Annotated in this window: 62 protein-coding genes (1 of these 62 only partly in view); 47 read left to right on the top strand and 15 right to left on the bottom strand. The window is 47.6% G+C overall.

What is annotated here, in order from left to right; genetic code table 11:
• Positions 1-1,202 (top strand): ABC-F family ATP-binding cassette domain-containing protein (locus CZ379_RS06235; protein ID WP_199925492.1); only part of this gene is annotated, 1,202 nt, incomplete at its 5' end.
• Positions 1,203-1,579: 377 nt separating this feature from the next.
• Here CZ379_RS06235 and CZ379_RS06240 read toward each other — a convergent pair.
• The 4 genes from CZ379_RS06240 to CZ379_RS06255 are packed head-to-tail and all read right to left on the bottom strand — an operon-like array spanning position 1,580 to position 4,249.
• The gene (locus CZ379_RS06240; RefSeq protein ID WP_110930874.1) at positions 1,580-1,924 is read right to left on the bottom strand and encodes an EamA family transporter; all 345 of its coding nucleotides are present in this window, start codon (positions 1,922-1,924) and stop codon (positions 1,580-1,582) included.
• Entirely contained in the window at positions 1,908-2,255 is a 348-nt protein-coding gene (locus CZ379_RS06245) for a DUF2304 domain-containing protein (RefSeq protein WP_110930875.1), read from the bottom strand. The genes CZ379_RS06240 and CZ379_RS06245 overlap by 17 nt, the downstream gene beginning before the upstream one ends.
• On the bottom strand, positions 2,256-2,960 hold the full coding sequence (locus CZ379_RS06250; protein ID WP_110930876.1) for a glycosyltransferase family 2 protein: 705 nt from the start codon (positions 2,958-2,960) through the stop codon (positions 2,256-2,258).
• A 17-nt stretch (positions 2,961-2,977) separates the two neighbouring features.
• Positions 2,978-4,249: an ArnT family glycosyltransferase gene (locus CZ379_RS06255; protein WP_234404834.1), complete on the bottom strand. Its 1,272-nt coding sequence runs from the start codon at positions 4,247-4,249 to the stop codon at positions 2,978-2,980.
• A 347-nt stretch (positions 4,250-4,596) separates the two neighbouring features.
• Here CZ379_RS06255 and CZ379_RS06260 point away from each other — a divergent pair, with 347 nt between their 5' ends.
• From CZ379_RS06260 to CZ379_RS06275, 4 genes are read left to right on the top strand one after another with little or no spacing between them, the layout of a single operon-like run.
• Complete coding sequence (locus CZ379_RS06260) at positions 4,597-5,631, top strand: siderophore ABC transporter substrate-binding protein (RefSeq protein ID WP_110930878.1); 1,035 nt, start codon at positions 4,597-4,599, stop codon at positions 5,629-5,631.
• A gap of 21 nt (positions 5,632-5,652) precedes the next feature.
• The gene (locus tag CZ379_RS06265; RefSeq protein ID WP_110930879.1) at positions 5,653-6,666 is read left to right on the top strand and encodes an ABC transporter permease; all 1,014 of its coding nucleotides are present in this window, start codon (positions 5,653-5,655) and stop codon (positions 6,664-6,666) included.
• Positions 6,663-7,727, top strand: a complete 1,065-nt coding sequence (locus CZ379_RS06270) for an iron chelate uptake ABC transporter family permease subunit (protein WP_110930880.1) — start codon at positions 6,663-6,665, stop codon at positions 7,725-7,727. Before CZ379_RS06265 ends, CZ379_RS06270 begins: the two co-directional genes overlap by 4 nt.
• The gene (locus tag CZ379_RS06275; protein WP_110930881.1) at positions 7,724-8,476 is read left to right on the top strand and encodes an iron ABC transporter ATP-binding protein; all 753 of its coding nucleotides are present in this window, start codon (positions 7,724-7,726) and stop codon (positions 8,474-8,476) included. Before CZ379_RS06270 ends, CZ379_RS06275 begins: the two co-directional genes overlap by 4 nt.
• 203 nt (positions 8,477-8,679) lie before the next feature.
• Here the strand turns inward: CZ379_RS06275 and CZ379_RS06280 are convergent, their stop codons facing one another.
• Entirely contained in the window at positions 8,680-8,898 is a 219-nt protein-coding gene (locus tag CZ379_RS06280; protein WP_110930882.1) for a helix-turn-helix transcriptional regulator, read from the bottom strand.
• A gap of 292 nt (positions 8,899-9,190) precedes the next feature.
• Between CZ379_RS06280 and CZ379_RS06285 the strand changes: the two genes are divergently transcribed.
• On the top strand, positions 9,191-9,640 hold the full coding sequence (locus CZ379_RS06285; RefSeq protein ID WP_199925493.1) for a hypothetical protein: 450 nt from the start codon (positions 9,191-9,193) through the stop codon (positions 9,638-9,640).
• A 67-nt stretch (positions 9,641-9,707) separates the two neighbouring features.
• On the opposite strand, the gene CZ379_RS06290 is transcribed toward CZ379_RS06285, so the two are convergent.
• The 4 genes from CZ379_RS06290 to CZ379_RS06305 all read right to left on the bottom strand — a co-directional run bounded on the left by CZ379_RS06290 (position 9,708) and on the right by CZ379_RS06305 (position 13,319).
• The gene (locus CZ379_RS06290; RefSeq protein ID WP_110930883.1) at positions 9,708-10,661 is read right to left on the bottom strand and encodes a DUF4097 family beta strand repeat-containing protein; all 954 of its coding nucleotides are present in this window, start codon (positions 10,659-10,661) and stop codon (positions 9,708-9,710) included.
• The gene (locus tag CZ379_RS06295; protein ID WP_110930884.1) at positions 10,654-11,259 is read right to left on the bottom strand and encodes a DUF1700 domain-containing protein; all 606 of its coding nucleotides are present in this window, start codon (positions 11,257-11,259) and stop codon (positions 10,654-10,656) included. The genes CZ379_RS06290 and CZ379_RS06295 overlap by 8 nt, the downstream gene beginning before the upstream one ends.
• Entirely contained in the window at positions 11,256-11,582 is a 327-nt protein-coding gene (locus CZ379_RS06300; RefSeq protein ID WP_110930885.1) for a PadR family transcriptional regulator, read from the bottom strand. The genes CZ379_RS06295 and CZ379_RS06300 overlap by 4 nt, the downstream gene beginning before the upstream one ends.
• A gap of 171 nt (positions 11,583-11,753) precedes the next feature.
• Entirely contained in the window at positions 11,754-13,319 is a 1,566-nt protein-coding gene (locus tag CZ379_RS06305) for an FAD-dependent oxidoreductase (RefSeq protein ID WP_110930886.1), read from the bottom strand.
• 183 nt (positions 13,320-13,502) lie between these two features.
• Between CZ379_RS06305 and CZ379_RS06310 the strand changes: the two genes are divergently transcribed.
• The 13 genes from CZ379_RS06310 (at position 13,503) to CZ379_RS06370 (ending at position 27,711) form a co-directional block, all read left to right on the top strand.
• Complete coding sequence (locus CZ379_RS06310) at positions 13,503-15,383, top strand: spore germination protein (protein WP_234404835.1); 1,881 nt, start codon at positions 13,503-13,505, stop codon at positions 15,381-15,383.
• A 37-nt stretch (positions 15,384-15,420) separates the two neighbouring features.
• Positions 15,421-16,635, top strand: coding sequence for a Ger(x)C family spore germination protein (locus CZ379_RS06315; protein WP_234404836.1), 1,215 nt, complete (start codon positions 15,421-15,423; stop codon positions 16,633-16,635).
• A gap of 14 nt (positions 16,636-16,649) precedes the next feature.
• Complete coding sequence (locus tag CZ379_RS06320; RefSeq protein WP_110930887.1) at positions 16,650-17,879, top strand: GerAB/ArcD/ProY family transporter; 1,230 nt, start codon at positions 16,650-16,652, stop codon at positions 17,877-17,879.
• Between the two features lie 435 nt (positions 17,880-18,314).
• Positions 18,315-18,704: a Fur family transcriptional regulator gene (locus CZ379_RS06325; RefSeq protein ID WP_110930888.1), complete on the top strand. Its 390-nt coding sequence runs from the start codon at positions 18,315-18,317 to the stop codon at positions 18,702-18,704.
• Entirely contained in the window at positions 18,686-19,501 is an 816-nt protein-coding gene (locus tag CZ379_RS06330) for a response regulator transcription factor (RefSeq protein WP_110930889.1), read from the top strand. Before CZ379_RS06325 ends, CZ379_RS06330 begins: the two co-directional genes overlap by 19 nt.
• 489 nt (positions 19,502-19,990) lie before the next feature.
• Entirely contained in the window at positions 19,991-21,232 is a 1,242-nt protein-coding gene (locus tag CZ379_RS06335; protein ID WP_110930890.1) for a methyl-accepting chemotaxis protein, read from the top strand.
• A gap of 255 nt (positions 21,233-21,487) precedes the next feature.
• The gene (locus CZ379_RS06340; protein ID WP_110934261.1) at positions 21,488-22,321 is read left to right on the top strand and encodes a uroporphyrinogen-III synthase; all 834 of its coding nucleotides are present in this window, start codon (positions 21,488-21,490) and stop codon (positions 22,319-22,321) included.
• 39 nt (positions 22,322-22,360) lie between these two features.
• Positions 22,361-22,999 (top strand): ThuA domain-containing protein, encoded by a 639-nt coding sequence (locus tag CZ379_RS06345; protein ID WP_110930891.1) that lies wholly within the window; start codon positions 22,361-22,363, stop codon positions 22,997-22,999.
• 145 nt (positions 23,000-23,144) lie between these two features.
• Positions 23,145-24,554 carry a DEAD/DEAH box helicase gene (locus CZ379_RS06350; protein WP_234404837.1) on the top strand — a complete coding sequence of 470 codons (1,410 nt, stop codon included), beginning with the start codon at positions 23,145-23,147 and terminating at the stop codon, positions 24,552-24,554.
• A 107-nt stretch (positions 24,555-24,661) separates the two neighbouring features.
• Positions 24,662-25,510 (top strand): M15 family metallopeptidase, encoded by an 849-nt coding sequence (locus CZ379_RS06355; protein ID WP_407668604.1) that lies wholly within the window; start codon positions 24,662-24,664, stop codon positions 25,508-25,510.
• Positions 25,511-25,609: 99 nt separating this feature from the next.
• Positions 25,610-25,723 (top strand): DUF3243 family protein, encoded by a 114-nt coding sequence (locus CZ379_RS27140; RefSeq protein WP_110934263.1) that lies wholly within the window; start codon positions 25,610-25,612, stop codon positions 25,721-25,723.
• Between the two features lie 220 nt (positions 25,724-25,943).
• A complete protein-coding gene (locus tag CZ379_RS06365) occupies positions 25,944-26,798 on the top strand; it encodes an ABC transporter ATP-binding protein (protein ID WP_110930893.1) in 855 nt (284 codons plus the stop codon).
• A 103-nt stretch (positions 26,799-26,901) separates the two neighbouring features.
• Entirely contained in the window at positions 26,902-27,711 is an 810-nt protein-coding gene (locus tag CZ379_RS06370) for a (2Fe-2S)-binding protein (protein WP_110930894.1), read from the top strand.
• A 38-nt stretch (positions 27,712-27,749) separates the two neighbouring features.
• Here CZ379_RS06370 and CZ379_RS06375 read toward each other — a convergent pair whose 3' ends face one another.
• A complete protein-coding gene (locus CZ379_RS06375; protein ID WP_110930895.1) occupies positions 27,750-28,385 on the bottom strand; it encodes an SDR family oxidoreductase in 636 nt (211 codons plus the stop codon).
• 239 nt (positions 28,386-28,624) lie between these two features.
• On the opposite strand from CZ379_RS06375, the gene CZ379_RS06380 reads away from it, so the two are divergent.
• The 6 genes from CZ379_RS06380 (at position 28,625) to CZ379_RS06410 (ending at position 36,510) form a co-directional block, all read left to right on the top strand.
• Complete coding sequence (locus CZ379_RS06380) at positions 28,625-29,986, top strand: FAD-dependent oxidoreductase (protein ID WP_110930896.1); 1,362 nt, start codon at positions 28,625-28,627, stop codon at positions 29,984-29,986.
• 190 nt (positions 29,987-30,176) lie between these two features.
• Positions 30,177-30,998, top strand: a complete 822-nt coding sequence (locus CZ379_RS06385; RefSeq protein WP_110930897.1) for a formate/nitrite transporter family protein — start codon at positions 30,177-30,179, stop codon at positions 30,996-30,998.
• 253 nt (positions 30,999-31,251) lie between these two features.
• Positions 31,252-33,339: a molybdopterin-containing oxidoreductase family protein gene (locus CZ379_RS06390; RefSeq protein ID WP_110930898.1), complete on the top strand. Its 2,088-nt coding sequence runs from the start codon at positions 31,252-31,254 to the stop codon at positions 33,337-33,339.
• A gap of 217 nt (positions 33,340-33,556) precedes the next feature.
• A complete protein-coding gene (locus tag CZ379_RS06395; protein WP_110934264.1) occupies positions 33,557-34,054 on the top strand; it encodes a GNAT family N-acetyltransferase in 498 nt (165 codons plus the stop codon).
• 315 nt (positions 34,055-34,369) lie between these two features.
• Entirely contained in the window at positions 34,370-36,079 is a 1,710-nt protein-coding gene (locus CZ379_RS06405; protein ID WP_407668605.1) for a glutamine--tRNA ligase/YqeY domain fusion protein, read from the top strand.
• 215 nt (positions 36,080-36,294) lie between these two features.
• Positions 36,295-36,510: a DUF378 domain-containing protein gene (locus CZ379_RS06410; protein WP_110930901.1), complete on the top strand. Its 216-nt coding sequence runs from the start codon at positions 36,295-36,297 to the stop codon at positions 36,508-36,510.
• A gap of 110 nt (positions 36,511-36,620) precedes the next feature.
• Here CZ379_RS06410 and CZ379_RS06415 read toward each other — a convergent pair whose 3' ends face one another.
• Together CZ379_RS06415 and CZ379_RS06420 are read right to left on the bottom strand one after the other, a co-directional pair.
• The gene (locus CZ379_RS06415) at positions 36,621-37,598 is read right to left on the bottom strand and encodes a LacI family DNA-binding transcriptional regulator (RefSeq protein WP_110930902.1); all 978 of its coding nucleotides are present in this window, start codon (positions 37,596-37,598) and stop codon (positions 36,621-36,623) included.
• Positions 37,599-37,816: 218 nt separating this feature from the next.
• Entirely contained in the window at positions 37,817-39,034 is a 1,218-nt protein-coding gene (locus tag CZ379_RS06420; RefSeq protein ID WP_199925494.1) for an MFS transporter, read from the bottom strand.
• 149 nt (positions 39,035-39,183) lie between these two features.
• Here CZ379_RS06420 and mobA point away from each other — a divergent pair, with 149 nt between their 5' ends.
• The 7 genes from mobA (at position 39,184) to CZ379_RS06455 (ending at position 46,904) form a co-directional block, all read left to right on the top strand.
• Entirely contained in the window at positions 39,184-39,822 is a 639-nt protein-coding gene (gene mobA / locus CZ379_RS06425; protein WP_110930904.1) for a molybdenum cofactor guanylyltransferase, read from the top strand.
• Between the two features lie 263 nt (positions 39,823-40,085).
• Complete coding sequence (locus CZ379_RS06430) at positions 40,086-40,781, top strand: TorD/DmsD family molecular chaperone (RefSeq protein ID WP_110930905.1); 696 nt, start codon at positions 40,086-40,088, stop codon at positions 40,779-40,781.
• 227 nt (positions 40,782-41,008) lie between these two features.
• Entirely contained in the window at positions 41,009-42,517 is a 1,509-nt protein-coding gene (gene cls, locus CZ379_RS06435; protein WP_110930906.1) for a cardiolipin synthase, read from the top strand.
• Positions 42,518-42,572: 55 nt separating this feature from the next.
• Complete coding sequence (gene fni / locus CZ379_RS06440; protein WP_110930907.1) at positions 42,573-43,601, top strand: type 2 isopentenyl-diphosphate Delta-isomerase; 1,029 nt, start codon at positions 42,573-42,575, stop codon at positions 43,599-43,601.
• A 162-nt stretch (positions 43,602-43,763) separates the two neighbouring features.
• Entirely contained in the window at positions 43,764-44,324 is a 561-nt protein-coding gene (locus tag CZ379_RS06445; protein ID WP_110930908.1) for an ECF-type riboflavin transporter substrate-binding protein, read from the top strand.
• 14 nt (positions 44,325-44,338) lie between these two features.
• Positions 44,339-46,084 (top strand): energy-coupling factor transporter ATPase, encoded by a 1,746-nt coding sequence (locus CZ379_RS06450; protein ID WP_110930909.1) that lies wholly within the window; start codon positions 44,339-44,341, stop codon positions 46,082-46,084.
• The gene (locus tag CZ379_RS06455) at positions 46,077-46,904 is read left to right on the top strand and encodes an energy-coupling factor transporter transmembrane component T family protein (protein WP_110930910.1); all 828 of its coding nucleotides are present in this window, start codon (positions 46,077-46,079) and stop codon (positions 46,902-46,904) included. The genes CZ379_RS06450 and CZ379_RS06455 overlap by 8 nt, the downstream gene beginning before the upstream one ends.
• A 175-nt stretch (positions 46,905-47,079) precedes the next feature.
• On the opposite strand, the gene CZ379_RS06460 is transcribed toward CZ379_RS06455, so the two are convergent.
• Both CZ379_RS06460 and CZ379_RS06465 read right to left on the bottom strand, forming a co-directional pair.
• On the bottom strand, positions 47,080-48,546 hold the full coding sequence (locus CZ379_RS06460) for a recombinase family protein (RefSeq protein ID WP_110930911.1): 1,467 nt from the start codon (positions 48,544-48,546) through the stop codon (positions 47,080-47,082).
• 15 nt (positions 48,547-48,561) lie between these two features.
• A complete protein-coding gene (locus CZ379_RS06465) occupies positions 48,562-49,215 on the bottom strand; it encodes a LexA family protein (protein ID WP_110930912.1) in 654 nt (217 codons plus the stop codon).
• Positions 49,216-49,379: 164 nt separating this feature from the next.
• Here CZ379_RS06465 and CZ379_RS06470 point away from each other — a divergent pair, with 164 nt between their 5' ends.
• The 5 genes from CZ379_RS06470 to CZ379_RS06485 are packed head-to-tail and all read left to right on the top strand — an operon-like array spanning position 49,380 to position 51,125.
• Positions 49,380-49,616: a helix-turn-helix domain-containing protein gene (locus tag CZ379_RS06470; protein ID WP_110930913.1), complete on the top strand. Its 237-nt coding sequence runs from the start codon at positions 49,380-49,382 to the stop codon at positions 49,614-49,616.
• Between the two features lie 10 nt (positions 49,617-49,626).
• The gene (locus CZ379_RS25975; RefSeq protein WP_199925495.1) at positions 49,627-49,779 is read left to right on the top strand and encodes a hypothetical protein; all 153 of its coding nucleotides are present in this window, start codon (positions 49,627-49,629) and stop codon (positions 49,777-49,779) included.
• A gap of 15 nt (positions 49,780-49,794) precedes the next feature.
• On the top strand, positions 49,795-50,553 hold the full coding sequence (locus CZ379_RS06475; protein WP_110930914.1) for a phage antirepressor: 759 nt from the start codon (positions 49,795-49,797) through the stop codon (positions 50,551-50,553).
• 13 nt (positions 50,554-50,566) lie between these two features.
• Positions 50,567-50,749: a hypothetical protein gene (locus tag CZ379_RS06480; protein ID WP_110930915.1), complete on the top strand. Its 183-nt coding sequence runs from the start codon at positions 50,567-50,569 to the stop codon at positions 50,747-50,749.
• 4 nt (positions 50,750-50,753) lie between these two features.
• Positions 50,754-51,125 (top strand): hypothetical protein, encoded by a 372-nt coding sequence (locus CZ379_RS06485; protein ID WP_110930916.1) that lies wholly within the window; start codon positions 50,754-50,756, stop codon positions 51,123-51,125.
• Here CZ379_RS06485 and CZ379_RS06490 read toward each other — a convergent pair.
• Positions 51,097-51,321 (bottom strand): hypothetical protein, encoded by a 225-nt coding sequence (locus CZ379_RS06490; RefSeq protein WP_199925496.1) that lies wholly within the window; start codon positions 51,319-51,321, stop codon positions 51,097-51,099. The genes CZ379_RS06485 and CZ379_RS06490 overlap by 29 nt on opposite strands.
• Before the next feature lie 71 nt (positions 51,322-51,392).
• Here CZ379_RS06490 and CZ379_RS06495 point away from each other — a divergent pair, with 71 nt between their 5' ends.
• The 10 genes from CZ379_RS06495 to CZ379_RS06540 all read left to right on the top strand — a co-directional run.
• Positions 51,393-52,136, top strand: coding sequence for a Rha family transcriptional regulator (locus CZ379_RS06495; protein WP_110930918.1), 744 nt, complete (start codon positions 51,393-51,395; stop codon positions 52,134-52,136).
• 13 nt (positions 52,137-52,149) lie between these two features.
• Positions 52,150-52,314 (top strand): hypothetical protein, encoded by a 165-nt coding sequence (locus CZ379_RS25980; RefSeq protein ID WP_199925497.1) that lies wholly within the window; start codon positions 52,150-52,152, stop codon positions 52,312-52,314.
• A gap of 22 nt (positions 52,315-52,336) precedes the next feature.
• On the top strand, positions 52,337-53,191 hold the full coding sequence (locus tag CZ379_RS06500) for a DUF7666 domain-containing protein (RefSeq protein WP_110930919.1): 855 nt from the start codon (positions 52,337-52,339) through the stop codon (positions 53,189-53,191).
• A 418-nt stretch (positions 53,192-53,609) separates the two neighbouring features.
• Positions 53,610-53,978 (top strand): hypothetical protein, encoded by a 369-nt coding sequence (locus CZ379_RS06510; RefSeq protein ID WP_110930921.1) that lies wholly within the window; start codon positions 53,610-53,612, stop codon positions 53,976-53,978.
• A gap of 60 nt (positions 53,979-54,038) precedes the next feature.
• On the top strand, positions 54,039-54,941 hold the full coding sequence (locus CZ379_RS06515) for a hypothetical protein (protein ID WP_110929739.1): 903 nt from the start codon (positions 54,039-54,041) through the stop codon (positions 54,939-54,941).
• Positions 54,907-55,707 carry a PD-(D/E)XK nuclease-like domain-containing protein gene (locus tag CZ379_RS06520; protein WP_110929738.1) on the top strand — a complete coding sequence of 267 codons (801 nt, stop codon included), beginning with the start codon at positions 54,907-54,909 and terminating at the stop codon, positions 55,705-55,707. The genes CZ379_RS06515 and CZ379_RS06520 overlap by 35 nt, the downstream gene beginning before the upstream one ends.
• An 11-nt stretch (positions 55,708-55,718) precedes the next feature.
• The gene (gene ssb / locus CZ379_RS06525; protein WP_110929737.1) at positions 55,719-56,129 is read left to right on the top strand and encodes a single-stranded DNA-binding protein; all 411 of its coding nucleotides are present in this window, start codon (positions 55,719-55,721) and stop codon (positions 56,127-56,129) included.
• A gap of 15 nt (positions 56,130-56,144) precedes the next feature.
• The gene (locus CZ379_RS06530) at positions 56,145-56,564 is read left to right on the top strand and encodes a hypothetical protein (RefSeq protein WP_110930922.1); all 420 of its coding nucleotides are present in this window, start codon (positions 56,145-56,147) and stop codon (positions 56,562-56,564) included.
• Positions 56,561-57,403: a DUF4373 domain-containing protein gene (locus CZ379_RS06535; RefSeq protein ID WP_110930923.1), complete on the top strand. Its 843-nt coding sequence runs from the start codon at positions 56,561-56,563 to the stop codon at positions 57,401-57,403. The genes CZ379_RS06530 and CZ379_RS06535 overlap by 4 nt, the downstream gene beginning before the upstream one ends.
• On the top strand, positions 57,363-57,671 hold the 5' end (the start) of the coding sequence (locus CZ379_RS06540; RefSeq protein ID WP_234404841.1) for a DnaA ATPase domain-containing protein. It continues 426 nt past the right edge of the window; 309 of the gene's 735 nt are visible here — the first part of the coding sequence; its start codon is at positions 57,363-57,365; its stop codon lies off the right edge, out of view. Before CZ379_RS06535 ends, CZ379_RS06540 begins: the two co-directional genes overlap by 41 nt.

Here is a 57,671-nt window from a genome sequence, read left to right on the forward strand (position 1 = left end):
CGGCCACCGCCATATTGGAGCTGCAGGCGGATGGCTGCCGACGCTATGCTGGCGGATACAGTGATTATCGCCAGCAAAAGGAGCTCGAGCGGCGCACCCAAATGACGCTATACAAGAAGCAAGAGCAGGAGCGTCAAGCCCTGAAACAGTCCATTCGGCGTTATCAGGAATGGTTCCACCAGGCCCATCGGGCCGCTCGCGCCGACAATTTGGATGTGGCCATTACAGCCAGCTTCTATAAGGCCAAGGCGAAGAAGAATATTTCCCGTTATCATGCGAAGCAGAAAGAGCTTGAGCGCCTGGAACGGGATCGGGTAGAGAAGCCCCGGGAAGCGAAAGTGCTCCAAATGAATCTGCAGGACGGAGCGTTTGCCGCATCTACTTTGTTGCGGATGAACGATGTAGGATTCGGCTACGAGCACGCTGCTGGAGGGAGTGGACGCGACCAGTTGTTCAATCACCTTAGCCTGGAGGTTGAACGGGGCGATCGGGTCGGCGTTCTAGGGCCGAATGGAGCGGGCAAATCTACTTTGTTAAAACTGATCACGGGACAGCTTGCGCCTTCTTCAGGAACAGTGGCTCTGCATCCGCAAGCTTCGATCGGGTACTTCGCCCAGGAGTTGAACAATTTGGAGGAGAGCCAGACAATACTGGACAGTCTGCTGGGATTGCCGGATATGACGCAATCGCATGCTAGGACAATTCTGGGCTGCTTCTTATTTTCCAGGGAAGAGGTATATAAGAAAATAGGAGATCTGAGCATGGGAGAGAAATGCCGGGTAGCATTTCTAAAGTTGTTTTTTGGCGGATCTAATCTGCTAATTCTCGATGAACCGACCAACTATTTGGATATTGACACGCGAGAAGCGGTGGAAGAAGCGCTGTGTACTTACCCGGGGGCGTTGATGATTGTAACCCATGACAGGTATTTGGCGCGAAAGGTATGTAATCGACTTCTATTGCTGGATAGACAGAAGGAACCCGAGTGGTTTCCGGGGACGGTGGAGGAATATGAATCGAAGGATCGAAGCCAGCGGCTGGATGCGGCATCACAAGGTTTAGAAAATGAACGGGAGCGCTTGGAGCTGGAATTGGCGTTCTTGATAGGGCAGGAAGAACCGCCGTCCCCTGAAGAGCAGAATGAGCTGATGGCGGCGATCACTGAAATCCGCAGGCAGATCGGTGAGCTTCCTGAGATTTAATAAAGGTTCGTAAAAGGATTCGATTATATTATCGAGTAGACATTCGAGTCCGAGTAGGCAGGGCCAACTGTATTTGTGGTACTAAAAAATACCGACAATGGCAAGGCCCGCAACTTAGCTGGATTTCATGCTATTAAAAAGACTGAGCAGAGCCATATAAGGTGGTTTATCAGTTTTTAAGGGCATGAAATCCTTTTATTACTTCCCAGCCCCTTCCATTCTCTTATATAAATATTAGAAATCCATCTATAATGAGTGGAAGCAGAAGTCCAGTCATTACAGCGATTCATTTGCTCCAAACGTTTAGGGTAGCAGAAACAAAATCAATCATGTCCAAGCACGATTTTGATCCGCACGGGTTGGCGTTCCTGCCTAGTTTATCTAGCCAGCAAGTATACGCCGAACAGGATAACGGCCACGCCGGCTAATTTAGTGGCTGAAATCGACTCGCCAAATAAGAAGTATGCAGGAATAAGAGCGAGAACATAGGCGAAGGCTTGCATCGGATAAGCTACGCTTAGGGGCAAGCGGGTCAGGACGGCGAACCATAGTATGGTAGCAAGCCCGTAGAGTGCTATGCCGCCGAGTATCATCGGGGATAGAATGAGCTTATTCCATACGAGCCCGCCTGATCGGGTGAGTCCGATCTTGAAGAGAACTTGGCCTGTGACTAGCAACAGAATATTGCCAAGCAGCAAAACATAACTAATTGTTTTTTCCATTAAGAGCCTCCTGAGCTTTAAGGATCGCCACTTCTTGGGTCAGACGAAGCACCTGGCTCGTCAGCTTGGTAATGACAATCGTAAGATGAAGTATGAGGGAGAAGCAGAACAGCAGACCGAATAGGAAAAGAACGGCTGGAGGGTATTTGACGCCCATCTGCTCTGCAATCCACTCCATGAATGATACATTTAATGAAAGAATCAGCAGCACGATGCTGAACAATATCCATAGCAGAGCATACTGCTCCTTGAGCCTTTGCCTTCTGACCAGCTCAAGAACGATGAGCAGAAAGACAACGGATATCGACACCGATAGTATGTTAATGAACATCTATTTGATCACCGCCGTTCTATTATATCGCATTGCGCTCATAATTACAGAGAGGGTAACCTTGATCATATAGTAGACCGATCTTGCGGGAGTGATGGAGGATCTGCCTGCTTTTCTCCGCCGCATTTCCGTGGATACCTCTGTGATTTGGCAGCCATGGCGTTTGAGGTAGACGAGGGATTCCACCTCCGGATAATCGATCGGATAATAGGCTGCATACAAGTCGATGACCTTGCGCCCGGCCGCCCGAAAGCCGCTCGTTGTATCCGTGAAGCGCTGTCTTGTAAGAAGCGTAACTAGTTTGGAGAAAAAAATCATGCCGATCCGTCGCATATAAGATGAACGGTATGACGTCGATTTCAAGTATCTGGAGCCGATAACGAGATCGTAACAGGCGGTCTGATCGATCAATTTAGGCAGCTCCTCTGCCGGATGCTGTCCATCGGCATCCATTTGCACTGCCACATCATAGCCATGCATCTTAGCATACATATAACCCGTCTGCATACCGCCGCCAATCCCTACGTTGTAAGGCATGGTTAGGACGCGGGCGCAGCTTGCTGCTGCGACCATTTCCGTCCGATCGGTGGAGCCGTCGTTGATGACGACAATATCCGCTTCCGGCACATGGGTACGGATATCGGCAATGACGGATGCAATGCTGCCCTCCTCATTATACGCCGGGATGATGATGAGAGTTTTCATGAAGTCACCGTCCTCCTTTATCTCAAACCATTCTTAGAAAGCTTGTTGAAATACCCCAGAAGCTGTTCTATGAAATATGACCCAAATAGTATTAACAGAATCATGTTCGGATAGCCATACCGGTTAAAGGCGACGAAGGGAATATAAATAACGGTAAAATAGCCGAGGGCGGCAATTAACGGCAGCAGCTGCTTAGAGCGATGTTTAATCAGCGCCCAGCAGATGCCCAGCATATTGATAATCATCAGGATTTTCTGAATAACATTCATGACGGGTCTGGTGATCGGCCAAATGGGACGAGAGTAGAAAGGATGGAAATACAGCTCCACCCATCGGCCGGCCGTGAACCAGTAGAGGTATTTTAACGGCTCGTGCGCAAATCCATATTTGATGATGTCGATGCCCTTCCGCACGGCCAAACGATCTGAGCCTTGAAACAGAGTCTCCGGATCGTATTGTGGATGGGCTTCAAAAAAATCCGACGGCGGCAGTTGTCCATGAATTCGTGCTCCGAGCAGAAAAGGACTGCCCCCCGAATTCGTGAATAATATAAACTCATGGAATGTAACCCAGTTGCGAATCCACCAGGGCGTGAGCAGCAGAATGTAAACCCCGGCCATAAGCAGGGTATATTTCAACATAAGGCGCCACGGAATTTTATGTCTCCACCAGAGGACGAGGAACACAGCGGGATACAAGGAGGCATGGGGCTTGAAGTAAGCGGCCGCCGCGGTCAACACTCCGAGCAGGATGTAATATCGAGCCATATTCCGTTCCAGGGCGATGAGTGTGACGCAAAGCAGGAGCAGGAGGAGTGTTCTGAAGGTCGATTCAGTCAGAATGACACCGGAGGAGAAGTAATCCGGGAAATATAACGCACTTATCGTACAGGCGATCAGACCGGTGCGTGTCTTGAAGATGCGCTTGCCCAACCAGAAGACGAGATAAATACATAGCACTTGCAGAGCGCATTGATACAGACGGAAAGCGGTGACCCCGCCGTCTTCTTGACCGAACAGGGCCATGAATCCGGCCAGTATAAGCGGCAGCCCAGGCATGATGAAGGCTGAGGGCTTGTCTCCCGTATTATAGGCAAGCACGCCTTCGTTCAGCAGAAGGCGGGAGGTCTGAATATATTTGACGTCATCGTTATTAGGCTTGAGAGGGTCGCCGAGAAAAAAGTAATCATTATAGACCAGAACGATAATACATGAAACAATGCCAACGAAAGCCATCAAGCCAGACAAATACACCTTGACTGGTCGGCTGGTCTCCCTTGATCGGAACAATAAGCTCAACTCCACTCTAGAAAAATGTTCAAATATATATATAAACAAATTGCTGTGGTTTATATACGCATCGTTTATATAACTTATATTATGGGGAAATATGCCACAATTATAATTTGGTCTAGGTGGAAGAAAAAAAATAGTTGATAATGTCATTTTGATTTGGTAAGCTTGAATAGAATTTGAGATTGATAATCATTATCGTTGTCTTTGCTTTGTTGCTATGTACTGTAGTGAAATATAGATAATTATTTAAATAGCACATAAAAATATAACAAATATGATATTAATTTCACCAATTCAATAATTTGCTTGTCTATCAAGCTTTTATATCAAGGAGGATATGTATGAAGAAGTCTATGTTTTTCAAATTAGTTGGTCTTATTGCAGTTCTGACTTTGATGTTAGCAGCTTGCTCAAATTCAAGTAATGAAGTAGCTAATAATGAGCCAAAACCTGCTGAATCCAATGGAAGTCAAGAGGTTACTGTGCCCACGACAGTTGAAATCACTGATGCCCATGGAACGGTTACTGTTCCTGTAAATCCAAAAAATGTAGTTGCTTTAGATAGCAGAACCTTTGAAACTTTAGCTGCTTGGGGAATTGAATTAGCAGCTGCTCCTAAGCCTGTAATGCCTGCGGACTCACCGTATGTAGCTGATAATTCAGTTCAAGATATCGGAAACCATCGTGAACCAAATCTTGAAATTCTAGCAGCCGCAGATCCTGATCTTGTAATTGTCGGCCAAAGATTTGCAGGTTTTTATGAAGATATAAAGAAAATAGTGCCAAATGCAGTTGTTATTGATCTTAATTTTGATGTTTCTGAGGCAGCTGCTACACCTGGAGAAAACTTAGTAAACGGACTTAAGAATTCTACACTCGCATTAGGTCAAATTTTTGATAAAAATGCAGAAGCTGAAAAATTAACAGCTGATTTTGATCAAGCGATCGAAAAGGCGAAGTCTGCCTATAATGGAACAGATACAGTTATGAGTGTGATCGTTTCTGGTGGAAATATTGGTTTTTCAGCTCCTCATTCTGGTCGTGTTTGGGGCCCAATGTATGAAATTTTCGGATGGGTTCCAGCATTAGAAGTTGACAAATCTTCTTCAGATCATCAAGGTGATGAAGTTTCTGTTGAAGCGATTGCCCAAAGCAATCCTGATTGGATTTTTGTACTAGATCGTGACGCTGCGGTATCTTCTACAGAGGGTGCAACTCCTGCTCAAGACGTTATTGATAATTCGCCTGCCCTTAAAAACACAAAGGCTGTTTCTGAAGGAAAGATTGTGTATGCACCAGACGATACTTATACAAATGAATCAATACAAACTTATCTAGAGTTATTTGAGAATCTTGCAAGTACTTTAGCTAAGTAGTGTATAAAGGAGTATGAGGCAGTGCCGAAGAATATAATACAAATAAATGCTGGGGTTGAGAGCGCTCAACCCCAGCGTTATAATCTCAATAAGATATGGACAAAACCCTTTATATTAGCGATTATAGTTGTTTTTATTTTAGGTATTATATCACTGTTTACTGGAGTTTATGATATACGAGGGCAAGACGATGGAATGGAAATGTTCTTCATCACTCGTGTTCCAAGAACAGCTGCACTAATGCTGACTGGAGCTGCAATGTCAATGGCAGGACTTGTCATGCAGCTTATTACACAGAATCGTTTGGTTGAACCTACTACAACAGGAACGATTGAATGGGCAGGTTTGGGGCTTCTTTTTGTTTATTTGTTATTTCCAGCGCCAACTTTAGTCCTAAGAATGACGGGGGCAATCATTTTTTCTTTTATAGGAACAATGATTTTCTTTTTGTTTCTAAGAAGAGTTAAACTACGCTCGTCTTTAATTGTTCCGATTATCGGGATGATGCTTGGAGCAATCATATCCGCGATTTCCACCTTTATTGGACTCGTTTTTCAAATGACACAAAATATTGAAAACTGGTTTGTAGGTTCTTTTGCTGCGGTTCAGGTTGGAAGATATGAGTACCTATGGATCATTGTTGTTGTTACTTTATTTATTTTTATTTATGCTAACCGATTGACTTTAGCTGGACTAGGAGAAGATGTTTCAACAAGTCTTGGAGTAAATTATAATAGGATCATTCTTATTGGTACTGGTCTTATTTCTTTTGCCGTTGGAATTGTTGCAGCTGTTATTGGAAATTTACCTTTTTTAGGTTTAATCGTACCGAATATTGTTTCCATGTATAGGGGAGATGATCTGAGGAGTAACTTGCCCTGGGTATGTGTGATAGGAATGGGCACGATAACTGTTTGTGACATCATTTCCCGAACAATTATAATGCCTTTTGAAGTACCTGTCTCTTTAATACTTGGAACAGTAGGATCAGTCGTATTTATTGTTATTTTATTGAGACAGAGGAGGCTACGATGAACGCATTAGAATATAGTAATAAAGAAAATTTCAAAATCGATTCTAGCCTTCATAATAAACATAGATCAGCCAGAGCTTTTCGTTCCAAGAAAGAAGAAAAACGTTATTGGATTTTGCTGATAGCATTGATTGCACTGGGCATTTTTTCTTCGTATGGACTTTTGGTTTATAACAATCCGGTTCCAGTAGATTCTCCTTCTTTTATCCCGGTTGTTAAAAGAAGGCTGGTAGCTCTTGGTGCGATGATTATTGCAGCAATTTGTCAGAGTTTGGCGACCGTCGCTTTCCAATCGATTACGAATAATAGGATTATAACTCCTTCACTTTTAGGCTTTGAAGCACTTTACTCAGCAATTCATACGAGTACCATGTTTTTCTTTGGTGTTGGTGCATTTATAAGCTTTACTGGTGTTGGATCATTCATATTTCAAGTTGTCCTTATGGTTTTGCTGTGTTTGATCCTTTATGGATGGCTGCTTTCTGGAAAGTATGGAAATTTACAGATTATGCTTTTGGTGGGAATTATTATTGGAGTTGGGCTGAGGTCTCTATCCTCTTTTATGAGAAGACTTCTTGCGCCGTCTGAGTTTGATATTTTACAGGCAAGATTATTTGCTTCTGTCAATAATGCGGATGCTGGCTATTTTCCTATTTCAATTCCAATTGTAATCATTGTAGCATTCCTTCTTTTTGCTTATTCCAAGAAATTAAATGTATTGTCACTTGGGAAGAATGTCTCCCCTTCTTTGGGAGTTAATCATAAATTTGGCGTAATTTATGCTCTTGTATTAGTTTCTATATTGATGTCCATTTCAACGGCTTTGGTTGGACCACTTACATTCTATGGATTTTTAGTTGCAACTTTGAGTTATCTAGCAGCGCCAACTTATGATCACAAATATATTTTTCCAATGGCTTTTGCTATCGGATTTTTGATAATAACGGGTGCATACTTTTTTATGTATCATGTATTCAATGCTCAAGGTGTTGTTTCAATTATTATCGAACTGTTTGGTGGAATAACATTTTTAATTGTAATCTTAAGGAAGAGGGCTCTATGATAAAGATTGATAATGTTAGAAAGTTGTATACTGATGAGGTAAAAATAGGACCTTTGGATATTACAATACCAAAAGCTGGTCTTACTTCTTTAATTGGGCCAAATGGCGCTGGAAAGTCCACGACACTTATGATGATCGGAAGACTTTTGAATATGGATGAAGGCCAAATTACGGTCGCCAATATGGATGTTTCTAAAACTAAATCAGAAGACTTAGCAAAAGTCTTGACTATTTTGCGCCAAGAAAACCATTTTGTAACCAAGCTTACGGTTAGGCAACTAGCTGGATTTGGGCGTTTTCCTTATTCAAAGGGAAGATTAACTAAAGAGGATGAGGCTATTATTTCTAAATATATCGATTTTTTAGATTTGACTAATCTGGAAGATAGATATTTAGATGAGCTTTCTGGTGGTCAAAGGCAAAGGGCATATGTAGCAATGGTTTTGTGTCAAGAGACTGAATATGTACTTTTGGACGAGCCTCTAAACAATCTTGATGTTGCTCGCTCTGTTCAAATGATGGAACATTTGAGGCATGCCGCTAATGAATTTGGAAGAACAATTCTGACTGTTATGCATGATATCAATTTTGCAGCCAAATATTCGGATAGAATTTGTGCTATGAAAGATGGACAAATTGCCGCCTTTGGAACAGTAGAAGAGGTTATGAACCCAGAAGTTTTGACAAATATATTTGAAACGAAAATAGAAATTATCGATGGTCCATATGGACCAATAGCTGTTTATTAGCATTATTTAATTGACTCAACTTTTGCAGCCAAATCTCTAAACAAGAACCCAATCTATTCAACAGCTACTTCTATATAGTGGCTGTTTTGCTTTTATTGGAGCTATAAAAAACACCGAATTTGCAATCTTCATCCGGTGTTTTTTTGGTAATTATATTAGGGGGTCTGCGTGATCAGACATTGAGCAAAACAGTGATTAAATGGTCACCAAGGGTTTCCACTAATCTTCCATTCGTCTATTTCAGTAGGATCGACTTTACACAGCTTACATATTAACAATCCCAAGGGCATTCTCGGTATTTTCTTGCCATATTCAATGTTCTGGTAATGCCTTAAAGAGCAATCCATATAAGTTTGGATTTCATTGACAAGCGACTCTTGGGTGAAATTAGCTGCTTCACGGGCTTCTTTTAATTTTACGATCGGTAACTCCTAATAGTCTTTATTATTAGATATTACCGAAGTATTTAATTAATTATCACGACCTTTAGGTCGTGGTGTAAACCTAACACTAAGAAAATAAAAAAGCCGATCGCAGGAGAAGACGGTTGGAGTAGGATCGTTCGTTTCAAACAAATCATGAATGTAAAAAATAATGGTTGCTCTGTTATTCATTTCTGAAATCAGTTGGATTATAATGAGGAAGGCAAAAACGTCCTGATTGTACAAATCAGATTACGAGGTGTCAATTTGATAAGAAATAAGGGGAGTCTACTTGGAAAGAACAGCACAACTTATCTTTGATCAATTGTTGATGCAATCCGGCAGCACGGTTTCTCTTGACGTTCGTTCTCGGTTTCCCGGGGGTCGTAATGTAGGTGGGAAATACAGCATCGCCGATCACAAGGTCACGATGTATGTCGGAGAAATCAAGAAGCAATGCTTAAGTCTCTTTGGATCGCTTGAAGCTTTTCCGCAGGTGCTGCGCATCGTCTTCGCCCATGAGCTTGGGCATGCTGAGGATGCACATCTCCAGGAGCTATCGGATCTTCTGGATCACTGCGACAATGAGCAGGAGCGGAAGAGGATTGCTCTTCGCATCGAAGAGAATGCCTGGAACTATGCGAAGATGCTTATTCCTGAGGAAGATCAAAGTATGATGCAGACCGTCATCTACTACTCATTGAAGTCTTATCGCGAAGCCATTGCTGGCGAGATCGCCTAAATGGATCGCCATATACATTTATTAAGTCAAGAATAGCCCCCGGCTGGAGAGCCGGAGGCTATCTTTATTATTCAATCGTAATATTCCCAGAGGTAGAGCGAACTTTAATGATGTCATGGTTCACATTAGGCGAATCCGGCGACTTGATATTTCCTGAAGAAGTTCTCAGGTCGTATATGCCTTGAAATTCTGGATCGGCAGAAAGTCTCACATTTCCGGATTGTATCGTGATATCCACTGTGTCCGAACGCTGATCCTTTATGGTGATATTGCCCGAAGTCGATTTAAAAGTTCCATTCCCAGTCCAGTTACCGACTTTAATGTTGCCCGAAGTCATCGCAGCCTGAATATCGCCTTGCAGGTTTTGAACTGTAAAATCGCCAGAGGTCATTTTGGAGGTTAATGAGCCCTGAAGATGATTAATCTCCACATTCCCTGAGGTTACCCTCAGCTCAGTGTCCGCCGCGATTTCCTCCAATGATATTTTGCCGGACAGTGCTCCTACTTGCAAGCGGTCGGCTTCTAGGTCTTTGCCTTCCAAATTCCCGGATTTCGTCTCAAGCAAAATTTCCTTGGCACGCAGTGCCTTGAAATTGCCATCGTTGGCCATCAGGTCGACAGTGATTTGATCCAGCGACTGTTCGGGATCGGCTAAAGCCACCGTAATTTGCTGAGTGGTTGAATTAAAGCCGAAGCTGAGAAAAGAAATGACCCGTTCTTCCCTTAATTGAAGAGCTAAGCTCTGATTCGCAATCTTCGTCTCCATTAATTTGTCAATCGACTGTTGCGGCAGATTTCCTCTCGATTCTACATAGTTCGTACCATCGGGGCTCGCAATAAATTCAAGCTCAACATTATAATCGCTATGGATGGAAAGGGACTTCAGCTCATTATCGCTAAACGTCCATTTCTGGGTATAGGGGGGCTGTTCTTCCCCGAAGTTGAAGCCTTGATAGAACATCCCGCCAATGCCCAGAATGACGAGAATGGTCGCTATAAGGGTTAATCCTTTTTTATTCATTGGTATTGTCTCCTTTGGCGACTCGGACGTTCCATGCCCAATAAGACGCACTTAATTTAATAAGGTTCGAGTACAGATAACGCGTGGCGACGGCGAGAAGGATGCCGATGCCGATCATCGCCAGCACGGCAAAGGCTTTTGTAAGGTGAAATGCGTCGTTAAATATATACTCGAGAAGCAGGGCAGCAGGGCTCAGTATACCGGCAAGCGCCGTTACAGCGACAGCCAGGCCCAAGGCCCAAAATGCAGTCAGCAAGGGCAGCATAACCAGGTTAAGGAAGAACAGTCCGGTATAGACCGCTGAAGTCATCAACCGATGGCGATTGTTCGTTTTTGCCGCTGGGGCTGGAGCCGTCTGACCCTCGGGTCGGTCGCCGAACCAATATAATGGATGCTGAGGGTTAACCCGGTTTTCTAGAGCCTCCTGGGCCAGCTCAACCGGATCACCCAGCTCACGGACAATATCTTCTTCCGTCCTGCCGTTCTGAAGTCCAAAAGCAAAATGGGCTTCATAGTCCTCCATCAACTCGCTGCGTTCCTCTGGGGGCAGCATCGATAAATGGGAGCTGAGCAATGAAATAAATTCGCTCTTCTTCATAGACGGTTTCCTCTCTCGATTAAATTGGATACGTTGCTCACGAATCGTTTCCATTCAATCACCAACTTCTTCATGTGAATTTCCCCTTGGGGGGTCAGTTTATAATATTTGCGGGGAGGGCCCTCGCTCGATTCCTGCAAATACGTTGTGCAATGCCCCTCGTTCACGAGTCTTCGCAGCAGTGGATACAATGCGCCTTCCGCCACTTCGATATGCTCGGAGACGGATTGGGCTAACTCATATCCATAGCGATCCTTCTCATGGATGAGTACTAGCACGCAGATTTCCAAGGCGCCTTTTTTAAATTGGATACTGATATCCAAATGCCATCGCCTCTTTTTCATATATATTAGTGGTATTCTTAAGCTGACTTCCCTCTATATACTATCATCCAGTACTGAATAAAGCAAGATACCTAAAGTGGAAAAAAAGGCACCGCCCGGTGCCTTTTTACAGCTTGGTTCAGTCCGTGGATAATTCCATCCTGAGGATAGCTATGATCCGTTACCAGACTCTTGACTGAGTAGCGGCAGATTCTCTATTGCCGGTCCTTCCAGCACTTCTCCTTTATAGTTGAATCTTGAGCCATGGCAAGGGCAGTCCCAGGAGCGTTCGGCATCATTCCATTCGACTTCGCAGCCAAGGTGCGTGCATGTCGTATCGACGATGAATAATCGGCCTTCGGCGTCTTTGTAACCGCCGGCTCGTTTGCCAAGATGCCGCACGACTCCTCCTTCATCGGTCTTTAATTCATCCGCCTTGCGGTGGATCAGTTCGATTTTCCCAGATACCCATTCTTTGGCTACATCCGCGTTTTGCACAGTAAAGTTCTTGATTCCGGGGTTTGCTTTGAAGCGGGAAGGCTTGTAAAGATCCGTAAACTTGTTGCCGTGTCCCATAATCAGATCGCGGAACACCAGGGCGGCTACTGTGCCGTTAGTCATCCCCCATTTCGCAAAGCCGGTTGCTACAAGCACATTACCCTCGTCCGCGGTGATTGCTCCGATATAAGGGACTTCGTCCAGCGTGATCAGGTCTTGGGTGGACCAGCGATAAGGAATGCGCTTGGCCCCGAAAAGCTGGCCGCCGAAACTTTCCAGCTCCTCGTAATGCTTGAACGTGCATTTGCCTTTTCCTGTTTTATGTGATTCTCCTCCGACCAGAATAACCTGTGTCCCTTCCAGCAGAGCTGATCTCAGGGAGCGCTTAGGTTCACCGCAATTAATGTACATGCCTCTCTCCAACGGGATTTCCGGCTCGATTGCAACCACATACGAGCGTTCGGCATGCAATCTCGTGAAGTAGAATCCGCCTCCGTCATAGAACGGAAAGTGGGAGGCAGAGATCGCATATTTGCAAGTAATGGTGCATCCATTCTCCGCCTTGAGCCGTCGCCGTCCATCTCCGGTATTGTCAGCTGCATCTTCCATTGTCGTATTCTCATAGAACACTCCTCCGTTGGCAATAATCGAGTCGACGAGGGCACGCAAGTAATGAAGCGGATGGAACTGAGCTTGATTTGGCAGCCGGATTGCCCCATGGACTGCTAGAGGGATCGGCAGTGATTCGCACCATTCACCAGGCAGGCCCAATTGTTCGTAAGCTTCCCATTCCTTGCGAAGCTGCTCGGCCTGTTCCTCGGAATCGGCATATAAATAAGCATCCTCCTGCTGCAATTGGCAGTCGATTTGATGCTCCTCTACCGTGGATCGTATGAACGAAAGGGCTTCCTCGTTCGCTTCGTAATATAATTTGGCTTCTTCATCACCAAAATGCTTGCGCAGCTTATCGTAGATTAGGCCGTGCTGGGCAGTGATTTTTGCCGTTGTGAATCCGGTGGTTCCGTCGAGAATTTGAGCCGCCTCCACTACGGTAACCTTAAACCCTGCTTTGGACAGAAGATAAGCGGTGGTAATGCCCGTAATTCCAGCGCCGATGATGGCGATGTCGGTCTGAACGTCCTTTTCAAGCTTGGAAAAAGCGGGCAAATCTGTGGTATGTCTCCACATCGATTGGGGGAACTGGGGCAATGCCCCCCGATTGTATTCTTGGTTATTCATCAGCAACCTCCTCGAATAAGTACTTGTTCATCATTATTACCACGTTAGCTGGTAAATAAAGCATTGACGGGTGAAGGCATCCTTCTTTTTGCAAGGCGACGTAGTCCCTATTTTGCGCATTCGCATGAAAAAGAGTCCGTTAGCAAATAATGGGGATATGTTAAGGGACAGGAGCTGCCAGACATGAAGCGCAATCAATTTATCGGAAGAAGCAGACGCCAATCTCAAGACGAACGAAATAAAAGTGAAAGCGAGAACAGCAGCCATACCGATATGGGAGGCGAAATGGCTCGGAATCAGGATGATGCAAGCTCTCAGAGCAGTGCTAGCTATCAGCAACATGCAGGCGTACAGAACCATGCTGGATCTCAGCAAGCCGGCACTCAGCAAACTGGCTCACAGGGCGCTTCAAGTTCGCAGAATGCACAACTGACGGGCAATAAGGTCATTTCTGGGGATTTGCAGCAGACAGTGCAGCGGATTCAGCAAGAAACCGGAGATAGCGCGGATATTGTCATCCGTAAGATGAGTGTGAATGGACAGAAATCTGTTCCTATGGTTGTCATATATTTAAATGGATTAAGTGATCCAATGATGATCAATTCCTTTGTGATGGAGTCCATAACGGGCATGGAGCAAGAAGAGGCGAAGGATTCGGAGACTCTGCTGGATCAAATGAAATCCCACTTTCTGTCCCTGGGAGAAGCCAACATAGTTTCGGAATGGAACGATGTTATTTTAGCTATCCTATCGGGGGATACAGCGATTTTTCTCGAGGGGAGCACTCGGGCCATCGTTGCCGGAACCCGGGGCGGAGAATGGAGGTCGATAACGGAATCAACCAATGAGCTGGTCGTTCGGGGGCCGAAGGACAGCTTTGTTGAGTCGATTGCAACAAATATATCTCTTATTAGACGGAGAATCAGGAATACGAATTTATGGCTGGAAACGATGAAGATCGGTGAAGTTACCCATACACATGTGGCAATGATGTATATCAAGAGCATGTCTGATCCCAAGCTTATTGAGGAAGTCAGGGAGCGTCTTGCGAACATTCAGCTTAACGGGGTTCTGGAATCGGGTTATATCGAAGAGTTTATTCAGGATAAGACCTTTACTCTGTTTCCTACGATATACAATACGGAGAGGCCGGATACTGCGGCTGGTCATTTGCTGGAGGGACAAGTAGTCATCATTGTGGACGGGACGCCGTTCGTCCTGATTTTGCCGACTGTATTCGGCCATTTCTTTCAATCTCCAGAGGACTATGCCCAGCGTTTTGATATCAGCATTCTCATGCGTATGATCCGCTATCTCAGCTTTATCGTGCTCGTGCTTGGCCCAGCCTTATATATAGCGCTGACGACGTTCCACTATGAGATGATTCCCTCCCCTCTTCTGACCAGTCTGCTTGCTCAGCGGGAGGGCGTCCCCTTTCCAGCATTCGTAGAGGCCTTGTTGATGGAGGTTACCTTTGAACTGCTGCGCGAAGCTGGGCTGCGCATGCCTCGGGCTATTGGGCAGACGATCTCGATCGTGGGCGCCCTTATTCTCGGACAAGCGGTAGTTGAAGCAGGCCTCATTACCCCTGGGATGGTCATCGTCGTTGCATTGACCGGGATCGCGAGCTTTGCGCCGCCCTCCTACAGCATAGCTGTGGCGGGCCGCTTGATTCGGTTTCTCTTCATGGTTCTGGCCGGCATGTTCGGCTTATATGGCATTACCCTGGGAATTCTTATGCTGGTCGTTCATATGAATAGCTTACGCTCTTTCGGCGTGCCGTATTTAGCCCCGATTGCTCCATTTGTTCCGAAGGATCAGAAGGATTCTTTACTGCGCATGCCTGCTTGGATATTAAGAACGCCGCCTAGCAAAATCAAAGAGCAGCATCAGATCCGTGAAGGGCGAAACAAAGACTCTATAGGAGCAAATCAACAGCAGGGTCAGCAAAACCAGCAAAACCAGCAAGCCCAGCAAAACCAGCAAGCCCAACAAGGCCGGCAGGGTCAACAGGATCAGCAGAGCCAGCAAGATCAACAAGGGGTTTCCGATCATGGTATATGAGAAACACCGCTTATATCCTAGCAGGAGGACTGTCCATATGATGATGAAAAGGATGATAGGTGCCGCTTTGATTTTGTGCTGTGCTGCACTGTTAACCGGATGCTGGGATGCTCTTGAATTGAACCGCCGAGCGATCGTGGCGGGTATTGGCATCGATCATACGCCTGAGGCCGAGGATCAATTTATGATCTCTTTCCAGGTCGTCATTGCCGATGAGATTTCAGGCAAAACGGGACGTGGAGCAACGCCTACTTCAATCTACAACGGAACGGGGCGGACGATCAGCGGAGCAATCCGCAATGTTTCCCGCAAAGTGCCGCGTCTGACTTCTACGGCGCATGCCCGGCTTATTGTTATATCCGAGGCAGTTGCCCGTCGAGGCATTGCGGAGATTATGGACTTCCTCGATAGAGACTCTGATATTCGGCTGACGGCTGATGTGGTCATAGCGAAGGGAGACGTGAGGGCTAAAGATGTGGTAGCCACATTGATGCCGATCGGCAAAATTTCAGCGTACTCCCTCTCGCAGAAGGTGGAGTTAGCATCGGGGCAATTGGGCGCCAACTATCAGATGGAAATCGACGATATTTTACGTGATTTGCTGACTCCGGGCGGAGGACCCGTCATTAATAGCCTAGAGGTGATTGGCGACGTAATTGAAGCGGGGAAGAAGAGCAACCTGGAGACTGTGGAAAGCTCCGGAATTGTTGTAGTTGGCGATTTGGCTATTTTTAAGGACGATAAGCTGGTGGATTGGCTAAATCGAGACGAGAGCCGAGGAATGGTATGGATCAAAAATAAAACGAAAAAGACGTCGCTGTTCATTGACTCCGATCGGGAATTTGGCGACATTGCGGTTGACGTGATTCGTTCCAAGACTGGCTTGAAGGCGCAGTTGAGCGATCCGTCGCATCCGGTTATGCAGGTTAGCGTTAACGCCTTATTGTCGATCAGGGAAGTCGATACCCATGTCGATTTGCGCAATCCCGAGGTGCTTCATTTTATAGAACAGAAGGCGAATGAGGTGATCGCTAAGGATCTGCGAAGTGTCGTCCAAAAAGCCCAATCGGCAAAAAGCGATGTCTTTCGCTTCGGAGAAGTGATAGAGCGTCAAAGCCCGACGGCATGGAAGGAAATCAAGGAACGCTGGGAAGATCTGTTCCCTCAACTGGAGGTCGAGTACAAAGTAAATTCAGTTATTCAAAATACGCAAATGCGGGATCGCTCCTTTAAGTATAATCAGGACTCCTAGGGAGGTGAGGCGCCATGGAAAAGATCAAAATAACTCCCCTGCAAGTATTCGCGCTAATGCTGCTGTTCCAGCTCGGAACGGCACTCGTTGTCAATCTGGGACTGGAGGTGCATAAAGATGAGTGGCTGGCGATTTTGTTAGGCCTCGCTATCGGTCTTCTGCTTTATGCGGCCAATTCCATGCTTTACTTATGGTTTCCCAAGATGCTTCCTACCGAGTATTTTAAAATACTGCTTGGCAAATACCTGGGAACGCTGCTTGGCATCGTCTACACGGTATTTTTCCTGAATAAAGCGTCAAGGGATTTGCTAGATGGCGGGCTGCTGGTCATCTCTTCAACCTTACGTGAAACGCCACTGTTTATCGTTAATTTGCTTATGATGATTACTGTAGCTTATACATTGCATAAAGGACTTGAAGTTCTGGCGAGGACGGCACTGATCTTCATGGTGATCATTGTTGTGATTGGTATGCTCAGTCTGCTGTTGATTGGATTTGCGAATATTATCGACATCAACCGGCTGCTGCCCATATTAGGAGACGGAATCGGGCCGCTGCTTCAATCGGTACCGCGAAAAAACTATCAGTTTCCCTTTGCTGAGGCTATTGCGTTCAACATGCTGCTGCCCTTTTTGAATGATGCCAAGAAAGGGGTTAGAGCTGGGTATTTGGCAATCGTTTTTGCCGGTTTTATTTTAAGCTTGACCGTAGCGATGACGATTTCCGTTCTAGGTGTCGATATTGCCGAGAGATCGCTGTTTCCCTTACTGGCAACGATCGGCAAAGCCTCGATATCTGACTTTATTCAGCGGCCGGACATATTCGTTGTGATGACGCTGATCATCGGCGTTTTCTTTAAAATCAGCATCTATTTTTATGCGGCGCTTGTCGGGATATCGAATATTTTCAACATCCCGTACCAGAAGCTCATATATCCTTTGACTCTCATTGTTTTGGCTTCGACGGCTTGGCTTACCCGATCCACTAGCGAGCACTTAATGAAAGGGAGCAAAGTGTTGTACTTGGTTGACCCCATATTTTACATTGTGCTGCCGCTTGTTGTTCTTATAGCAGCTATGGTCTACAAGCTCATTTCTCGTTTAAGAGCCGGAACCGGAGCTGCTTCCGGAGCTGGAGGGGGAGGTACTGCCAGCGGAGGGGGTACTGGAGCTGAAGCTAGTTCCCGAGCCGGAGACGAAACTGCCGGAGGGGGCGCTGGCACTGGAGGCGCCGCTGGAAGCTGAGGTGGCCGTGCCGGATGACGCTGCTGGGTCGCTAGAAGGATTTCGGGACTGCTTATAACTGCGATACAGGTCGGGTGCGACCAGAAGGAGCAGCAGCGCGCAGGCTGTCCATCTTTCCGCTCCTGTAAAAAAGGACTGCTGCCAATTTACGAAGACCGTATTCCATGGCAAGCCGACGCGAATGTCAATCCATATGCTGTATAGAACGCATAATAGGAGGAAGAGAATCGAAATGGCATATTTTTTCATAATCATGGACGGTTCATCCTTTCTCATGTTTAATGATTTTATTATGGAAGAAACGCGGCATTCCCATACAGGGCTTGCTCTAATCCGATCGAATTGAACCTCTGCCAGCGGGACGCCATGCTTGACGAATCGTGTAATAAGACTTATACTAATTCTAAAAACAAATCGTAAGGAATGATTCTATATATGAAATCACTAAATTTAACGACGCAGCGTAAAGCGGTCTATGATGTTGTCCGCAACGCGGACGATCATCCGACTGCTGCGGAAGTGATGAATCGCCTAGTTGAACAAGGGTATAACTTTGCCTATGGCACAGTATACAATTCACTCCGATATTTAACCGACAAAGAGCTGATCCGGGAATTGAAGCTTGGCGAGGCTGCCAGCCGTTATGACGCCAAACTGGATGATCACCAGCATATTTTGTGCGAAGTATGCGGGAGAGTGGATGAAGTGATGACAAAGGTTCCGGAGAAGTGGAGTGCGTCGGTTGCCAAGGAGACCGGGTATGACGTGCATCATGCCCATGTTGTATTTGGGGGGGTGTGCCAGTCATGCAGGCAGAAGAAATAAAGCAAAGAGTCCAGCCGGGAACCGTTGCCCCCTATAGACATCCTGGCAATGAGCTATCCTACAACGAGGAATTGATGGGCAGTATTCCGATGGCATGCCCAACGACGCAGCGTGTCATCCTTGTCAGCCCATTTCCAAGCGAAATTTATGAGTTGGTTAGAGACTTGTCGGTGGGCTGCTTCGATGTCCTTATGTTCCACCATTGGGAACAAGGAATACGCAATGCATCGGCCGCTGATCTTGTCATTTTCGACCTGACATCCTATCGCGGCCAGGAAGAGGCGGCGTTGATCACATCACGAATGCTGCAGGATCTGGAGAGCGTTCCGTCGCTGCTGCTCGTTAATGAAGCGATGTTGTCGCAAATGAATCAAAGCTTAATGAATTTGGAGCTTCTTGTTTGGCCGGCTTCACCGAACGAGATTTTGTATCATGTACAGCGAATCATTCGTACGAGCAATCATCGGCCAGCGGCTTCCAAAGCTTTGCCGGCAGCGAGCACAGTTATTTTCAAGGATCTATGGATTGATCGCAAGAAAATGCAGGTATATCGCGATGGCACAGCTATTGAATTCACGAAGACAGAGTACGAGCTGCTAATGAAGCTTCTGGATCATGAAGGGAGCGTCTTGTCCCGGGAAGAGCTGCTGGCAGACGTCTGGGAAACTTCGTTTACGGGCGGCAGCAATGTCGTAGATGTTCATATCAAGAGCTTGCGCAAGAAGCTTGGCGACCGGGCGGTGAACCCGACTTATATTGCTACCGTTCGCGGGGTGGGATACCGACTGGCTGATTAATGGGCATACTTGACAAGAGGCAGTCCCAGAAGTAATTTGTTCAAAGCAGGAACAGATGAAACGAGCAACACTCATTCACTTTTACGATGGATTTCATGTCGTTGGAGTAAAGGAAATTGCCAATCATGAATGGATTCTTGATTATAGCTGCATACAATCCATCTAATCCCTTAAGCAAGCATTCGTTTAGAGCATAATTAGATACATGAAATCCATTTATTGTGTGACCTGTATGGCAGGTTAGTATATCCAACAGTTTATATAGGAGGACTTAAAGAATGGGATGCAGGTAAGGGCGAAAATTGATTCCGAAGAAACAGAGAGCTTTTTGAAAGAAGCGGGGGGCACTCTGCCATCTATGATCACTTTCGGGACAGGCCCTTTTTTTGCGATTTCTTAAAGAGGAAAATATGCGGTTTATGTCGAATGTTAAAGCATAAACATTAAATATAAAGCGGGTCAATTTTTAAAGGAAAGGAACCTGTATAAATGAAAAATCGCATAACACTCTCTCTATTCCTTGCTAGTGTGTCAGTTGCCATCGTTCCTATTGCACTGATGTTAGTATGGAGTAATTCATCGTGGTGGGTCGTTGGTGGGATATCTGTTGCCGTTGCTCTGTTGGCAGCTTGGCTGCTTTCTCGGGGGATTACGGGGCCGCTCCATCGTTTGAGCGAGTCTATTCTACAGATCAGCCGGGGAGACCTGTCGGAGCGGGTAAGCGGCGCCAACCGGAATGATGAGATCGGCACGGTGGCGAAACGGCTTCAGGAGGCTGTCGATAATTGGAATGTTATGATGGCAGAAATGCGGAAGGCGTCCAGCCAGGTTAACTTATCGGCAAACCAGCTATCAGCCAGTGCAGACCAAACGACCAAGGCGATCGAGCACGTAACCTTGGCGATTCAAGAGGTTGCGTCCGGTAGTGAACGTCAGATGCACAATATGGAAGAAGGCGTAAATGGGGTCGAGGATATATCGCGTCAGGCAGCGGCTATCTCGGGTCATATACAAGATGTGACTCAATCGATGGAGCAGACGACAGCGGTTGCCGAAGAAGGAAATACGTCCGTAATTAGCGTTGTAGAGAAAATTGAGCATATCCACCAGACGGTGGACGAGCTTGGCGCAGTGATTCAAAATTTGAGCGAGCACACTGAGAATATCGGCGGAATCGTTGGCGTCATTACGGGAATCGCTCAGCAGACCAATTTGCTCGCCCTAAACGCTTCTATTGAAGCCGCAAGAGCGGGCGAGGAAGGCCGCGGTTTTGCCGTCGTAGCCGCTGAAGTTCGCAAGCTTGCTGAGGGATCCGAGAACTATGCCCATCAGATCGAGGATCTGATCAGCGGAATCCAGTCGGAGGTAAGGCAGGCGCTGGAATCGATGGAAAATGCAAAGAGGGGCGTGGAAGAAGGAATTGTTGCCGTCGATATTTCCGGCCGCAGCTTCTCGCGAATCCGCAGAGCTGTCCGGGGAGCCGCAGACAAGATCGAAGAAGTATCCGGAGCTGCCAAGGAATTGACGGCTGGAGCCGATAAAGTATCGGAAACGATATCCGATATACGCAACATCACGGAGGATGGCTCCGAGAACATAGGAACGATTTCGGCTGCTGCCGAAGAGCAGTTGGCTTCCATTCAGGAAATTGCCTCCTCTACAAGCCAGCTATCTTCCATCGCCAGACAACTGGAGGAAATGGTCGGCAAGTTCAAGTTACAAAAGTCATGAAATTGTAATAAAATAGGGGAGAAAAGACTAGGTTGTCCTGCGAGTCATTGTGAATGACAGTTGGACAGCCTTTTTTTGTCGATGATACATTTCCGCTAATCTGTTTATGATTCGAAAGTTGGATGCATAAATGTTCCAGCGGGAATTCATTCTAACGAGAAAGATGCAATAGAACGATTTACTTAGACCTCGGTGTCGTTTAAGCTAATGTTAAACAAAGCTGTTTAAAGATAGCTTAAGACGGGGGTAGAGATGGTGGCTAGAAGATTAGAAGGCAAGCGAATTGCGCTTACCGGGCCTCGCCGTGCGGAGGAATTAGGCAAGCTGATCGAGAATATGGGGGGGATTCCGTTATATCGTCCAGCGCAGGGAACTGTATTTTTGGATGATGAGAAGCTGCGCCAGGGCATTCAGACGTGGGTTAATCATCCGCCGGACTGGTCGATTTTTACGACGGGAATCGGGCTGAATGCATTGTTTGATATGGCCGAGGAGATGGGGCTTCTGGATGCATTGCTCGACAACCTCTCCAAGTCGCATATTGCCGCGCGAGGATATAAGACGGTAAACGTATTGAAGAAGCGCGGACTGTCACCGCATGCCAGGGACGATGACGGCAGCACGGATGGACTGATCCGGGAGCTGGCCGCATATGATTTGAAGGATAATACGGTTTTGCTTCAGCTATACGGCGATCCCGCCCCGAAGCTTGTAGCCTGGTTGGAGGAGCAGGGAGCCTCCTGCACGGAAATTTTGCCTTACCGCCATATTGCTCCGCCGGAGGAGGCCTTGGATCGGTTGTTATATGACATCATTGAGGCGCGTGTTGACGCCGTATCCTTCACAAGCAGTCCACAGGTGAGATTTCTGCTGGGATATGCAGAGCAGCAGGAGCGTCTCGATGATCTTATAACTGCGCTGAAGGGCTCGGTCATCGCCGTAGCCGTAGGGAAGGTGACGGCTCAAGGATTATACGAAGCCGGTATTCCGCGTGTAGTGGCTCCAAAAGAGGAACGAATGGGCAGTATGATTGTCGAGCTGGCACGCTATTACGCTGGCGAAAGCGATCCCCTGCTGGCAGTAAAATAACTCTTTGGCAGGGAACTTAACAGACAGGAGGAGCAAATCATGAATAAGAAAAAAGCGCTGCTGATCGGAGATTACACTCATCCTAAATTTTATCCCCTGCAAGGGGTGGATCGGGAAATTACCCATATTTTAAATGATCATTTTTCGGTACAATGTACAGAGAACAATCATATGCTCGAGGAAAGCAATCTGCAGTCGTTCGATCTATGTATTTCCTATCATGACAGTTGGAGAGAGAAGCTGTCTTCCAAGCAGACCGCGGGCCTTCTGTCTTGCATCAGCGGTGGACGGGGCCTGCTCATCCTTCATAACGGTATTGTATTGCAAAAAAAATATGAGCTTGCCCAACTTATCGGCGCCAGAAACACAACGCATCCGTCCTTGCGAAAATTAGAAATGCGCGTCGCTGCGACGGATCATGACATTATGCAGAATATTTCGGCTTTTGAGATTGAGGACGAGCCGTATCAATTTGAATTCGATCCGTTTAGCGAAACGACCGTCTTACTGGAATATGAGATGGATGGAGAATGGCACCCCGCAGCATGGGCGCATTCCTATGGGCTCGGCCGTGTAGTTTATCTGCTGCCGGGACGTGATCAGGCCGTATTCCAGCATCCGGAATATCGCAAGGTTGTGCTGCAGGCTGCGAAGTGGGCGGCTCGGTCGCCGGGCTGAGACTGCTTCAGTGAATGTAGGGTTGAAGAAAATCGATGTGACGAGATATAACGGATTGTAGATCCTAAAAAGGCCGGAACGCTGATTGGATGGGCGGGTTCGGTCTTTTTAAATCAGGAATAACAAAATGACGAGGTGGATATATTTGACAACTTTTGATGGATGGGGCGTTTCGCCTGAGCTGATTCATACGTTACAGAGTCATGGCATTAGCCATCCGACGCCAGTGCAGCAGGAAGCCATACCTGTGCTGCTGGCAGGGGAGGACGTTATCGTGCAAGCCCAGACGGGAACGGGGAAAACGTTAGCCTTTCTGCTGCCGATCATGGACAAGCTGAAGGCAGATCGTCCTGATGCGCAAGCTTTGATTATTACGCCGACGCGGGAACTGGCCATTCAAATCACGGCGGAGGCACGCAAACTGGCGGCTGCCCGCGAAGGCATATCCATTCTAGCTGCCTACGGGGGACAAGATGTGGAGCGGCAGCTGCGCAAATTGCAAAATGGCACTCAGTTGGTCATCGGTACGCCGGGTCGTTTGCTGGATCATTTGCGCCGCGGCTCGCTTACGCTGGGAGCAGTGCGAATGCTGGTGCTTGATGAAGCAGATCAGATGCTGCATATGGGATTCCTTGCCGAGGTAGAAGCAATTATCCGCATGGTTCCAAACAGCCGGCAGACGATGCTGTTCTCAGCGACGATGCCGGATAACGTGAAGCGGCTTGCCAAGACTTACATGAATCGTCCCCGGGACATTCGGATTGCGGAAACCTCACGCATTACTCTGGACAGCATTCGGCAAATTGTTGTGGAATGCACAGACCGGGGCAAGCAAGGGGCATTAATCGAGATGATCCGATCTCATCGTCCGTATTTGGCGGTCATATTCTGCCGGACGAAGCGGCGGGCGAGCAAGCTCAACGAGGCTCTACAGGAGGCAGGCTTTGCTTCGGACGAGCTGCACGGCGATTTGTCTCAATCGAAACGGGAGCAAGTCATGCGGGCGTTTCGCGAAGCGAAGCTGGAGCTGCTTGTGGCTACTGATGTCGCTGCGCGCGGGATCGACGTAGAAGGCGTAACCCATGTATTTAATTATGATATTCCTCAGGATGTGGACAGCTACATCCACCGGATCGGCCGTACCGGCCGAGCTGGCGAGAAGGGGGTAGCGATAACCTTTGCTTCCCCAAGAGACATCGATGCGCTGCGTAATATTGAGCGAGGCATCGGTCTAAAGCTGGAACGGCAGCGCCAGGACAAGAGTGGAACAGCAGTCGTGGTAAAGGAGCAGACCGCAGGGAAGCGGGAGTCCAAGGATGGGGCCGGAAGAGGAAGAAGGCCGGAGGGCAGGAAGACGACAGGTGGAAAAACGAATGGAGGACGTCGGAGCTCTGGAAATGAGAGCAGTGGACGGGGGCGTACAGCCTCAACATCTGGACGGGCTCAGGGCGGTAAGAATGGAAGCGGAAGAGGCGGACGTGCTGACTCTTCTCCGCGGGGAGACGGCGGAGGCAGAAGCGGCGGAAGAGAACGCAGCGGGCGGCGAGGCCGCTAAATAGCGGTGCGTGAAAATGAAAGGCAACATAATGGCTCTAAAGTACGTTTAAAGAGTAGATATATCGCCCCTACCTATGGGGAAGGGGGAAGAGGGGAGAGCGTAAAGTGAATTACCGGAAGATGTCGTTATCAGTGATTTTAGTTTGTTTGCTAGCAGCAGTTGTCATGACCGGATGCGGCAAGGCTGGCTCTACAAAGCCGGATAATTCTGGGGTTATAGGGTCTAACGTGAATCCGTCAAATGACGGCGAGAATAAGGGAGCTGCCGAGGAGGAGCCGAAGGAAGGCACGGGGCAGGATGCTGAGCACAATGGGACGCAAGAACCGGGTGAAGGCTCTAGCACAGTAGACAAGGCAGCGGCTGCGGATCCTGACAGCGTTGCCGTACTCGTCAATAAGGAGTTGGCCCTTCCAGAGGATTATGAGCCTTCTGATCTGGTTTACCCGGATGTCCGCTTCATATTTAAAGAGAAGATCGAGAAGCGGATGATGCGAAGTGAAGCCGCCAAGGCGCTGGAGGAGATGTTCGCCGGGGCAGAAGCGGATGGGGTCTACCTCGCAGGTGTGTCCGCCTATCGTTCCCACAGCACTCAGAGATCCTTGTTTAACCGTTACGTGGAGAGAGACGGAGAAGAAAAGGCAAAGACGTATAGTGCCGTTCCAGGGCATAGCGAACATGAGACTGGGCTAGCTATCGATGTATCGGGAAGCGATGGCAAATGCGCGGCCGAGGACTGCTTCGGGGGAACGAAGGAGGCCGAGTGGCTTGCACAGCAATCCGCTGAATATGGATTTATTATTCGTTATCCTGAAGGCAAAGAATCCATTACAGGCTATAAGTACGAGCCCTGGCATTTGCGTTACGTCGGCAAAGAGATTGCGGCGGATATTTTTGCAAGAGACATTACGTTAGAGGAATATTACGATGCGGTTCCGGTATCCGGGACGCCTTAAGTTTCTAAGGGTTGGGCTCAAGCGCTATTCGGGCGAACGGATCGAGCTGGCTCAAGGAATAGGTTTGAGCGAAGAAATGATGGCTAAGCGGCGGCGAAGATTGGCGACTACTTTGCTGCGAACGAAGAGCCGTGCAAACGAGAACAAGAATTGCTTCAGGAATTATGGAGGGCCGGCGGCAGGAGCATCGCCATGCTTTGGCTCATATTCTAGTACCACTTGCCAACTCAACGCAATAAACGGTTTATGAAAAAGGTGATTCCTTGGAGAATCCCCTTTTTTTCATGCAAAATAGGAATGATCGCCCATAAAACAGTTGACAAATGATAATGATTATCAGTATCTTTAGAGCAGAGGATTTTTAGCTTAGATCATGGTCGGGTTATGTTCATATAAATAATCAATATATCGTAATTCGGAAAGGGAGATCGTTATGGTGGCATTAAATACATCCCACTTAAATATCGCTTATGGAGACCGTCTCATTGTAGAAGATCTGAACATCAATATCCCTAATGGGAAAATTACCGCTCTTGTCGGGGCTAACGGATCGGGGAAATCGACGGTGCTGAAGACAATGGCCCGGATTCTGCAACCTAAGGGCGGAGCCGTACTGTTGAACGGAAAATCCATTCATAAGCAATCGACCCGTGAAGTGGCGAAGCAGCTGGCAATTCTGCCCCAAAATCCGACGGCGCCTGACGGCCTAACGGTATATGAGCTGGTGTCGTACGGCCGTTTCCCGCACCAGAAGGGCTTTGGCAGCTTGAAATCAGAAGATAAGCAGGTTGTCGATTGGGCGATTAACGCCACCGGGATGAATGAGTTTGCGGATCGGGCGCTGGAACAGTTATCCGGGGGACAGCGGCAGCGGGCATGGATAGCTATGGCGCTTGCCCAGGAGACGGATATTCTATTTCTGGATGAACCGACGACCTTTTTGGATATGGCTCATCAGCTTGAAGTCTTGCAGTTGCTTGAGCAGCTGAATGCGGAGTCCAGCCGAACCATCGTCATGGTCGTGCATGACTTGAATCATGCGGCAAGATATGCCCATCACATGATTGCAATCAAGAAAGGGCAAGCCATCGCAGAAGGAGCACCGGCAGAAGTGGTAACGTCCTCGGTTTTGCGAGAAGTATTTGGCATCGAAGCCGATATAGTAACGGATCCGCGCAGTGGGGTTCCGCTATGCCTTCCGTATGAATTGTACCGGGTAGCCGAAAGCAAAGGGCAGCTCCCGAAGAGCAGCGTTCTTACCGGTGAAAAGGTAGCCGCATATTTATAGCCGCTAAGGCATTTATGCAGCCGACCGCCGTCATGCAGCGAAGCGCCTCGCGCGGGAGCGGCGCGTGGTGCGAGAATACGGCAGGCCAAAGCAGGAGGAGAATATGGATCGACAGGCTATCGACTATCAATTTCTAGAGCAGCATTGTCACGTAGTCCGTGACTATAGAGAGCAGGCCATCTTCACGATGGAAGGGAAGGACTTCCTAGACCGGCAATGTGCGGAACGGTTTCTGACTCAGTACCAAACCGAAATCAAGGGGCTCGATGTCCAGGTTGCAGCGACGTATTTTGCGGCAAGCTGGCGAGTTCTTTGCACGGCGCTGCATTATATGGTTTCATTAACGAGCTCTCGCTTAGACTTCAAATTGGAGAACTTAACGTTACAGATCGTCCTGGTGCGTCAATTTCCGACGATCTTTTTCGTGCTGCATGATGATGCAGAGCAGAAATGGCCCGAAGGGGATGCAAGCGAGTGGCGGGAAGAGCAACTGGGCTGCTTTTACAAGGAGACGCTGCGGCCGATTATGGAGGCGGCAGCCGACATATCCAAGCTTCCCGTAACACAGCTGTGGGGACAGCTGCCTCTGGGTGTGGTTTATTATCTTCAGCAATTAGCAAACCGGTTGGAATCCGAGGAGCAGCGTGACCTGCTAAGGGAAGACTATGAATATGTAAAGACGATTTCGGCCGATTGGTTTGGTATTAAGCGTAATCCGTTTGTTCTAAAGGAAATTATGGTGGATAATCCCTATGTGCATGGCGAGAAGATGCCTTTAAAGCCGACGTGCTGTCTTGCCTATCGAACGGATACAGGCCATGGATATTGCTATAGCTGCCCTAAGCTGACCAGAACGCAGAGGGAGCAAAAGCGGGCCGAACTGATGCAGCGCCAATTAGAATCCAGTAAATAAGCCGCCTCGAAGGGCGGCTTTTGTCATGGGATTTTAAATTATTCCTTAAGCGATTGCAAAGCATGCGCGATCGAGGTATCTCCCGCGATCAAATTAAAGGCGGTGTTCTCCGTTTCGGGCAGCGTGAGAGCAAGGACGGCTGTCTGGGCTAGATCACCTCGTGAAATAAACCCCGAATGGGTAAATTCATGGTGTACAGATACTTTGCCGATTGGTAATTCGTCCGTCAGTCCCACAGGACGTACGATGGTATGACAAAGCGTGCTCGCCTCGAGCACTTTTTCGGCCCGGCGTTTGGCTAATAAGTATGGTTTAAGAATTTTCGGCATTTGTTCTGGCTCCAATGTTCCCATAGAGCTTATAAGGACAAAACGCTTAACTCCGAGTAATTGGGATTGCTCGATCAAGCGAACGGTTCCGAGATGGTCAATTTCCTCGGGATCGCATTTATCTCCTGCGCCGACTGCGCAAATGACGGCATCCGCACCGTCCAGACCTTCCGAGAATGCAGATCTTAAATCTCCGATATAAGGTGTAGCCCCCCATTCAAGTAATTTATTCCGCTGTGTCTCGCTGCGAACCAGCCCCCTTACCTTATAATTTTTCTTTTGAAGCGCTTTAACAATATGCCGACCTGTTCTTCCGTGTGCTCCCGCCACGAATACGGTGTACATGGGCAGCCCTCCGATATCTAGATGATATTGGTAATTCTCCCGAATTACAGGGTTATTTATCATTACCCGCACAAAAAAAATTGATAGCCTCTTGCAATGTGAAAAAGATCACACTATAATAAGAGTCACAAGGTGAATGATTTCACAAATACATTGCTTTTTAAGTGATATATTTCACAATAAACACCCCGATTTTTGAACAATATATAACATCGGGCGATTATAAGGAGGAAGAAATGATGAGAGTAGCAGTTATTGGATGTACGCATGCAGGGACGGCAGCCATTGTAAATACAGCACAATTGTACCCCGAGGCAGAGATTACCGTATACGAGCGTAATGACAACATTTCCTTCCTGTCATGCGGCATTGCCCTATATGTCGGCGGCGTGGTCAAGGATCCCCAAGGATTGTTCTATTCTTCGCCGGGGCAGCTTGCGGAGTTAGGGGTAAAGACGAAAATGCTTCATGAAGTCATCTCCGTAGATACGGATCAAAAGGAGTTAACCGCGCGTAATTTAGAGACCGGGGAAGAGTTTGTAGATGATTTCGATAAGCTTATCGTGACGACGGGATCTTGGCCTGTTGTGCCGAAGTTTCCAGGGATCGAACTGGATAACATTATCCTGTCCAAAAATTTCAATCATTCCAATATGATCATTGAAAAAGGAAGAGAAGCGCAAAATATCGTGGTGGTTGGCGCTGGATATATCGGCATTGAACTTGTCGAAGCTTTTCAGATGAATGGGAAGAACGTCACGCTAATTGATGCAGAGCAGCGGATCCTGAGCAAATATCTGGATGCGGAATATACAGATCTGATCGAGGATTCACTTCGCGAGCGGGGAATTGCGTTGGCGCTCGGCGAGAAGGTTGAACGTTTTGAAGGTGCTGATAGCAAGGTAACTACCGTCGTTACGGATCATGGACAATATGCTGCAGATGTCGTCATTCTGTGTATTGGCTTCAAGCCAAATACAGCGCTGCTGAAAGGGCAGGTCGATATGCTGGATAACGGTGCCATTATCGTGGATGAGTATATGCGCACGAGCAAACGCGATGTATACGCGGCAGGCGATAGCTGTGCTATCTACTATAATCCGCTCAAAGACCATGCGTATATACCTCTCGCAACTAACGCGGTGCGCATGGGAACCCTCGCCGCTCGCAACCTGGTATCTCCGACGGTGAAATACATGGGAACACAAGGAACCTCTGGCATTAAAATTTATGAGAATAATATTGCGGGAACAGGCTTGACTGAGACTGCGGCCAAGGAGGCGGGGCTTCAAGTGGATTCAGTACTTGTGACGGACAGCTATCGTCCGGAGTTTATGCCTACTCACGAGCCGGTCATGCTGAAGCTCGTCTATGAGAAAGGAACAAGACGCATTCTTGGAGCCCAAATCATGTCCAAGGTAGACCTGACGCAATCGATAAATACGATCTCTGTATGCATACAGAACGACATGAAGATGGAGGAGCTTGCATTTGTGGATTTCTTCTTCCAGCCGCATTTTAACAAGCCGTGGAATTTTTTGAACAGTGCCGGCTTGCAGGCGCTCCCCGAAGTGCCAGCGCGTGAAATCGTACATGCTTAATTATCTTCTGTAAATAGCACCCAATCCTAATCCAACGAGTATGGCCACTGCCGAGGGAGATACATCCTATGCGCAGTGGCTTCTTACCTGTCTAACGTGACTTTTGTTACATTGTTGGCGCAGCAAGGCACGATACAATAATGATGAAATAGAGATAGAGTAGTGTCTAGTTATAGAGGAGATGATAACCATGGCTTATTACAAACCTCCGCAAATCGCGGAAATAACCGTGGATACGGGAGTCCAGAAGGCACGCAATCCGCTTCTGACGGTGATGATATTAGGATTTCTTGGCGGAGCCTTTATCGCTCTTGGCTTTTTGCTCGATATTCGAGTGATCAGCAACGCGCCCCAGGAATGGGGAAGCATTGTTAATTTCATCGGTGCTGCCGTGTTCCCGATCGGTCTTATTCTCGTTCTGCTGGCGGGCGGCGAATTGCTTACGGGCAATATGATGGCTGTGCCGTTGGCACGAATGGCTAAGCGCATCACGACGCTGGAAATGCTGAAGAACATCGTGCTCATTACCCTTGCTAATTTTCTGGGAGCTGTCTTTGTCGCCTATTTCTTCGGGCATGTCGTCGGATTGACAGCCAGCGGCCCTTATCTCGATAAGTTAATTGCTATGGCAGGGCATAAGCTGGATGATAGCTTCCTGCAGGCCTTCGTATCCGGGATCGGCTGCAACTGGCTCGTTGCCCTTGCTGTCTGGCTGTCCTACGGCGCGGATAATATGAGCGGCAAAATTCTCGGCATTTGGTTTCCGACTATGGCTTTCGTTGCTATTGGCTTCCAGCACGTTGTGGCCAACATGTTCTTAATTCCGGCAGCGATCTTTGAAGGTTATTTCTCATGGGGAGATTATATTAGAAATTTCGTGCCTGTCTGGCTGGGTAATTTGACCGGCGGCGCACTGTTTGTAGCGGGAGCCTACTGGACGGCTTATCTTAAGGATAAGGGCAAGCAGGTTAGTGCTAGCTCAGCAGCTGCTAACGGTCGAAAATCGGCTTAATTTACTAGGCGAAAATATTTTGCAGCGTAGGCCTTTCTCATAACCGACGGCATATTGCCGGGCGGAGGGAGAGGCTTATTTGCGTTCTATATCGGCGGATCTATATGGAGAAGGGCTTTGATCGGCCCTGAATTGAGCCTTTACATCAATTTGCAAAGAGCTATATGATAGGTTTGATACAAGTAGATATCCAATAATAGATTTGAGCATAATCCTTCGCTCACTGCATGTTTGGGAAAGGTGTGTATAAAGCATGATTCACGAACAGAATGGAATATTTCCGGCTGTGTGTCCGCTCGATTGCCCCGACACCTGCGGCCTGTTACTGCATAAAGAAGATGGAAAAATCGTCAAGGTTGCTGGAAATCCAGAACATCCGATCACCAAAGGCGCTATCTGCAATAAAGTCCGCAACATGACGGAGCGGGTATATCATCCAGAACGTATTCTCTATCCGCTCAGACGCATTGGCGCCAAGGGAGAGGGGAAATTTGAAAGGATTTCCTGGGAAGAAGCGATCGGGGAGATTGCCTCGAAATTTACGGAACTAATTCGGGAGCATGGCTCAGAGAGCATTATGCCCTACAGCTTCTACGGGAATATGGGAGCGCTCAGCGTGGACGGCATGGATCGCCGCTTCTTCCATAGACTTGGCTCGACCCGGCTGGATCAAGGCATTTGCAGCGCGGCTGGCAATGTGGGCTGGAAGTATACAATGGGATTTATGGGAGGGACGAGCCCGGAGGACACGGCCAAGGCGAAGTTGTTCATCGTATGGGGACAGAATACGGTGAGCACGAATATGCATGCGTGGTCAATCATCGAGAAGGCGCGCAAGCAGGGAGCGAAGCTGGTCGTGATCGATGTGCATCGGAATCGAACCGGCGATCGCGCGGACTGGTTCATCCCACTGCATCCAGGAACCGATTCGGCGCTGGCGCTAGGCATGATGCATGTCTTGTTTGAGCAGGGGCTTGTGAATGAGGAGTTTCTTGCGCAATACACGATTGGCTATGAAGAGCTCCGTGAGCATGTGAAACAATACACGCCGGACAAGGTCTCGGCGATTACGGGGGTGCCGGCGCAGCATATCGTGCAGCTGGCTCGGATGTACGGAGAGACGTCCCCTGCATTCATTCAAATCGGCAACGGACTTCAGCATCATGACAATGGGGGCATGAATGTCCGGGCGATTGTTTGTCTCCCTGCATTAACGGGGCAATGGCTTGTCGAGGGAGGCGGGGCGATCAAGTCAAATGGAGATTATGCAAAGTTCAATGGAGCCGCTTTGGCCCGTCCCGATCTGCGTCCGAACCCGAATGTCCGGGTTGTCAGCATGAATCAGCTTGGCGAGACGCTGTTGTCCCTTGATCCGCCAATTCGCGGGATGTTCGTCTACTGCTCCAATCCAGCCGTGGTCGCACCGGATACAGATAAAGTAGAGCAAGGCCTGCAGCGTGAGGATTTGTTCACGGTAGTACACGATCTGTTCATGACCGATACGGCCAAATATGCGGATATCGTCCTGCCGTCGACCTCGACCTTCGAGAATACAGATTTATATAAATCTTACTGGCATCACTACATTCAGCTTCAAGAGCCGGTTATCCCTCCGCAGGGCGAGAGCAAGAGCAATATGGAAGTGTTCAAGCTGCTTGCACAAGCCATGGGATTTGAGGAGGAGGCCTTTCTGGATACAGAGGAGGATATGGTTCGTCAGGCTTTGAATCACCCGGCTAACCCGTATATCGAGCATATTACGCTGGAACATTTGAAGGAGCATCGCTTCCTTAAGCTGAATATGGAGCATCAGAAGCGTCATCTGGACAGCCTTCCAACTCCATCTGGCAAAATTGAGCTGTACTCACAGTGTATGGCCGAAGCGGGCCTTCCGCCGCTGCCAACCTATGTTCCACTCATTGAAGGTTATGACGGTGAACGGCGTCCGCGCAAGACTTCGCCTTATCCGCTTATGTTCATATCCCCGCCGAACCACAGCTTTCTGAACTCCACCTTCGCTAATGTGGAGAAGCTGGCGAAGCTGGAGAAGGATCCTATGCTGCAAATCCATCCCGAGGATGCCGAGGTACGGGCAATCTCGGACGGGGACGAAGTGCTCGTCTGGAATGCCCGCGGCCAGTACCAGGCTACTGCCCAGGTGACAGAGAAAATGCTGCCGGGAACGGTGGTCAGCCAAGGCCTCTGGTGGGAGCGGGAGGGGAAGCGCCAGCGTGCAAATGCACTTACGCCGGAGCGCCTCTCCGATATGGGAAATGGAGCGACCTTCTTCTCGACTGTTGTCGAGGTAAAGCGTCAACGGAAGTGTGTGCCGAATAAATAAGATTGCGCGATACTAAATAATTATTTTTATGTATAGGAAAGCCCGCGAGGGCTTTTTTCCTCCTTTATCGTTCATAACCGGATGAATCGAGCTGGAGCTCTCCGCGAAATCTAGGATATGACGATTTTTTGGCAAATTCCCTGAAGTGGTATAATAGGTAGTAGATCATTACGGGACGATGGAAGGGATGGCAGCGCTCATGCCGGATGAATCGAATATGGCTCAGACTTCTAACCTATGGATTAGGCGATCCGAGATGAAGGATGCGGGCCAATTAATGAAGCTCGATGCATTGGTCTGGGACGGCAGGACAAGTCCTTCCCCCATCGCCTGGACATCACGGGAACAGTATTTGCAGCAATGCCCGCCGGGCAGCCAGCTCGTTGCTGGAATCGATGGTCTAATATGCGGATACTTGGGGTTTGCCACACCGTCGGCGATGGCAAGCCATCGTCATGTGTATGAGCTTCATGTGGCGATCCATCCTTCCTACAGGCGGCTTGGGATCGGCAGTAAATTGATGACAGCGATGAAGGAGTTGGCCGCAGAGGAGGGAATTCGGAAGCTCTGTTTGCGCGTGCTAAGCACGAACCCTTGTGCTATCGCATTTTATGAAAGCTGTGGATTTATGCTGCAGGGCAGGCTGGTTGCGGAGTACTGCATAGAAGGTCAATATGTGGACGATATATTGATGTGGTATCCGATTATCGGCTGATCCTTCCGCTTTATGATCCGATCCGACCCGACCGATCCAAGCGTCAGTTCAAAGCACATAGCATCCATAGAGACCCGCTTCCAGCGATTCCATTCTCTCGTTAACGAGCCTGCGGCAATCGCTCAGTGTCAGATTATATACATAAGGGCCGATAAGGGCGAACCTGCTTCCCAAGGCAGCTTTACGAATCGCCCGGACGGTAGTGCCTATGCCATTGAACTATTGGGAAGTTATCGGTATATTTATAAGAAGAAAAATTGGATTAGAGCGTGGTTTGTTAAATGAGGTTCATCAAATAAGGAAAGGTTGATATTCGTGGAGCATAATAGCATTAACAGTACCCCACCTAACTTTATTAAAAATATTATTACCGAGGATCTGAAGAGCGGCAAAGTGCAGAAAATTGTTACCCGCTTTCCGCCAGAGCCTAACGGTTATTTGCATATCGGGCATGCCAAGGCGATCTGGATCAATTTCACGATTGCAGACGAGTTTGGGGGCCGCACCCATCTTCGTTTTGACGATACGAATCCCGTCAAGGAGGACGTGGAGTACGTCAATTCGATTAAAGAAGACGTGAAATGGCTGGGCTTTGATTGGGAAGAACTGCATTTTGCCTCGGATTATTTCGAGGAGATGTATGAGCGGGCGATCGTGCTTATTAAGAAAGGCAAAGCCTACGTTGATGATCAGAGCCCGGACGAAATTCGTGCGAACCGCGGGACGCTGACTGAGCCGGGGCAGAATAGTCCGTATCGTGACCGTTCTGTGGAGGAGAACTTGGATTTGTTCGCCCGGATGCGTGCGGGAGAGTTCAAGGACGGCGAGAAGGTGCTGCGCGCCAAGATCGATATGGCTTCACCGAACATTAACTTAAGAGATCCGGTCATTTACCGTATCCTTCATGCAGCGCATCATAACACAGGGGATAAATGGTGTATTTACCCGATGTATACTTACGCCCATCCGCTGGAGGATGCCATAGAGGGCATTACGCATTCCCTTTGTACGACGGAATTTGAGGATCAACGTCCATTCTACGATTGGGTTATCGAGGAGACGGAAATGCCAAGCGTTCCGCGCCAATATGAGTTTGGGCGCCTGAACCTGACACAGACAGTGACGAGCAAGCGGAAGCTGAAGCTGCTGGTGGATGAAGGCATTGTGGACGGTTGGGACGACCCGCGGATGCCGACGATCTCCGGTCTGCGCCGCCGGGGCGTAACTCCGGAAGCGATTAAGTCCTTCGTATTCGAAGCGGGGATATCCAAAGCGTACGGGGAAATTGATCTGAAGATGCTCGATCATTTCATTCGTGAAGATCTGAAGCTAAAGGCGCCTAGAACGATGGCTGTACTGGATCCGCTTAAAGTTGTGATCACGAACTATCCTGAGGGACAAAGTGAAATGCTGGAGGCCGAGAACAACAGTGAGAACCCGGAGATGGGGCATCGCCAAATTCCGTTCTCCCGGGAAATTTACATTGAGCGCGAAGACTTTATGGAGAATCCGCCAAGTAAATACTTCAGGCTGTTCCCAGGCAATGAGGTTCGCCTGAAGCATGCTTATTTCATCAAATGCAACGATGTGATTAAGGATGAGGAGGGCAATGTGATTGAAATTCACTGCACCTACGATCCGGAGACGAAGAGCGGCAGTGGATTTACCGGCCGTAAAGTGAAAGGAACGATCCATTGGGTGGATGCGGCGCAAGCGGTACCTGCTGAGTTCAGATTGTATGAACCACTAATACTTGATGAGCAAGTGGAAGGCGACGTGAATGACGAGGAGGAAGGCGCAGACGCGGAAGAGAAGAGCTTCATGGACTACCTCAACCCGAACTCCTTGAAGGTGGTTCAAGGCTTTGTTGAACCGGGCTTGAAGGACGTGAAGCCACAGGATAAATTCCAATTTTTCCGCCATGGGTATTTTAACGTGGATTCCAAGTATTCGAAGCCGGGCCATCCTGTCTTCAACCTTGTCGTCTCATTGAAAAGCTCCTTCCAACTGCCGAATAAGAAGTAACCGCTGAATAGACCTGTTGAACCCCCGCGTAAAGTACGCGGGGGTTTTGTGTTGTAAACTTTTATGGTATTGAATACAGGGCTCTACCTGTAGAAGTAGGCTGTTTGTGAGGCTGTAGCGGGATATTTTTAAAATTATTTTTAAAAGTTGTATTTTTAGGAAATAGTATAATATAACAAACCATAATTTATATTGACTCGATAGGAGGAGCTCACGTGAAGACATTAGATACGATTGCCCTTACACTGCTTATTATCGGCGGTATTAACTGGCTGCTGGTCGGATTGTTCCAATACGACTTGGTAGCCTCGATCTTCGGCGGGCAAGATAGCGCAGGCGCTCGGATTATTTATACGATCGTCGGAATTTGTGCTTTGTATTGCATCAAGTTTTTTGGCGGAACAGCGGTTGACAACAGAACTGCGCGTTAATCGGTTCAAGGCAAAAAGAGCTGCCCCCTGTCCAGTGAATGGATGAAAGAAATCGGCAGCTTTTTTTGCGTTGCGCTGAAATGGGCTGAATGAAGGAGAGCTCCAGTATTTCAAACGCTGGAACGTTCAACGATCTTAAATCCGAGCTCCCGAATGATCGTGCTGCCGGTGGGTTCGGTTATATGCTTGTAGACGATGCCGAAGGCCTCTGCGCCGATTTCATTCAGTCGGTTGTCGATCGTAGTGATGCCAAGCAGCCTGGAGATGGGCTGGTTATCCAGGCCGATGATGGCAAACTCCTCCGGAATGTGTACGCCTTGGTTTTGAGCGGCAATCATTAGGCCAGCGGCAACCTGATCTCCCGTAATCAGAATAGCGCTTGGCGGGTTGTCCATAGCCATGATATGCTTCAGCAGTTTAGCGCCATCCTCGAGATGAAGGCAGTTGTCGAAGATCCAGGATTCACGGCTCTCCCCTTCAAGGGAAGCCAGGGTATCGAGGTATGCCTTGTGCCGGATAGCGCTGCTGGCGCTATTCCTGCGGTTGACCGTGTAGCCGATACGGCGGTGTCCTTTGTCCCATAAGTAGGTGAGTGCTTTTTGAAAGGAGGCATAATGATCGAAATAAACGCAGGACAAGGCTCGATCGCGTACTTCCTCACAGAGCGTAATGGGGCCGTACTTGGCATATTTTTCGATTTGGTTCAAGGATAATGAACGTGAGACGACGATGAGTCCATCTACGATTTTATCTCTCAGCATGTGAAGTGCCTTGCGTTCCTCGTGAGCCCGATAGCCGGTCTGGAACAGCATCAGCTGGTAATTCACCTGCAATGCCTGCTGTCCGATCCCTTCCACGACCTTGCTAAAGTAGGCATTGTTGATTTGAGGGAGAATGACGCCGATCGTTTGCGTCGCTCCTTTGACCAGATTGACAGCGTTCATGTTGCGTGAATATTGCAAACGCTCGATGGCAGCTTCAACGGCTCTGCGTTTATCCTCTCGGACATAAGGATGATCATTCAGTACCCGGGATACCGTGCTGACAGACACGCCGGCAGCTTCGGCGATTTGCTTTATATTTGGCACTGTAGGTGAACCCTCCCTTCATCCAATATTTTTGCGGTAAACATTTGATCTGAAATGCATTTCATAGTTTAAACTAAAGAAGCACCACAGAAAACAACGCTTTTGCTGTTTGGCGTAACCGGCTTGTAGCTGGGCGTGACGAGGCAGAGAGTTGTTTTCTTTTTTGTCGTGCTTTAGAAAAGTCCGGCGCTCCTTCGAGCACCGGACAGGTCAGAGGCTTAAGGTTCTTCGGATAAAGGGATCGGCGAGTATCCGGCCTTGTAAATACGGTACCACATGGCGGCAAAGCCTGCTGCACCGAATAAAGTGAATGCGACGCCGATCCGGTACATAATGACTGCCCCGAAGCTCTGGAACAGCCACCCGCCGAGGAATCCGGCGAGAATGAAAGCGAGGCCGCTCAGCGCAAAAGCATAGACAGCTTGTCCAGAGGAGCGTAAGGGACGAGGCAGCAGAAGGGCAGTCAACCGCGTGCCTACATAGAAGAAGCCGCCGAATGTCACGGAATGGAGTACCTGGATGAAGATGATTTGCAATGGTGTAGAAGCCACCGACATCAGCTGCCACCGAAGAGCGAACAGGAGGCTGACAATCGTGATGCAAGCCATGAGATAGGTCATCCTGCGCTTTAGGAAGCGGTGCAGCAAAGTAAAGGCGCCTGCCTCAAATAGGGTGGACAGGAATACCGCCCCGCCGACCTCCAGCCGCGAGCTGCCCAAATCATTCATGAACAGCGGCATAAATATCGTATTAACGGCATTAGGAATGGAGACCATGACCCCAAACACAATGAAGGCGATAAAGTACTTGTTTTGCACGACCCGGGCAATCTCATACGATTTTAGCCAAGGCGTGTTCGTTGTCTTGCGAATGGACGGAAGCATGAGGGCTGATCCAATCGCCAGCATTAAAGTCATGCTGAACAGCAGAGAAATGCCGTTATGGCCAACCTGGTCAATGATTACGCCTGCGGTCAGGGCGAGCAAAGTCCAGCCTAAAGAACCCCATATTCGATAAGTGCTGAATTTTAAATGGGTTCCTTCAATATACCCCAATACAAGGCTGTTGTTTTGCGATAACAGGGGGCTCTGGAAGAAGTACAGCAGAATCATCGTAAGATAGAGCATATTGTAGGTACTGACTTGGAACACCATGTGTCCAGCTATAAGCAAGCCTGTAAGCATAATAAGCAGTATAATCCGAATATTCTGAGAGCGGTCGCTTAGATATCTCCAGAATGGATGGGCAAAGAAGGAGACCAAAGGGGCAATCGCCATCAGGCTGCCAATCTCCAGCTTGTTCATCCCCACGTCCAACAAATATAATTGGAAGAAGGCCGCGAAGATAACCATAGTCCCATAAATGAAAAAATTAAGCAGCCCTAAGGGCAGTAAAGAATTTGACGGATTCTCAGTATAATTCCGCAAACGCGCCATTCCCTTCTGTCCAAATCGATAGCTTATAATAAAATGATGGATACGTTCTCAATGTAACACATGGACGAAAAAGGATACAAACCATCTTTTACCGTATTAACTGGAATATTACTAATTATAACCTTTCTTTAACATAAGGAGACGATAAGATGGAATGGACGGCAATTATTCTAGCTGGAGGCAAGTCGAGCCGGATGGGAAGGAATAAAGCTGTTTTGCCGTTGGGAGGGCAGACTGTCATTGAGCGCTTGATCATGGAGCTGCAGAAGGTTACCGAGGAGATCATCATCTCCTGTGGACAATCGGGCGATTATGCCGGGCTGGGCCTTCCAGTGCTGCCTGACATCTATCCAGAGTGTGGGCCGCTGGCCGGATTGCATGCCGGGCTTGCGGCATCGACTCACCGGTGGAATCTTGTCGTGAGCTGTGACATGCCCTTCATGAACGCATACTTAGCTCAATATTTGGCGGAGCGGGCTCTGGAGCTGGAGAGCCGGGGAGCTCAGGAAGGCGAGAGGGAAATCGAGGCGGTCATTCCCCGCGTGAACGGTCAACTGCACCCGCTGCTGGCCATGTACCGCCGCAGCGTATTGCCCGGCCTTGAGGGGACGCTGGGCGAGGGCTGCTTGAAGGTGCAGCAATGGACTTCAGGACTTGCAGCCAATTATGTAACCGGGGAAGAGCTGAGCCGTGCCTCGGGCTTGCCCCCAGAGCAGCTTGTCTTTAATATGAACCGGCCGGAGGATTATCAAGCCGCGCAGTCTCATTTTGAACAAAATAACAAATAAAGAGGGAACTTAAACTTGTGGGCGCCTCTTTTTATGCCAGTCGCAGAGTTAACCAAAATGTAAAATATATCATATAAAGCGTTTTCATTTGTGGAGTATAATGAAATTAGCGATACATGACCCCCTTAATCATGTGTCGGTATATGTCACTTGGATGATTTCCGAGCTAACAGGGAATCATCTTTTTTTCAAAAAAGCGAGGCATAAACATTCACATACGAGCCTATACTTGTCTTATATTTCTTCGCAGGGAGATGACCAATATGACGATGTTGTTCAAAGAACCTGTTCAAGCATCGCCGGAACAAATCATTTGGCTGGAGCGTCGAGGCTGGGTATATGAACTGCTGATGGATTTTCTGAGCCGCCCGCCGCGTATGTCTTTAATTGCTCAATGGCGGCAACGCGCCGAGCTCACCCACAGAATTCCTAACAGCAGAGGCGGCAAACGACTGAGAAGTTATTTGGAGAGCATACCCGAACAGCATTTTCGTAGTGTGTGCTATCAGGAGGCGGAGGAGTATAAACGGCTCTTTATGGGAAATCAGGCTGCGCTCATTCCATGTGAGGGGAAGTTCCGGGCTAAAAGGGACGGAGCCGATGCCTTTGCTTGTCTCTCTCATATCCGCAGCATGTATGCGGATAGCGGTGTAGTTTTTAATAAATTGTATGGTGAGAGCGACGATCATATCGCCATGGAGCTGGAGTTTATGGCGGTAATGGCAGAAGGGATGCGCAGCAGGGCAAATTCAAGCCATATGCGGCACAGCTGTTTGGAACTGGCTGATACCCAAATACGCTTCCTCGAAATTCACTTGGTAAAATGGGCGCCGCGGTTCGCGGAGGAGCTGATCCGGGCAACGAAGAGTCCGCTGTATAGCGGATTAGCTGAGCTGCTGAGAGAGTTCCTGGCCTATGACCTGGAGCAGCTTCGCAAGTGGAGAGCGGAAACAAGCTAGCTTTGATTAGTAAGCTCATCTGCGTACAAAGTATATATCATTTTAGGAAAAAAGAAAGGGACGATCCGCCAAGGTGCTGCATGTATGCCGCCCGGCAGATCGTCCCTGTTTGATATTCACGGATACGTTATAATATATAGGAGGAGTATTTAACATTTTATTAGGAAGAAAGTTAGGGATCATGTAGAATAGAACTACTGCAGCATACTGTGTAAAGGAGTACAACCATGAGACGTGGATTACAAATTTTAATTATCGCCGCCATACTTATTGCTTTTTATTATTTTGGATTCGGCGTCTTCGGCAAATTCGGAGGTACCCTGGTCAGTATTTTTCAGACCTTGACTGTCATTACGATTGGTTTTGCGATATTTATGGAGAATCGAAACCCCTCGAGTACCGTGGCATGGATTCTGGTGCTGGGTCTGCTTCCGGTTGTTGGCCTTGTTTTTTATTTCCTGTTTGGCCAAAACTACTTTAAACGCCGGAACTTCGATAAAAAAGCGGAAGAGGATCGCAAGAGCTACGAGCGCATCGATAATAATGCTTATATGCTGCCTAGAGATTTATCGCAGTTCACGCCCGAGGAGCAGCGGCTGCTTCAGCTGTCCCAGCGATTGGCGCGGACGCCCTTTTCGATGGCTACTCGGACAAAAGTGCTGACGAACGGCGAGGAGACCTTTTCTTCGCTCTTAAGGGAACTGAAGAAGGCTGAGCATCACATACATATGGAGTACTATATTTACCGGGCCGACGACATCGGGCGGGAAATCCAAAAGACCCTGATGGAGAAGGCCAGGGCCGGGGTTGAGGTCAGGTTTATGTTCGATGCGGTCGGCAGCATCGGGCTGCCGAAGTCTTTCATCCGCGAGCTGGAGGAGGCCGGGGTTAAGGTCGGCATTTATGGACAAGTCCGATTTCTAGCCTTATCCAGCCGTGTAAACTATCGGAACCACCGAAAGATCGTCGTGATCGATGGGAGGACGGGGTTCATCGGCGGCTTGAATGTAGGAGATGAATATTTAAGCCGCAGCAAAACGTATGGCTTCTGGCGGGACACGCACATGCTCGTCAAAGGCGAGGCGGTTCGTTCGCTGCAAATTATTTTTCTACAGGACTGGAAGTATGTTACCGGGGAGACAATCATGTCTCTGCCTTATCTGTCTCCCGAGCTGGAAACCGGGTGCGGCGGTGCGGTGCAAATTGTGCCTAGCGGCCCTGATAATGAAAGTCGTACGTTGAAAAACATCTTCTTCTCGATGATGTCTTCAGCCAAAAAATCGATCTGGCTGGCGACACCGTATTTCATTCCTGATGATGATATATTTACGGCGCTCAAAATAGCGGGCTTATCCGGGCTGGACGTACGGATTCTATTTCCGGCCAAGCCGGATAAATGGCTTCCGTTCTTGGCTTCGCATTCTTATTTTCCGGAGCTGCTGGAAGCTGGGGTGAAAATTTTCGAATACGAAAAAGGCTTCCTCCATTCCAAGCTGCTTATTGTCGATGGAGAAATCGCCACGGTGGGTACGGCCAATATGGACATGCGCAGCTTTCACTTGAATTTTGAGGTAAATGCTCTGCTCGTGCGGAGCGACAGCATTGCGCAAATGGTTAAAGATTTTGAGCGGGATTTATTGTTTACGAAGCAAATCGAGTACAAGGAGTTTATGGAGAAGAAGCTGTTCGTAAGGTTTATGGAGTCTGCGGCACGGCTATTCTCTCCATTGTTGTAGCTTGTTCTGGGCTCTTTCGGTAGACCCGAGATCGACGATAATAAGGAGGGGCAATATGGGAAATACATCCGGACGCAAAAGTGAGCATATTCGCATTTGTCTGGAGGAGCAGGTAGGCGCAGAAGGCGTCCTGACCGGGTTTCAGAAATATGCTTTTCGGCATAATGCGCTTCCTGAATTGAACTTCGATGAAATCAGCTTGAAGACAGCTTTCTTGGGAGCTGCTGTCCGGACACCGTTCTTGATCAGCTCGATGACTGGCGGAAGCGAGCTCGCTGGAGTGATCAATGAGCGCCTTGCTGAAGTTGCGGAGCAGCGCGGCTGGGCATTGGGCGTAGGCTCTGTCCGGGCGGCGGTCGAACGGGAGGAGCTGGCGGCCACGTTTGCTGTGCGCAGCAAGGCGCCCACAATTCCCGTTATCGCCAACTTGGGTGCCGTTCAGCTGAATTACGGCTTCGGGGTAGAGCAATGTATGCGAGCGGTAGACATTGCCGGGGCGGATATGCTGGTGCTGCATCTCAATGGGCTGCAGGAAATATTTCAGCCCGAGGGCAATACTGCATTTCATGGTGTGCTGGCTCGGATTGAGGAGCTGTGCAAGAAGCTGCAGGTTCCCGTTGGGGTGAAGGAAGTCGGCTGGGGGATCGACGGCGCGACCTCGAAGCGGTTATGTGACGCGGGTGCCGCATTCATTGATGTGGCAGGCGCTGGCGGAACGTCCTGGAGCCAAGTGGAGAAATTCCGCAGCGCTGATTCGGTGCGGCGCAGCGCAGCGGATGCATTTGCGGATTGGGGCATTCCTACCGCCGAATGCATCCGCGAAGTACGGACGGCGGTGCCGGACGTCGCTCTGATCGGCAGCGGGGGCCTGAACACCGGTGTAGACGCGGCCAAAGCGCTGGCGCTTGGCGCGGATCTGGCCGGGTTCGGCCGGGCGCTGCTGGAACCAGCGGTGCAATCGGTGGAGGCGCTCGATGCGCAATTGGAGCGCGTCGAGCTGGAGCTCCGCACCGCTATGTTCGGGATCGGCGCTGGCAATATTGCGGCGCTGAAGGGTACGGCGCGGCTGGTGCGCCGGGAATAAACGATATTTCGATTAATTCCGATACGTTTACACAGATTTCCATTGCGTTTCTGGGTTTTCCCCCTTATATTGGAACTAGAAGCTGATTTACCGGTACGACACCAGGAGACGATGCTTGGAACGGTAATGAGCCCAGGAACACAAACTAGGGGGGATTTTGAAATGAAACCATCGATTTGGAAATGGAGTACTCGCACGGTCGTAACGATCGGCATCGGTGCAGCGCTGTACGGAGCGACGAGCTGGATCGGCATTTCGATCGGCATGAACACGCAGCTGCGGCCTTCGATTGCGCTGCTGGCGATCTTCGGGGCGCTATTCGGCCCGATCGTAGGATTTTTTGCCGGCTTCCTCGGCCATGTCATCAATGATTTTATTACGAATGGCACCGTTTGGTGGGGGTGGGCGCTCGGCTCAGGAATTACCGCCGCCTTCATGGGACTGATCTATTTAGCCAAAGGCTTTAATCCGCAGGACGGAGAGATTCGGAAGGTGCATATCATACAATTTATCGTTTATGGCATCATCGGAATATTTGCAGCCTTGGCTTTCTCGTATTTGTTTGATATTTATGTCATGGGCGAGCCTGGCGACAAGGTCGTCGTTCAAGCGATCGTCGCAGGGCTTGCGAATACAGCCGTCTTTTTCATTCTGGGCATTCCGGCCGTATGGGCTTATGCAAAACGCAATCGGAATGATACGAACCTGAGTGTAGACAGTTAGGAGCTTATGTCTTTATGCAGCCTGTGATTTCATTTCGGAACTTTAGTTTTCGTTATAAGAAGCAGTCGAAGCCGACTTTGATCAACATCAATCTCGACATCCTTCATGGCGAGAAAATATGGATCGCCGGGCCAAGCGGCTCCGGCAAGTCAACATTAGCCCATTGCATCAATGGGCTAATTCCCTTTTCCTACAGGGGGGAGATTTCAGGGGAGTTATATCTAAACGGGCAGCCCGCGGCTTCGCTTGGGATTTTTGAACGGAGCCGCTCCGTAGGAACGATCCTGCAAAATCCGGATGCCCAGTTCGTAGGTCAGACGGTAGGAGAAGATGTCGCTTTCCAAATGGAGAATGAGGCGATACCGCAGTCTGAAATGCAAGCCAAGGTTATTTCTTCGCTGGATATGGTAGGCATGCTGGCTTATGAGTCGCAGGGGCCGCATGATTTGTCAGGCGGCCAGAAGCAAAGTGTATCGCTTGCCGGAGTTCTGACGACCCAGGCGGATATTCTGTTGTTCGATGAGCCGTTGGCGAATTTAGACCCGGTCAGCGGAGTGCGTGCCATGGCGCTGATCGATGATATCCATCATCGCAGCGGCAAAACGGTAATAATTATTGAGCATCGAGTGGAAGATGTGCTGGAGCAGCCGGTGGATCGGATCGTCGTCATGGACGGCGGGGAGATCGTAGCCGTAGACAGTCCGGAGAGAATGCTAGCTGACGGCATATTGCCGAGGCATGGACTTCGCCAGCCGCTCTTTCTGGAGGCGCTAGCTTATGCCGGAGCTTCCGCGGCTGAATGGAGTCATTTGGCTCTGGCTCATCCGAAGAGCTCGGACGCAAGTATAATGAAGCCAGCCGAGCTTGAGGAGCTATGTATAAATTTGGAGGAATGGATTAGTTCCATCCCGTCAAGCCCCTTGCGGGACAGCGTGCAGACCGATCCGCTGCTGGAAGTGAGGGATGTTACATATGCTTATTCCGGGGGACGGAATGTCGTCCGGGACGTTTCTTTTCATATCAATGAAGGCGAAACGGTAGCTTTGCTTGGCAATAATGGGGCAGGAAAATCCACGTTGTCCGGCCTGATTACCGGACTAATGAAGCCCCGTTCGGGCGAAATCACTTTGCGGGGCGAGAATATAAATGCCTGGTCAATCCGCCGCCGGGGCGAGCGCATCGGCTATGTATTGCAAAATCCACACCAGATGATTACGCAGCATATGATCCGCGATGAAGTAGGGCTTGGCCTCGTCGCTCGCGGCGTAGCAGCGGAGGAACGAGAGGAGCGAATCAGCGAGGCGCTGCGCGTATGTGGGCTGTATCCGTACCGGAACTGGCCTGTGTCTGCACTTAGCTTCGGACAGAAGAAGCGCCTGTGCATCGCCTCCGTACTTGTACTGGATCCGGCTCTCATTATTTTGGATGAACCGACGGCAGGGCAGGATTTCCGCCACTACACTGAGTTCATGGGCTTTATTGAACAGCTCGCGGCTCGGGGGACGGCTTTTTTGTTCATCACCCATGACATGCATTTGGCTCTGGAATATGCGGATCGTGCAGTTGTTCTGGCCGATGGGGAAGTCATTGCCGCTGATAGGGTTGCTGCCGTACTGTCGAATGATGAGGTGACGGGCAGGGCACGGCTGCGGGAAGACAGCTTGTCCCGGTTTGCCAAAGCCTGCGGCTTACCTGAGCCAGCCCGTTTAGTACAGGCTTTTCTTACGGTAAAAAAGGGGGTGCAGCACCCTCATGAGTAGAACGGGAAGCTTGTATGTGGAGGGGAATTCGTTTTTTCACCGGATGGACGGGGCGGTCAAACTGATCCTGCTGCTGAGCTGGACGGTTGTCACGTTTCTATTCCTTGATTTGCGAATTTTTGCCGTGATGCTGACAGCAGGAATCGTCATGCTGCTAACGACTGGGATACCGCTGAAGCGGATGTCGTTTCTCTTTTGGATATTGACGGTGTTTACGGTGCTGAACAGCGTGTTTATTCTGCTTCTGACCCCGCGGTTCGGGACGACTCTGACAGGCAGCGATACAGCGCTCATACCGATCGGCTATAATACGATCAACCAGGAAACACTGTTCTATGTGCTGACGTTATCGCTAAAATATTTGACCCTGCTGCCCATCACGCTATTATTTATATTTACGACGCACCCGAGCCGTTTTGCTGCGAGTCTTAACAAGCTGGGCGTACCGTATAAAATGGCCTATGCCGTGAGTATTGCATTCCGCTACATTCCCGATTTGACGCAGGAGTTCCGGACAATTCTGAATGCGATGCAGATGCGCGGGCTGGGTATTTCGCGGGGGGATGGAAGCTTGCGGAGGCGGGTGAAAAATCTTTCTTTGATTGTCGTGCCCCTGCTGCAATCCTCCCTTCAGCATATCGAGTCGATATCGGATGCGATGGATTTGAGAGGGTTCGGCACAGGCCGCACGCGCTCCTGGTATATGTGCACCGTGATGACTATCGCCGATAAACTGGCGATTCTGTTGTGTGTGCTGCTGCTCGGTCTGGCGGTATTTCTAAAGCTGCAAATATTCCGCGGATTCTGGTATCCGTTTTGAATATGTAAGAGCAAAGCAGGATATTCCACAGGGTTGTCCTTGAAATATGGCCGGGGTATATGTACTATGATTGAAGAAGATAAGAAGCTGAGCAATTACTATAATGAGGAGTTGTCATTCATATGGCTTTAAAAGCAGGGATCGTAGGTTTGCCGACGTTCTCGTGAGAGATAAATCAACCAAGCCAAGTAACGACAACTTCCTCCCCGTTCATTATCTCTATCTTATCAATCAGTTTTCTTATGGATTGCTTAACCACCAATCTATCCTCAGAAGTTATATATTTCTTTTCTTTCTTCGCCTTGTGGATAACTCTTTCTTCCTTCTTTTCTTGCCCGTTATTCGGAACTTCAAGCATGCACTCCAGTTCTCTTCGCTCTCCCTGGACTCTTTCAGTTGCAATTTTTAGGTCATGTGCAGTTATTAGATCATCATTGTATGCGTCTATTTGTTTCTGCATTTTTTTGTCCAACTTAGCAAGTTTCGATTTTATTATATTTATATCCAGTGTTTTCTCTTTTGTTTCCGAAATAAGAATTTTCAGTTTTCCGGGCGCTGATTCGGATAGAGATATTATTTCATTCACTATCAAAGTCTCTAGCATATCCCTTTTTACATAATGATGATAACAATTACTTTTTTTAAGGTATCCGTCACATAAATATTGATAGTGTATATTTTCTTTCTGATTTCTTTTGGAATAACTTCTATTCATTTTGCCATTCATTTTATTTCCGCAATGCCCGCAAACGACTAGACCAGATAAAAGGTAACGATCATTGCTCATGTGTTTACCCACTGTTTTTCTACTTTGAAACAAAGCCTGTAGCCTTTCGAATGTGTCTCTGTCTAGTATAGCTGGATGATTGTCTTCTATCCTTATCCATTCCTCTTCTGGCCTTGTTATTACCTTCGTGCCTTCCTTATATGTTTTGTTGTAAACAAAATCTCCAACTAGTGTTTCTCTTTGGAACAATTCTCTAAATGTTTTGTCGCTCCATTCGTTTCCATCTTTTGTTTTTACACCTTCGACCATATTCCAATTTTGTATTATTCTCCTTGATGGAATTCCGGATATCAAGTCTGCCGCGGCTTTCTTTATCAATAATGATTCCTCTATGTTAAACACCATTTCACCATGCTTAACATCATAGCCAAAACACGGCCTCGTTATAATCTTCTTATTATTCTTTATATTTCTAGCTATTGACAACATGTTATCACGCACACGTTCTGAAGTACGTTCACGTTCGAATTCCGCCACCATACCAAGCATCTGCAATACTAATCTGCCGGCTGGGGTAGATGTATCAAATCCTTCTGTGGCAGATACGAAGTTGTAATTATGTTTATTGAAATATTCATTAAGAGACAGTATGTCAAACAGTTTCCTTGACAACCTATCTAGTTTTGTAGTGAGAACGATACCTCCCTCGGCATTCTTTTTAACATAGTCTAACATTCTTGTTATTTCTGGACGATTTAAATTTTTTGCGCTATATCCATCCTCAATGAAAAAAATGGGTTCATCCCAACCCATAGCTTTGCAGTAAGCAGTCATCCTTTCCATTTGTTCGGTCAGTGAATTTCCTTTTTCCGCCTGTTCCTCTGTACTCACTCTTGGATAACCCAATACCCTCATTTTAAAATGTCACCTCTATTTGTAGAATGGTTTGAAATGTCCCATGTAGACACCATAAATTGCGAATTCACTTGGGAGTAACTCGCGTGTTTCATAATCGCTGTTTTCTGGAATCAACTTCATAGTCGGGGAACCTTCTGTCCACTTTATTCTTTTTAGCATTCCGTCCTCTTGGTCATTGATGGCCGCGACTACAATCTGCCCGTTGAAATCAGCCCAGTTAGTTTTCTTAATATAAACTATATCCCCGTCATCGATGCCAGCGCCAACCATACTATCTCCCTTTACTTTAAGGGCGAAATCAGGTTGCGATTTACCTAGTAAAGGATATAAAACATATTCAATAATGTTTTGTTCGGCAAGCAAACCATCACCAGCACATATCGTCCCAACTAAAGGGATCATAGCTTTCTCTGTTTGATCGCTTGATTTAAATGTTGGATCAATCTCCGCCTTACTAACCATTAGAAAGTCTGCCATTCTCTGGATACTTCCGGGTGTCGCTAGTGTTTTTTCATTTATATAATCTGATATAACGCTTGTGGATAGACCAGTTCCTTCTGCCAATTCTTTTTGGCTCATGCCTTTCCTCTTTAAAACTGATCTTAAATTCAATGCAATACCTTTAATTAATTCTTTTTCAACCTCAGTATATTTTTTTCTCGCCACTTTATTTTTCCTCCCAAATATCAACTTTTCTAACTAAAGTATGTATATATCCGTTATAAACTAATTTCACTTTGATTTCAAGTAGAAAATTACGTTAAAAACGTATTGACAATCCGATATTAACGGATTATTATGATCATAACAAACGAAAAAGAGGTGAAATCATGTTCCAAATCACACTCAGAGCAGCGAGGGTTAATAAAGGTTACACCCTAGAGTATGTGGCTGAAATCGTGGGTAAAACATCGAAAACCATAGCTAAGTATGAGAAAGACTCTACAAACATTCCAAGAAGATTGTTTGTAACTCTGGCTAGGTTGTATGGTGTTCCCGAAGAAATGATTTTTTGCGGCAAGGAATCCGATATTAACGGATTTGCTAGAAAAACAAAAGTATCGTGAGGTGCAAAAAATGGGGAAAACTCTACGAATTGTAAAGAACATCGTCATTGACAACAGAGGGAACGTAGTTGGCGATGACCCTCGCAAGTTCTCCACGATCACCAATCGATGCAAAGAAGTTTCGGCTTACTTGGAAACAGGTAAGTTGCACAAGGTTGTATAGAAAGGAGTAACCAAAATGAACCAAACGCAAATATTTAACCATCCACTGTTCGGAGAAATTAGAGCAATTGAATTAAATAGCAAACCGTATTTTGTTGGAAATGATATTGCCAGAGCGCTTCATTATGCGAGACCACATGAGGCTGTGTCGTCACACTGCAAGGTGGCGGTAGGTTACCGCATCCTTACTAATGGCGGGGAACAAGCAACTAAGATCATCCCCGAAGGAGACGTATACCGCCTAATTGTTAAAGCAGCAGATCAATCACGAAATCCCGAAATCAAAGCAAAGGCAGAACAATTTGAGAAATGGCTATTTGACGAAGTGATTCCAACGATACGGCAACACGGCGCTTACCTCACACCATCCAAGATCGAAGAGGTACTACTCAATCCAGACACAATCATCGACCTGGCTACACAGTTAAAAGCAGCTAGGGAAGAGAATGAGAAGCAGAAACCACTCGTAGCATTTGCAGAAATTTGCCTACAGTCTAGCGACTCAATAAAGGTTAGAGACTTGGCGCACTCGCTTAGTAGTCATGGTATTACAATCGGTCAAAACAGACTCTTTGAAAAGTTACGGGAGTGGGGTTTGATTAGTCAGAAATCCACGGAACCGACACAGCGGGCAGTTGAGCAAGGACTGTTTGAGGTTGTCACCGGGGTAAAGCAGAAGCCTAGCGGAGAGCCGTTTACATGGCGCACACCTTACGTAACAGTTAAAGGCCAAGTTTATGTAACGGATCGCCTGAGAAAAGAAATGATTGCTTAGAAAGGAGTAGCCCATGAACCAAGACCCACGATCCAAACGGATTAGCAGAATTGAAATAGCTATACTCATCGCCTTTACTCTTGTAATCGCGGTAAACGCTTGGACGGCAATCGACAAGTACAAGCTCAATAAACGGTATGAGAAGTCCATAGAGCAGTTGGAAAGCTTTGAACAAGAACTTAATAGGAAGGAGTGAGGAAGTGAGCCAACCTAAAAAAGGAACGTGGGCTGTGGACTATGGCAAGGTCAACCTTAAAAGCTTGATCATAACCAACGATCCTGAATTATACGAAAAACAGAAGGCCAAAGGAGAAGTAGCAGTGTTGTTTGAGCCTTCTGTACTTGAAGAGATGAAAGCGGGGCAAGGAGTTGTTTACTTAGTGGGGGTGAATGAAATGAACCAATTAACAGAGGATCGTGTAAGGGAGATTGTGCGGGAGGAAATGGAAAAGGAAGCTACCGCAGTAACGATAGCTCCAGTCTTTTCGGCTGATGTCTGTAGGGATGAAATTGCAAAGCAACTTGAAGAGGCTATTTCAAAAGCTACTGCTCGGACGAATGCAATCTCTTGATTAACTCGATCGTGAATTTCTGGTTTTGTTCCAGAAGTGATACTGACAATGAACCAAGGAGAGTACCGAGTTTACTATTGAAACCTTCATCTAGTTCGTTAATTTCTGCAACAGCACTTTGTAAATCTTCGTGAATAGTTTTCAAGGCTTGAAGATTTAACTCTGCTGCGATTTTATCAATGTCATTAATATTCAACATTACACCTCCCTTCTATTTCCAATATTCGACAGGGAGCGCACAAATCCTATACGGAAAGGAATGATTATGTGAATCAATTACAAAACAAAACCACGATTAGCAGCTTGGAAGTAGCTGAAATGATGGAGATTAAACACTATCAGGTTCTTGAAAAGTTAGAAGGTACCAAAACAATCAAGGGGATCATCCCTACAATGACTGACCATAAAATTATGGTGAGTGAATATTTCATCGAATCCAGTTATACAGATGCAAGCGGTCGATCTAACAAGTGTTATGAGCTTACTAAAATGGGATGTGAGTTTCTGGCGAATAAGTACACCGGAGAAAAGGGGATTCTGTTCACCGCCAAGTATGTTAAGCGATTTAACGAAATGGAAGAAGCCCAAGCGGTTAGTCTTACAGGCTTAAGCCCGCAGCTTCAAATCCTTATCCAACAAGAACAACAGATAAAGCAAATCAAAACACAGGTTGACACATTAACTAATGGCTTAACCGCTACACCGGATCATACAAAAGTGGTGCAGCGAGTAAATGAGTACGCCAGATGGACAAGGACAGGGCATAACGAAGTTTACAACAAAATCCATGACGTTATGAAAGCTCGTTTTGGGATCGACGTAAAAGCACGAGTCGAGAATGAACGCGACAGAATCAATCATGAATACTTCGAACGCACAGGGAAGCATTACAGCCTGTCTACGTTAAAGGGCAAAGTGAACGGAATTGACGTTATGGTTCGCATGGGTGTGTTGGACAAGTTTAACGAAATCTTGGTCGGCATGCTGGCAACAGTGAAGAAAATTAGCTAGGGAGGTATAGGCCATGAGACCAGATGCAGCGGAAATTTTAAGAGTCACTTTTCAAAACTTACTAGATCGTAAGGTCACCCCGGAGCTAATGCAAGACTTCATAGACCGCTCACGGCGCTACCACACCGGGAAAGATGAACTGCTTGCAGTGTTGGACGAGCTAGAAAAACAAATCTAAATCAAATTAGGAGGAATATCAAATGACAGTTAAAGGATGGAAAGGTTTCGACAAAGATTTGAAATGTCGCGATATGCAATATGAGGTAGGCAAAACATTCGAAGAACCGGAAGCGGTCGCTTGTAGTGAAGGGCTTCACTTTTGCGAGAATCCACTAGATGTATTTGGTTATTACCCACCTGCTGATAGTAGATACGCCGAGGTTGAGGGCGATGGTCAGTTATCCCGTGACGGTGACGATAGCAAAGTAGCGGCGACACGTTTACACATTAAAGCAGAGATTGGGCTTCCCGGACTTATAAAGGCTGGCGTCGATTATATCAAATCAAAAGTAGATTGGGACAATGCGAAAGAGTCCAACACAGGCAACCGTAGCGCAGCAACCAACACAGGCGACTGTAGCGCAGCAACCAACACAGGCAACCAGAGCGCAGCAACCAACACAGGCAACCGTAGCGCAGCAACCAACACAGGCAACCGTAGCGCAGCAACCAACACAGGCAACCAGAGCGCAGCAACCAACACAGGCGACTGTAGCGCAGCAACCAACACAGGCGACTGTAGCGCAGCAACCAACACAGGCAACCGTAGCGCAGCAACCAACACAGGCAACCAGAGCGCAGCAACCAACACAGGCAACCGTAGCGCAGCAAGTGTAGAGGGAAAAGAGTCTGTAGCGATGGCAATTGGTTACGAAAGCAAGGCTAAAGGCGCTATGGGATGCTGGATCGTCCTGGCAGAGTGGGAAGAGGGTGACGAAGGATATCACATTACAGATGTGCAAAGCGCTCATGTCGATGGTGAGAGAATCAAGCCGGATACATGGTACATGCTTAAAAACGGTGAGTTTGTGGAGGTTGAGTCAAATGAAGATTAATGGAAAAGAATGGTCGATCCTTCCGTTAGAAAAGAAACTCGCAGCAATCAGCAATGCAATTGATACAAACAAAACACCATACAAAAGGAAGTGAGGGCATGAGCAACGTCAATCTATTTTCAATCCGCTTAAAAGGCCGTGAGTTGATCGTAGCGGACAGGCCCCGGGGCAACTTGATGATTTATCCACCGGGACACACCGCTCCGTCTATCAAGGTACACAGCGTATTTGACATCATAGCCTTGCGAGATTTACTTAACGATGCGTTTCCACCGGAGGACTTTAGGTATGATCCAGTGCGCCGGGTGTGAGAGAGAAGCCTTGTATGAAGTCTACAAAGACATTAAGCAGCCGCACTGTTTGGAGCACATGTTAGAAGCTATTGATTGCAACGAATTTGTATATGTTAGGAGGTTGGATGAACTTGCAACTAAAAGTCAGGATCGCGGCGAAGGATGATTTTGCGTCACGGTATGCGCTGGCGCTGGTAGGTGGTCGGTATGTAGACGGGAAGCATCCAAATTCGAGTTTCAGAACCACGCACACAGAGGCGATTATGACCGTGTGTTACGGAGATTGGAGGAAGAGAATGCAGCATCTAACAAAGGCGCTAACCGATCTAAAGCAGCTCCAAGAAGATATCCATTGCCAGTCGGTGGGACACGCCTTGTGCGCAATGGGAGAATTTATAACCCATGGCACCTTGGATAGTGTTATAGCCAACTTGGAGACAGTGGAACAGGTGCTAGAAACGAAGAATGACCACGGTTGCCGCCGTGATCACTAAGACACTTTCAAATAAATTGTTACGGACACAATAACACAAAAATTAGGAGGTTGTAAAGCTATGAGTTTTGATGATCATTCCCCGATTAATTATAACGACTATTTACCATCGGCACCAGAAGCCCGTTCTGTGGCTCATGAAATGGTGGCAACAAGGCAAAGTGAACAGGTAAAGGCAGCTCTATTTTCTGCTAAACAATTTCCGAGAGATCAGCAATTATCTTTTAACCGAATTATGCAAGCTTGTCAGCGGAAGAAGCTTGCGGAGGAAGCGGCATATGAGTATCCAAAGGGTGGAAGTAGAGTTTCGGGGCCTTCCATCCGCTTAGCCGAAGTTCTAGCGCAGAATTGGGGCAACATGGAGTATGGCGTGATTGAACTTGAGCAAGTTAACGGAGTTTCGAAGATGGAAGCCTACGCCTGGGATATTGAAACGAATACACGGCGTTCAATGATATTCAATGTAAAGCATGAACGGAAGGCCAAGGGGCGCATTGATAAATTAGACGATCCTCGTGACGTTTATGAGCTAACTGCCAACATGGGGGCGCGGCGTGTCCGTGCTTGCATCCTTGGAGTTATCCCTGGCGATATTGTCGATGCAGCTATGGAGCAGTGCAAACAAACTCTCATCAATGGTTACGACGAGCCATTAGCAGATCGCGTAAGAAATGCGCTCCTTAAATTTCAAGAGAAATACGGAGTCACTAAGGAAATGGTTGAGGAGTTTTTGGGATGCAGTCAGGATTCGTTCACCGAAAACGACTATTTGCGACTGGGCGGCGTATGGAAGTCTCTAACGGACAACATGGCTAAACGAGAGGATTATTTCAACTTCGGCAAAGTTCATGTTGCTACGAATACAGAAGAAGAATTTATAAAGGCTCAGGCCGAAGCTGCTGAGAAAGTTAAAAAGGGCGGTGGTAAGGATGATCCTAAACAATCAGAATTACCACTCGACTGAGGCGAATCAACATTACTGGTCAAACAGCCAATACAAAGAGTTCCTTGAATGCGAAGCGCGGGGCATGGCGAAGTTGCGAGGGTGGGCCGAACCACCTTCGGAAGCTTTGCTAGTCGGTTCTTATGTCCATGCGTACTTTGAAAGTAAAGAAGTATTCGAGCAATTCAAATCTGAAAATCCTGAAATCATAGCTTCTAAAGGTGCTAATAAGGGGAATTTGAAAAAGGAATTTCAGAGAGCAGATGAACTTATACGAACTATTGAAAACGACCCACTATGCATGTTTGTCCTTCAAGGCCAAAAGGAAGTTATTTTAACGGCTGAATTTGCGGGGGCAAAGTGGAAAGTGAAAATGGACAACTACGCACCGGATCGTAATAGGTTTTCGGACATTAAGACAGTACGAGAAATACAAAAAGAAACCTGGGATCCCAATAACGGCTATGTGACGTTTGTGGAGGCTAGTGGCTATGTAACCCAAATGGCACTCTACGCAGAGATTGAACGGCGTGTACAAGGGCGTGACGGATGGATAGAACCCATTATAGTAGCTGTTTCAAAGGAAGACCCACCAGACAAGGCTGTAATCTCTATTAATGGTTATGACATTCAACGGGAACTGGATTTGATAGAAATGAACATGCCTCGTTTGATAGAGGTTAAATCCGGACGAATTGAGCCCGACCGCTGCGAAAATTGCCGTTACTGTCGTGAGACAAAGACATTGAACAAAATCGTGCATTACACGGAACTTATCAATCAATAGGAGGAATTCCATTGCTTAATAGAGTGATCCTTATCGGGAGGTTAACCCGAGATCCTGAATTGAGATATACCCCTTCTGGTGTGGCTGTTACTCAGTTCACGATTGCCGTGGACAGACCGTTCACATCGCAGGGCGGAGAGCGAGAAGCGGATTTTATTCCGGTCGTAACTTGGAGACAACTGGCTGAGACGTGCGCGAATTACTTGCGTAAGGGTCGCCTCACAGCTGTTGAAGGACGCATTCAGGTACGGAATTACGAGAATAGCGAGGGTAAGCGCGTATACGTGACAGAGGTCATTGCTGATAACGTGCGTTTCCTGGAATCGAACCGGGACGACAAACGAAGTGGCGGGCAAAGTGAACGGGATCCATTCGCAGACGATGGTAAACCGATCGATATACCGGATGATATGCCTTTCTAGGAGAGGGGTGATCATATGTTTGACTTTGGTCTCAACTCATATTCCAAAGAACAGCAATTAGGTAGGCGGCGCGAATCTAAAACGCCTTTGCGAGACCGGAAGCAGAATAAAAACGAGGACAAGGAGCTTACAAAGGAACAGGTACGGGCAGTGGTAAAGAAGCGCGACGGGAATTGGTGCTTGCTTAGCGGCAAGCCCGGCCCCGGACTACATTTGCACCGGGTTAAATATAGCGGCATGGGCGGAGGTGGTGGCAAGTACGAGGTTTGGAACTGTGTGCTGCTATCCACTCAAATGCACGATTTGGTGCATTCCAATAAGAAATACTGGATGCCGCGGCTACTAATCTATTTGCAAAATATGAAAGATGGCAAAGACACAAGCAAAATTTTGAGCGAGTTACGGAATAAAGCGACTGAGCGGGTGGTGACATGAAAGAAGCTTACTACTTTTCGCATGACAGCAATGCGCGACACGATCCAAAGATTACCGCGATGCGTGGCGTGTATGGTTCGGAAGGTTACGGCTGGTACTGGATGCTAGTTGAAATGATGCGAGAATCCCAAGGCTACAAGCTAGATATGCATTCGAAATACACTTTTAATGCATTTGCATTGCAATTGCAGACTGATAGCACAAAGGTTGAACAATTTGTGCATGATTGCATACATGAATTTGAACTGTTTGAAGCAGATGAAACACATTTTTGGAGCGCCTCATTACTTCGCAGAATGGATATTCGAGAGCAATTATCTGAGGCGCGCCGAAAGGCCGCTAAAGCTAGATGGAACAAGGGAAAGCAGCCAACTAGTGATGGTGAAGAAAATGCAGAAGGTATGCAAATGCATAGCAATAGCAGTGCTAATGGAATGCAAGGAAAGGAAAGTAAATTAAATAAAAGTAAAAGAAAAGAAAGTAATAAAGATATATATACGCCTGAATTTGAATCTTTCTGGACTGAATATCCTCGCAAGATAGAAAAACAAGATGCAGCAAAGACATTCAACAAAATAGTCAAAGAAGGCGAAGACCACGCTGTCATTATTCAATGCGCTAAGAATTACAAGGCAGAATGCAAGCGACTTAAAACAGAACAGCGATATATAAAACATGCCAAGACCTTTTTGAATGAGGGAAGATACAAAGATTACCTGGAAGGAGGGGCCGGGGTTGGAGAGCTTCAAAGAAGTGATGAAGGGGTTCAATCTGGAGGATATCAGGAAGAGAGCGAGTTTGATTTCCTCGACCGCCAAAACAGAACAGGCACCCATTGATTACAAATGCAAGATATGCCGGGATGAAGAGGTCGTGTTAAAACGGCGTGAGGATGGATCGGAATATGCGATGGATTGCGAGTGTAAAAAGGAACGCCGGGCTGAACGCCTGATGAAGTCTAGCAAGATAACGTCAAAATTCCAATCTAGGACATTTAACAGTTTCAAGCTAGATGGCAGACCGGAGACCGTGAAGCAAGCGTATGAAGCAGCTTGGAATTACGTTAAGGGGTATCCGAAGCGAGAGGAAAAAGGGAGCGTCGCCTTG

The organism is Paenibacillus bouchesdurhonensis (assembly GCF_900155685.1).
In the GTDB taxonomy this organism is placed as follows: Bacteria; Bacillota; Bacilli; order Paenibacillales; family Paenibacillaceae; genus Fontibacillus; species Fontibacillus bouchesdurhonensis.

What these genes read in the sequence shown, in the direction of transcription:
- CZ379_RS06240 (WP_110930874.1), bottom strand. Translation starts at nt 1,924, where the DNA reads ATGGAAAAAACAATTAGTTATGTTTTGCTGCTTGGCAATATTCTGTTG.
- CZ379_RS06245 (WP_110930875.1), bottom strand. Translation starts at nt 2,255, where the DNA reads ATGTTCATTAACATACTATCGGTGTCGATATCCGTTGTCTTTCTGCTC.
- CZ379_RS06250 (WP_110930876.1), bottom strand. Translation starts at nt 2,960, where the DNA reads ATGAAAACTCTCATCATCATCCCGGCGTATAATGAGGAGGGCAGCATT.
- CZ379_RS06260 (WP_110930878.1), top strand. Translation starts at nt 4,597, where the DNA reads ATGAAGAAGTCTATGTTTTTCAAATTAGTTGGTCTTATTGCAGTTCTG.
- CZ379_RS06270 (WP_110930880.1), top strand. Translation starts at nt 6,663, where the DNA reads ATGAACGCATTAGAATATAGTAATAAAGAAAATTTCAAAATCGATTCT.
- CZ379_RS06275 (WP_110930881.1), top strand. Translation starts at nt 7,724, where the DNA reads ATGATAAAGATTGATAATGTTAGAAAGTTGTATACTGATGAGGTAAAA.
- CZ379_RS06290 (WP_110930883.1), bottom strand. Translation starts at nt 10,661, where the DNA reads ATGAATAAAAAAGGATTAACCCTTATAGCGACCATTCTCGTCATTCTG.
- CZ379_RS06295 (WP_110930884.1), bottom strand. Translation starts at nt 11,259, where the DNA reads ATGAAGAAGAGCGAATTTATTTCATTGCTCAGCTCCCATTTATCGATG.
- CZ379_RS06305 (WP_110930886.1), bottom strand. Translation starts at nt 13,319, where the DNA reads ATGAATAACCAAGAATACAATCGGGGGGCATTGCCCCAGTTCCCCCAA.
- CZ379_RS06310 (WP_234404835.1), top strand. Translation starts at nt 13,503, where the DNA reads ATGAAGCGCAATCAATTTATCGGAAGAAGCAGACGCCAATCTCAAGAC.
- CZ379_RS06315 (WP_234404836.1), top strand. Translation starts at nt 15,421, where the DNA reads ATGATGATGAAAAGGATGATAGGTGCCGCTTTGATTTTGTGCTGTGCT.
- CZ379_RS06320 (WP_110930887.1), top strand. Translation starts at nt 16,650, where the DNA reads ATGGAAAAGATCAAAATAACTCCCCTGCAAGTATTCGCGCTAATGCTG.
- CZ379_RS06325 (WP_110930888.1), top strand. Translation starts at nt 18,315, where the DNA reads ATGAAATCACTAAATTTAACGACGCAGCGTAAAGCGGTCTATGATGTT.
- CZ379_RS06330 (WP_110930889.1), top strand. Translation starts at nt 18,686, where the DNA reads ATGCAGGCAGAAGAAATAAAGCAAAGAGTCCAGCCGGGAACCGTTGCC.
- CZ379_RS06335 (WP_110930890.1), top strand. Translation starts at nt 19,991, where the DNA reads ATGAAAAATCGCATAACACTCTCTCTATTCCTTGCTAGTGTGTCAGTT.
- CZ379_RS06345 (WP_110930891.1), top strand. Translation starts at nt 22,361, where the DNA reads ATGAATAAGAAAAAAGCGCTGCTGATCGGAGATTACACTCATCCTAAA.
- CZ379_RS06365 (WP_110930893.1), top strand. Translation starts at nt 25,944, where the DNA reads ATGGTGGCATTAAATACATCCCACTTAAATATCGCTTATGGAGACCGT.
- CZ379_RS06370 (WP_110930894.1), top strand. Translation starts at nt 26,902, where the DNA reads ATGGATCGACAGGCTATCGACTATCAATTTCTAGAGCAGCATTGTCAC.
- CZ379_RS06375 (WP_110930895.1), bottom strand. Translation starts at nt 28,385, where the DNA reads ATGTACACCGTATTCGTGGCGGGAGCACACGGAAGAACAGGTCGGCAT.
- CZ379_RS06380 (WP_110930896.1), top strand. Translation starts at nt 28,625, where the DNA reads ATGAGAGTAGCAGTTATTGGATGTACGCATGCAGGGACGGCAGCCATT.
- CZ379_RS06385 (WP_110930897.1), top strand. Translation starts at nt 30,177, where the DNA reads ATGGCTTATTACAAACCTCCGCAAATCGCGGAAATAACCGTGGATACG.
- CZ379_RS06390 (WP_110930898.1), top strand. Translation starts at nt 31,252, where the DNA reads ATGATTCACGAACAGAATGGAATATTTCCGGCTGTGTGTCCGCTCGAT.
- CZ379_RS06395 (WP_110934264.1), top strand. Translation starts at nt 33,557, where the DNA reads ATGGCTCAGACTTCTAACCTATGGATTAGGCGATCCGAGATGAAGGAT.
- CZ379_RS06420 (WP_199925494.1), bottom strand. Translation starts at nt 39,034, where the DNA reads ATGGCGCGTTTGCGGAATTATACTGAGAATCCGTCAAATTCTTTACTG.
- mobA (WP_110930904.1), top strand. Translation starts at nt 39,184, where the DNA reads ATGGAATGGACGGCAATTATTCTAGCTGGAGGCAAGTCGAGCCGGATG.
- CZ379_RS06430 (WP_110930905.1), top strand. Translation starts at nt 40,086, where the DNA reads ATGACGATGTTGTTCAAAGAACCTGTTCAAGCATCGCCGGAACAAATC.
- cls (WP_110930906.1), top strand. Translation starts at nt 41,009, where the DNA reads ATGAGACGTGGATTACAAATTTTAATTATCGCCGCCATACTTATTGCT.
- fni (WP_110930907.1), top strand. Translation starts at nt 42,573, where the DNA reads ATGGGAAATACATCCGGACGCAAAAGTGAGCATATTCGCATTTGTCTG.
- CZ379_RS06445 (WP_110930908.1), top strand. Translation starts at nt 43,764, where the DNA reads ATGAAACCATCGATTTGGAAATGGAGTACTCGCACGGTCGTAACGATC.
- CZ379_RS06450 (WP_110930909.1), top strand. Translation starts at nt 44,339, where the DNA reads ATGCAGCCTGTGATTTCATTTCGGAACTTTAGTTTTCGTTATAAGAAG.
- CZ379_RS06455 (WP_110930910.1), top strand. Translation starts at nt 46,077, where the DNA reads ATGAGTAGAACGGGAAGCTTGTATGTGGAGGGGAATTCGTTTTTTCAC.
- CZ379_RS06460 (WP_110930911.1), bottom strand. Translation starts at nt 48,546, where the DNA reads ATGAGGGTATTGGGTTATCCAAGAGTGAGTACAGAGGAACAGGCGGAA.
- CZ379_RS06470 (WP_110930913.1), top strand. Translation starts at nt 49,380, where the DNA reads ATGTTCCAAATCACACTCAGAGCAGCGAGGGTTAATAAAGGTTACACC.
- CZ379_RS25975 (WP_199925495.1), top strand. Translation starts at nt 49,627, where the DNA reads ATGGGGAAAACTCTACGAATTGTAAAGAACATCGTCATTGACAACAGA.
- CZ379_RS06475 (WP_110930914.1), top strand. Translation starts at nt 49,795, where the DNA reads ATGAACCAAACGCAAATATTTAACCATCCACTGTTCGGAGAAATTAGA.
- CZ379_RS06480 (WP_110930915.1), top strand. Translation starts at nt 50,567, where the DNA reads ATGAACCAAGACCCACGATCCAAACGGATTAGCAGAATTGAAATAGCT.
- CZ379_RS25980 (WP_199925497.1), top strand. Translation starts at nt 52,150, where the DNA reads ATGAGACCAGATGCAGCGGAAATTTTAAGAGTCACTTTTCAAAACTTA.
- CZ379_RS06500 (WP_110930919.1), top strand. Translation starts at nt 52,337, where the DNA reads ATGACAGTTAAAGGATGGAAAGGTTTCGACAAAGATTTGAAATGTCGC.
- CZ379_RS06510 (WP_110930921.1), top strand. Translation starts at nt 53,610, where the DNA reads ATGAACTTGCAACTAAAAGTCAGGATCGCGGCGAAGGATGATTTTGCG.
- CZ379_RS06515 (WP_110929739.1), top strand. Translation starts at nt 54,039, where the DNA reads ATGAGTTTTGATGATCATTCCCCGATTAATTATAACGACTATTTACCA.
- CZ379_RS06520 (WP_110929738.1), top strand. Translation starts at nt 54,907, where the DNA reads ATGATCCTAAACAATCAGAATTACCACTCGACTGAGGCGAATCAACAT.
- CZ379_RS06530 (WP_110930922.1), top strand. Translation starts at nt 56,145, where the DNA reads ATGTTTGACTTTGGTCTCAACTCATATTCCAAAGAACAGCAATTAGGT.
- CZ379_RS06535 (WP_110930923.1), top strand. Translation starts at nt 56,561, where the DNA reads ATGAAAGAAGCTTACTACTTTTCGCATGACAGCAATGCGCGACACGAT.